This is a genomic window from Bradyrhizobium sp. NBAIM14 (genome assembly GCF_020193895.1).
Taxonomy (GTDB): domain Bacteria; phylum Pseudomonadota; class Alphaproteobacteria; order Rhizobiales; family Xanthobacteraceae; genus Bradyrhizobium; species Bradyrhizobium yuanmingense.
Genome location: NZ_JADYVQ010000030.1, coordinates 1 through 47,858, shown reverse-complemented (window position 1 = coordinate 47,858; position 47,858 = coordinate 1). Strand labels below are relative to the sequence as shown.

40 protein-coding genes and 8 pseudogenes are annotated in these 47,858 nt (G+C 61.2%); 32 read left to right on the top strand and 16 right to left on the bottom strand.

The window, feature by feature from the left end; translation table 11 throughout:
* The 7 genes and pseudogenes from I6F28_RS35180 to I6F28_RS35150 all read right to left on the bottom strand — a co-directional run.
* Nucleotides 1-169: pseudogene (locus I6F28_RS35180) on the bottom strand (IS701 family transposase); the annotation flags it as partial.
* 21 nt (nt 170-190) lie between these two features.
* Nucleotides 191-769, bottom strand: a pseudogene (locus tag I6F28_RS37955) (chorismate-binding protein).
* A complete protein-coding gene (locus I6F28_RS35170) occupies nt 706-1,356 on the bottom strand; it encodes a hypothetical protein (protein WP_346656764.1) in 651 nt (216 codons plus the stop codon). Before I6F28_RS35170 ends, I6F28_RS37955 begins: the two are co-directional and overlap by 64 nt.
* 100 nt (nt 1,357-1,456) lie before the next feature.
* Nucleotides 1,457-2,019 (bottom strand): annotated as a pseudogene (locus I6F28_RS37950) (anthranilate synthase component II).
* A 362-nt stretch (nt 2,020-2,381) separates the two neighbouring features.
* Nucleotides 2,382-2,657 carry a hypothetical protein gene (locus I6F28_RS35160; protein ID WP_225143518.1) on the bottom strand — a complete coding sequence of 92 codons (276 nt, stop codon included), beginning with the start codon at nt 2,655-2,657 and terminating at the stop codon, nt 2,382-2,384.
* Between the two features lie 141 nt (nt 2,658-2,798).
* Nucleotides 2,799-3,110 (bottom strand): protein rep, encoded by a 312-nt coding sequence (locus I6F28_RS35155; protein ID WP_225143516.1) that lies wholly within the window; start codon nt 3,108-3,110, stop codon nt 2,799-2,801.
* A 456-nt stretch (nt 3,111-3,566) separates the two neighbouring features.
* A complete protein-coding gene (locus tag I6F28_RS35150; protein WP_225143514.1) occupies nt 3,567-4,463 on the bottom strand; it encodes a LysR substrate-binding domain-containing protein in 897 nt (298 codons plus the stop codon).
* Nucleotides 4,464-4,570: 107 nt separating this feature from the next.
* Between I6F28_RS35150 and I6F28_RS35145 the strand changes: the two genes are divergently transcribed.
* From I6F28_RS35145 to I6F28_RS35125, 5 genes are all read left to right on the top strand, one after another.
* Entirely contained in the window at nt 4,571-5,320 is a 750-nt protein-coding gene (locus I6F28_RS35145; RefSeq protein ID WP_225143512.1) for an SDR family NAD(P)-dependent oxidoreductase, read from the top strand.
* Between the two features lie 24 nt (nt 5,321-5,344).
* Nucleotides 5,345-6,184: a transketolase gene (locus I6F28_RS35140; protein ID WP_225143510.1), complete on the top strand. Its 840-nt coding sequence runs from the start codon at nt 5,345-5,347 to the stop codon at nt 6,182-6,184.
* Complete coding sequence (locus I6F28_RS35135; RefSeq protein ID WP_225143508.1) at nt 6,181-7,191, top strand: transketolase family protein; 1,011 nt, start codon at nt 6,181-6,183, stop codon at nt 7,189-7,191. The genes I6F28_RS35140 and I6F28_RS35135 overlap by 4 nt, the downstream gene beginning before the upstream one ends.
* 175 nt (nt 7,192-7,366) lie before the next feature.
* Nucleotides 7,367-8,392, top strand: coding sequence for a TRAP transporter substrate-binding protein (locus I6F28_RS35130; RefSeq protein ID WP_225143506.1), 1,026 nt, complete (start codon nt 7,367-7,369; stop codon nt 8,390-8,392).
* Complete coding sequence (locus I6F28_RS35125; RefSeq protein WP_225143504.1) at nt 8,389-10,281, top strand: TRAP transporter large permease; 1,893 nt, start codon at nt 8,389-8,391, stop codon at nt 10,279-10,281. Before I6F28_RS35130 ends, I6F28_RS35125 begins: the two co-directional genes overlap by 4 nt.
* 629 nt (nt 10,282-10,910) lie before the next feature.
* On the opposite strand, the gene I6F28_RS35120 is transcribed toward I6F28_RS35125, so the two are convergent.
* From I6F28_RS35120 to I6F28_RS35105, 4 genes are all read right to left on the bottom strand, one after another.
* Nucleotides 10,911-11,201 (bottom strand): hypothetical protein, encoded by a 291-nt coding sequence (locus tag I6F28_RS35120; protein ID WP_225131104.1) that lies wholly within the window; start codon nt 11,199-11,201, stop codon nt 10,911-10,913.
* A 145-nt stretch (nt 11,202-11,346) separates the two neighbouring features.
* Nucleotides 11,347-12,204, bottom strand: coding sequence for a S1 family peptidase (locus tag I6F28_RS35115; protein ID WP_225131102.1), 858 nt, complete (start codon nt 12,202-12,204; stop codon nt 11,347-11,349).
* A 169-nt stretch (nt 12,205-12,373) separates the two neighbouring features.
* Nucleotides 12,374-13,129 carry a hypothetical protein gene (locus I6F28_RS35110; RefSeq protein ID WP_225131100.1) on the bottom strand — a complete coding sequence of 252 codons (756 nt, stop codon included), beginning with the start codon at nt 13,127-13,129 and terminating at the stop codon, nt 12,374-12,376.
* A gap of 70 nt (nt 13,130-13,199) precedes the next feature.
* Nucleotides 13,200-13,484: a hypothetical protein gene (locus I6F28_RS35105; RefSeq protein WP_225131098.1), complete on the bottom strand. Its 285-nt coding sequence runs from the start codon at nt 13,482-13,484 to the stop codon at nt 13,200-13,202.
* A 603-nt stretch (nt 13,485-14,087) separates the two neighbouring features.
* Between I6F28_RS35105 and I6F28_RS35100 the strand changes: the two genes are divergently transcribed.
* The 3 genes from I6F28_RS35100 to I6F28_RS35090 are packed head-to-tail and all read left to right on the top strand — an operon-like array spanning nt 14,088 to nt 17,451.
* A complete protein-coding gene (locus I6F28_RS35100; RefSeq protein WP_306469184.1) occupies nt 14,088-15,359 on the top strand; it encodes a phospholipase D-like domain-containing protein in 1,272 nt (423 codons plus the stop codon).
* Nucleotides 15,360-15,400: 41 nt separating this feature from the next.
* Complete coding sequence (locus I6F28_RS35095; RefSeq protein ID WP_225143501.1) at nt 15,401-16,162, top strand: hypothetical protein; 762 nt, start codon at nt 15,401-15,403, stop codon at nt 16,160-16,162.
* 32 nt (nt 16,163-16,194) lie between these two features.
* Complete coding sequence (locus I6F28_RS35090) at nt 16,195-17,451, top strand: endonuclease/exonuclease/phosphatase family protein (RefSeq protein ID WP_225131093.1); 1,257 nt, start codon at nt 16,195-16,197, stop codon at nt 17,449-17,451.
* A 153-nt stretch (nt 17,452-17,604) separates the two neighbouring features.
* Here the strand turns inward: I6F28_RS35090 and I6F28_RS35085 are convergent, their stop codons facing one another.
* Nucleotides 17,605-18,927, bottom strand: a complete 1,323-nt coding sequence (locus tag I6F28_RS35085; protein ID WP_225143499.1) for a DUF3422 family protein — start codon at nt 18,925-18,927, stop codon at nt 17,605-17,607.
* A gap of 1,017 nt (nt 18,928-19,944) precedes the next feature.
* Between I6F28_RS35085 and I6F28_RS37945 the strand changes: the two genes are divergently transcribed.
* Both I6F28_RS37945 and I6F28_RS37940 read left to right on the top strand, forming a co-directional pair.
* Entirely contained in the window at nt 19,945-20,460 is a 516-nt protein-coding gene (locus I6F28_RS37945) for a transposase (RefSeq protein WP_463671690.1), read from the top strand.
* A complete protein-coding gene (locus I6F28_RS37940) occupies nt 20,394-20,855 on the top strand; it encodes a transposase (RefSeq protein WP_463671689.1) in 462 nt (153 codons plus the stop codon). Before I6F28_RS37945 ends, I6F28_RS37940 begins: the two co-directional genes overlap by 67 nt.
* 289 nt (nt 20,856-21,144) lie before the next feature.
* Here the strand turns inward: I6F28_RS37940 and I6F28_RS35075 are convergent, their stop codons facing one another.
* Nucleotides 21,145-21,600, bottom strand: a complete 456-nt coding sequence (locus I6F28_RS35075; RefSeq protein ID WP_225143497.1) for a GNAT family N-acetyltransferase — start codon at nt 21,598-21,600, stop codon at nt 21,145-21,147.
* Nucleotides 21,601-22,344: 744 nt separating this feature from the next.
* Entirely contained in the window at nt 22,345-22,488 is a 144-nt protein-coding gene (locus I6F28_RS35070) for a hypothetical protein (protein ID WP_225131078.1), read from the bottom strand.
* A gap of 1,120 nt (nt 22,489-23,608) precedes the next feature.
* Here I6F28_RS35070 and I6F28_RS35065 point away from each other — a divergent pair.
* From I6F28_RS35065 to I6F28_RS35035, 7 genes and pseudogenes are all read left to right on the top strand, one after another.
* The gene (locus I6F28_RS35065) at nt 23,609-23,728 is read left to right on the top strand and encodes a GTP cyclohydrolase I (protein ID WP_249782202.1); all 120 of its coding nucleotides are present in this window, start codon (nt 23,609-23,611) and stop codon (nt 23,726-23,728) included.
* Nucleotides 23,729-23,837: 109 nt separating this feature from the next.
* Nucleotides 23,838-24,095: pseudogene (locus tag I6F28_RS37685) on the top strand (6-pyruvoyl trahydropterin synthase family protein); the annotation flags it as partial.
* Nucleotides 24,096-24,111: 16 nt separating this feature from the next.
* Nucleotides 24,112-24,309 carry a hypothetical protein gene (locus I6F28_RS35055; protein ID WP_225131124.1) on the top strand — a complete coding sequence of 66 codons (198 nt, stop codon included), beginning with the start codon at nt 24,112-24,114 and terminating at the stop codon, nt 24,307-24,309.
* Entirely contained in the window at nt 24,251-24,667 is a 417-nt protein-coding gene (locus I6F28_RS37935; protein ID WP_368736808.1) for a radical SAM protein, read from the top strand. The genes I6F28_RS35055 and I6F28_RS37935 overlap by 59 nt, the downstream gene beginning before the upstream one ends.
* 15 nt (nt 24,668-24,682) lie before the next feature.
* Entirely contained in the window at nt 24,683-24,925 is a 243-nt protein-coding gene (locus I6F28_RS35045; protein ID WP_225131055.1) for a hypothetical protein, read from the top strand.
* A gap of 177 nt (nt 24,926-25,102) precedes the next feature.
* Nucleotides 25,103-25,406: pseudogene (locus I6F28_RS35040) on the top strand (7-cyano-7-deazaguanine synthase); the annotation flags it as partial.
* Between the two features lie 121 nt (nt 25,407-25,527).
* Nucleotides 25,528-26,040 carry a type IV secretory system conjugative DNA transfer family protein gene (locus I6F28_RS35035; protein WP_225131052.1) on the top strand — a complete coding sequence of 171 codons (513 nt, stop codon included), beginning with the start codon at nt 25,528-25,530 and terminating at the stop codon, nt 26,038-26,040.
* 2,523 nt (nt 26,041-28,563) lie between these two features.
* Here the strand turns inward: I6F28_RS35035 and I6F28_RS35030 are convergent.
* On the bottom strand, nt 28,564-33,045 hold the full coding sequence (locus I6F28_RS35030) for a Ulp1 family isopeptidase (RefSeq protein WP_225143495.1): 4,482 nt from the start codon (nt 33,043-33,045) through the stop codon (nt 28,564-28,566).
* A 235-nt stretch (nt 33,046-33,280) separates the two neighbouring features.
* Here I6F28_RS35030 and I6F28_RS35025 point away from each other — a divergent pair, with 235 nt between their 5' ends.
* The 15 genes and pseudogenes from I6F28_RS35025 (at nt 33,281) to I6F28_RS34960 (ending at nt 47,455) form a co-directional block, all read left to right on the top strand.
* Nucleotides 33,281-34,024 carry a hypothetical protein gene (locus tag I6F28_RS35025; RefSeq protein WP_225131048.1) on the top strand — a complete coding sequence of 248 codons (744 nt, stop codon included), beginning with the start codon at nt 33,281-33,283 and terminating at the stop codon, nt 34,022-34,024.
* A 154-nt stretch (nt 34,025-34,178) separates the two neighbouring features.
* On the top strand, nt 34,179-34,340 hold the full coding sequence (locus tag I6F28_RS35020) for a C48 family peptidase (protein ID WP_225131038.1): 162 nt from the start codon (nt 34,179-34,181) through the stop codon (nt 34,338-34,340).
* A 699-nt stretch (nt 34,341-35,039) separates the two neighbouring features.
* Nucleotides 35,040-35,306, top strand: a complete 267-nt coding sequence (locus I6F28_RS37390; RefSeq protein ID WP_249782201.1) for a site-specific integrase — start codon at nt 35,040-35,042, stop codon at nt 35,304-35,306.
* 119 nt (nt 35,307-35,425) lie between these two features.
* Nucleotides 35,426-35,899, top strand: a complete 474-nt coding sequence (locus tag I6F28_RS37385; RefSeq protein WP_249782200.1) for a tyrosine-type recombinase/integrase — start codon at nt 35,426-35,428, stop codon at nt 35,897-35,899.
* Entirely contained in the window at nt 35,896-36,084 is a 189-nt protein-coding gene (locus tag I6F28_RS35010; protein WP_225131036.1) for a hypothetical protein, read from the top strand. The genes I6F28_RS37385 and I6F28_RS35010 overlap by 4 nt, the downstream gene beginning before the upstream one ends.
* A 748-nt stretch (nt 36,085-36,832) precedes the next feature.
* A complete protein-coding gene (locus tag I6F28_RS35005; protein ID WP_225143493.1) occupies nt 36,833-38,035 on the top strand; it encodes a cytochrome P450 in 1,203 nt (400 codons plus the stop codon).
* Between the two features lie 95 nt (nt 38,036-38,130).
* On the top strand, nt 38,131-39,414 hold the full coding sequence (locus I6F28_RS35000) for a cytochrome P450 (protein ID WP_225131022.1): 1,284 nt from the start codon (nt 38,131-38,133) through the stop codon (nt 39,412-39,414).
* A gap of 1 nt (nt 39,415) precedes the next feature.
* A pseudogene (locus tag I6F28_RS34995) lies at nt 39,416-39,703 on the top strand (ferredoxin); the annotation flags it as partial.
* A gap of 6 nt (nt 39,704-39,709) precedes the next feature.
* Nucleotides 39,710-40,555, top strand: coding sequence for an SDR family oxidoreductase (locus tag I6F28_RS34990; protein ID WP_225131121.1), 846 nt, complete (start codon nt 39,710-39,712; stop codon nt 40,553-40,555).
* Nucleotides 40,555-41,898, top strand: coding sequence for a cytochrome P450 (locus I6F28_RS34985; RefSeq protein ID WP_225131020.1), 1,344 nt, complete (start codon nt 40,555-40,557; stop codon nt 41,896-41,898). Before I6F28_RS34990 ends, I6F28_RS34985 begins: the two co-directional genes overlap by 1 nt.
* Nucleotides 41,899-42,052: 154 nt before the next feature.
* Nucleotides 42,053-43,051, top strand: coding sequence for a polyprenyl synthetase family protein (locus I6F28_RS34980; RefSeq protein WP_225131119.1), 999 nt, complete (start codon nt 42,053-42,055; stop codon nt 43,049-43,051).
* Nucleotides 43,052-43,238: 187 nt separating this feature from the next.
* On the top strand, nt 43,239-44,786 hold the full coding sequence (locus I6F28_RS34975; protein ID WP_225131018.1) for a hypothetical protein: 1,548 nt from the start codon (nt 43,239-43,241) through the stop codon (nt 44,784-44,786).
* Nucleotides 44,783-45,670, top strand: coding sequence for a terpene synthase family protein (locus I6F28_RS34970; protein ID WP_225131016.1), 888 nt, complete (start codon nt 44,783-44,785; stop codon nt 45,668-45,670). Before I6F28_RS34975 ends, I6F28_RS34970 begins: the two co-directional genes overlap by 4 nt.
* Nucleotides 45,671-46,126: 456 nt before the next feature.
* Nucleotides 46,127-46,281 (top strand): annotated as a pseudogene (locus tag I6F28_RS34965) (4-hydroxybenzoyl-CoA thioesterase); the annotation flags it as partial.
* 826 nt (nt 46,282-47,107) lie between these two features.
* The gene (locus tag I6F28_RS34960) at nt 47,108-47,455 is read left to right on the top strand and encodes a hypothetical protein (protein WP_306469183.1); all 348 of its coding nucleotides are present in this window, start codon (nt 47,108-47,110) and stop codon (nt 47,453-47,455) included.
* Here I6F28_RS34960 and I6F28_RS34955 read toward each other — a convergent pair.
* Nucleotides 47,452-47,858, bottom strand: a pseudogene (locus tag I6F28_RS34955) (transposase); the annotation flags it as partial. The gene I6F28_RS34960 and the pseudogene I6F28_RS34955 sit on opposite strands and share 4 nt — an antisense overlap.

Sequence of the window (47,858 nt, the reverse complement as noted above, 5' to 3'; positions counted from 1 at the left end):
GAACGCTCTTGCGATCGCCCGGGCCGATCAATCCCGCAACGTACAGGGGACACATCCGCTGCCGGGTCTTATGACCCAACCGGTCCAGGAACGGCTTCAGCCAGCGTTCGAGTTCGTCTTCCCATTCCGCCATGGTCAGCCCTCCAAGAGCCGACCACCCATGAATCATTGAAAAATCGATTCGGGAATCCTAATAAAGAGCCCAAACCCAACAATCTGCCAAAGTAGTGCTAGGCGCGCCCGTCATCGACCCGCCCGGAAAGCTCGCAGTAATACAGCGGATGACATCCTCGGGTGACGGCAATTCGCCACGGATGGTGCTGACCAGTTGGTGCACGGTCTTGTAGCTTTCGATGTGCATGAGGCTTGGCACATGAACACTTCCGATGCGGCAGACGCGACCAAGATCGTTCCGCATGAGGTCCACGATCATGAGATTTTCGGCCCAGCTCTTCTCGTCCAAGCGCAATTCTTCAGCGATCCGGTCGTCTTCGTCCGGGACTTCGTGTCGAGGCGCGATGCCCTTGATAGGCTTGGTCTCGACAACGAGGTTGCGATCGATCCGCAGGAATCTTTCCGGGGAAGAGCTGGCAACGCAAATATCTCCAAGCCTGAGGAAAGCGGAGTATGGGGCCGGATTTCTCCGCCTTAGGATTCGCTACAGGTTGAGCGGGTCGATCTCTGTCTCGACGGTGATCTCGTTGGTCAGACAGATCTCGTAGGTCTCGCCAGCTCGGATCTTGGAAAGGCATTTTTCGATGTTTTGCAAGTATCGGACCCGTCCTGACGAAGCTTGAACTGAATTGGACCCCGATTTGCGTGGAGGGAGGACGGGGAGACGCCAGCAGCAGGTTCAATGCCGTGGATCTCCCGCTCGGTCTTGCTGATCCAAAGGGCAGCATCGTCGGACAATCCTGTCTCGATGTCGGGATAGAGCGCAACGATGTGGATGCGGCCATTCTCATGATCAAAGGCGAGGAATCTTGTGCAGAAGATGAAGACTGCATCCGGATATTTCGATGGTCGTGAGCTGACGCCGCAGGTGAGTGACTTCAGTTCATAGCCGAAATAGCCCACGTGGCCACCTTTGAAGGGAATGTCTTGCACATCAGCCTGATCTTTCAGCTTGTGCGCGGCACGTCTAACGGCGAGAAATTCGAAAATCGATTTGGAGATGATCATTGGTGATGCCTCGCCGTCGCGAGTGATCCCAATTTCCTGGCGAGTTGCATCGTAGCATCCCAGATAGCTGCCCGGCCCGCTAAGCCCTCCCATGAAGGACCACCGCGACACCCCGGGCACCAGCATGCTGCTGTCCAGCCAGAAAGCAGGCTGCGCACCACCAAAGAGACGCACGAAAACATCCTCAGCGCTTGCGGTGCATGAGGCCGTTGAACTTCTCGCCCTATACGTCGCCGTCTTGAAGAGAAGGTTGCTGGCGCGCGGGACGTTCATTTCAGGACCCCGCCAGTGCTCTGAGCGAGGATGGGGGCGCGGACGAGGCGCACAGATCAGAGAGGAAGTTGGCAAAAAGTTCTCGTCCGTATTGGGAGCAGATGGATTCCGGGTGAAACTGCACACCGTAGTGAGGCGCCTGCCGATGGCGTAGCCCCATAATCACGCCATCCTCACACATAGCACTACATTCAAGGCATTCCGGAAGCTCACTTGTCACTGCCAGAGAATGGTATCTGGTCACATTGAAAGAGCGCGGCAGCCCTTCGAATAGGCCCCTTCCGGAGGTTGTGATGCTGCGGATCCGGCCATGGAGCGGCTCTGGTGCGCGGGCAACGGATGCACCATGAAAATGGGCAATGCATTGATGTCCCAGCACACGCCCAAGACCGGAACGGCGCTCCCGGCCAAAACATCCATCGTTGAGCCGACATCCTTGGAATTTTGAGGACTTCCTGGGCCGGGTGAGAGAATGATCCGCTCATGAGGTATTTTGCGGATTTCGCTCCATGGCACTGTGTTATCCAAGACAATGACTTCCCTACCATTCACCTCGCCGACCATCTGGGCAATGTTGAATGTAAAGGAGTCGAAATTGTCGATCAGGATCACCGATCTCTCAAAGCCTCTCTCGTTTGCTGGCATCTCCATTTCCTGCTGCGCGCGGCTAATCCCATACAACGGAGAACTCCGCTGCGGTGAACGGCAGCGGCATGACCCAGCGTCGCGGTAGATGCGTGCTTCTCTGATCTGCTACGGCTCGAGAAGGCGCAGGGCGTTACTCTGCTGGATCCTACCTGAGCATGCTGTACTTTTGCCGCTGACACGTCAGCTCATTATGTCCATTGCGAGAGCCGACTTTGGTCGCTGCGAGAGTCTTTGTACCTGAGCTTGATCAGGCCAGCATTCGTTATCCGATTGTCCTCCTATCTCTCATCTCGATCAATCACCAGTGCTGGTAGTTGACGGGGGCGCAAAGCTACCGGGCTAAGATTCCGCCATATTGAAGAGGCTGCCATCGGCGCCCTCATCGTGAAGGCGAAGTAGATCGCATTCGGCACGAATGTCGGCGGAGAGTTCTTCTCGATCGCCAGCTGTGGCAAGCGCAGCACGTTCGGAAGCCACCGCTTGTCGGCCCGCAACCGCTCGGCGGCTTCCGCCATCGCGGGCTTCTTCAAGTAGACGAGTTGCGCGACCGACATGCCTACGCGGACGGCATCGACGATAACCGCCGTATCACCGGTCCAAGGTCGTTTGCCGCGTCGGCTGCCAGTGCGGCGCCATATCCAGCGAGACCTCCTCAAAGAGTGCCTCGGCGTGCGTACGCGTCCGGTGACTTTCAATTACCCACAAATGCTTGGCTCGACCGCGATCCGATCGAAAAAACTTGAAACGGATGAATCGCTTGTGATTCGTTGTCGGGCAGCCACCGCAAACCTTTGCCATCGTTGGGGTCGAACAGCTCGCGGGTGTGAGCACCCCACGATGGCGGGGCTTCCGCCGACCTTCGTGTAGAAGATCGCACCCGGCTTGAAGCAGTACTTGAGGGCTTCCTGCAGCGACTTGCGACCCGTGACGGTCAGCGGCGCGAAGCCGCCGCGCATCTTCTCGATCCGGACCATCGGGTCGTAGTCGGCGCGAGGCTTGCCTTCCAAGCCGCGCGCAGCTTTTCAAAAGAGAGATATTCCTTGCTGCCAGGCTCGAAGTAGCTGGGGCCGACGATAAAGATGCAGTGCAGGTGCACCATGAAAAGGCCCGTCTGTCCGTTGCCTGATTTCGAGCGCGCGCAGCCAGGCAAGTAAGGCCCGCCTTATCGCAACCGTGCGCATCAAACTGCGGTAGGCTTCGGGGATCTGGTTGACCGCGACCCAGAGGTCGTATGCCGGCACAGCCCGGGTCGTGAGGGTGCCCATCAAGGGCCGTGAGCCAGGGTTCTAGCGGATGTACCCTCGATCGCGGCGCCCTTCTCCTCGACCAGCTTGGCGGCCCGGCGGCGTTGAGCCGTCGGGCAGACGAGGTGGTTGCACTCGTTCATGGCGCGAAAGACCGCCTGTGCGGCGTCGATCTCTCCGTCCTCAAGCGCGTCGGCGATGCTCGGCCAGACTTGGATCTTAGTGCGCGGAACCTGCGGTCCCGCCACCGAGTTGCGCCACGAGCCAATCTGCAAAGGCTCGTACCGCAGATCTCTGTCGGCTGGCCCGTGGGTAGATCAGGCGATGGCCGACGTAGCGGATATCCTTGGCGCGTCCTGCCAGTGGCGCAACCAGTCGCCCGCTCGCCAGTTCGCGTTCGGCCAAAAGGGTTGATTCCATCGCTACTCCCAATCCCTCCGCGGCCGTTGCGATTGCCAGAAAGCTGCGATCAAACCTCATGCCGTGCAGGGCGGGGGCTTCCAATCCGTTGGCGGTAAACCATTGGTGCCATTGCACCTGCTTCACGTCGGAGCGGATCAGCGTCTGATCGAGGAGATCGGCCGGCTTCCTTATCGATTTTGCGAGAGCAGGGGAGCAGAGCGGGGTGACCGTTTCCTCGGGGAGAGGAACAACCTCCACGCCCTCCGCCCGCGGCGGACCGTAGACGATATCGATGTCGAAATCATCGTTGCTGAAGCGAGCGTAGTCCGTGCTCGCAGCCAGCCGCACTTCGAGCTTCGGATAGGCGGCGAGAAATTGTGCGAGGCGTGGTGCCAGCCACTGCGCAGCAAAACTAGGTGCCGAATGGACGCGCACCAATTGCGGTCCGCGCGCGGCGACTTCCTCGAGGCCACGGCGGAGCTGATCAAATGCCGCTCCCGTGTGGCGCATCAGGTTTTCGCCGGCTGGCGTGAGCCGCACTGACCGCGCGCTGCGCTCGAACAGAACGGTCCGAAGCGTGTCCTCCAGTTTGCGGATGGCATGACTGACCGCACTCGGTGTCAGGTGAAGCTCATTCGCCGCATCGCGAAAGGATCCGGTGCGGGCGGCGGCTTCAAAGGCGCGAATTGCCGATATCGGGACATTCGACAGCATCCCATAAGTGAACCAGATTCATCGATCCGTGACAACTGTGCGTTTGTCTGTTGCGCGTCCGCGGTTCATTGGTCTTGCCAAGGAAAAAACATTAGTGGGAGGAACTGATGCTGCTCAGGGGTAAGACGGCCATCATTTCGGGCGCGGCCTCGCCGCGCGGCATCGGGCTTGCCACGGCGCGCCGGTTCGCTACCGAGGGCGCTCGGGTCGCCATTCTCGACATTGACGCGAGCGCGGCGGCGGACACCGCGGCATCGCTTGGCAAGTCCCACATTGCGCTGCGATGCGACGTCGCCGACAAATCATCCTGCGAGCAGGCCGTCGCTCGCGCGATCGAATCCTTCGGAAACATCGATATCCTCATCAACAATGCGGGCATCACCCAGCCGGTCAAGTTCCTGGATATCTCGCCGGCTGATTGGGATCGCATTCAGGACGTCAATCTGAAGGGCATTCTGTTCCTCTCCCAGGCGGTGATCCCGCACATGCGCGTGCGCAAGTCCGGATCGATCGCCTGCATGTCGTCGGTTTCGGCCCAGCGTGGAGGGGGAATTTTTGGTGGCCCGCATTATTCGGCGGCCAAGGCTGGCGTGCTCGGTCTCGCCAAGGCGATGGCCCGTGAGTTCGGCGCGGACGGCATCCGCGTCAATTGCGTAACGCCCGGCCTGATCGGCACCGATATCACCGCGGGCAAGCTGACCGACGAGATGACGGCGAAGATCCTGGAAGGCATTCCGCTCAATCGTCTTGGCACGGCAGACGACGTCGCCGGCATTTACACCTTCCTGGCCTCGGATCTCTCCGCCTACGTGACTGGTGCCGTGATCGACGTCAACGGCGGCATGCTCATCCACTGAGCCAGCAAGACAAGGTCCAGATCGATGGAAACGCTCACTAATACGCCCAAGCTGGCGGACCGCGCCTACAACATTCGCCGCAATGCGCTGCGCATGGGCGAGGTCCAGGGCCAGGGCTATATCGCACAGGCGCTGGACATCTCGGACGTTCTCGCCGTGGCCTATTTCCACGCGATGCGCTACCGGCCGGAAGATCCCTCCTGGGAAGACCGCGACCGCTTCCTATTATCAAACGGGCACTACGCCATCGCGCTCTATGCGGCTTTGATCGAGGCGGGGATTGTCCCCGAGGACGAGCTCGAAACCTACGGCAGCGACGAGAGCCGCCTGCCGATGTCGGGCATGCGCTCCTACACGCCCGGAATGGAGATGTCGGGCGGCTCGCTCGGGCTTGGGCTCAGCATCGCCGTCGGCATGGGCCTCGGGCTCAAGCGCAAGAAATCCGAGGCGCGGGTGTACACGTTGTTCTCCGATGGCGAGCTCGACGAGGGGGCGGTCTGGGAAGCTATTCAGTCGGCGGGCCATTACAGGCTCGACAATCTGATCGGCATCGTCGACGTCAACAATCAGCAGGCGGACGGTCCTTCCACGCAGGTGATGGCGTTCGAGCCGCTGGTCGAGAAGCTTCAGGCTTTCGGCTGGTTCGTGCAGCGGATCGACGGCAATGATCTCGATGCCGTCGTTGCCGCGTTCGATGCCGCCAAGTCTCATCCCGCGCCCAAGCCGCGGATGATCGTCGCCGACACGCTGATGGGCAAGGGCGTTCACTTCCTGGAGCAGCGCGAGAAGAACCATTTCATCCGCGTCGAGCAGCACGAATGGCAGCTCGCCCTGGCCGCGCTGGAAGCCGGGAGGCAGGCATGAAGACCGTCAGATCAGCACCCCAGCCGGGCAAGCCGCGCCTGACGACTTCAGCCATGATCGCTTCGATCGCGGCGGAGGGGCAAAAGACGAAACCGGCGCCGTTTGGACACGCGCTCGTCGAGCTCGCGCGCAGCCGTCCCGATGTGGTCGGCATGACGGCCGATCTTGGCAAATACACGGACCTGCACATCTTCGCGAAGGAATTTCCGGACCGCTATTACCAGATGGGCATGGCCGAACAGCTTCTGTTCGGCGCCGCTTCGGGCCTCGCCGCGGAAGGCTTCATGCCGTTCGCGACCACCTATGCCGTGTTCGCCTCGCGGCGCGCCTACGATTTCATTCACCAGACGATTGCGGAGGAAGACCGCAACGTGAAGATCGTCTGTGCACTGCCCGGCCTGACATCGGGCTATGGCCCGAGCCATCAGGCCGCGGAGGACCTTGCGCTGTTTCGCGCCATGCCGAACATGACGGTCATCGATCCCTGCGATGCTCATGAAATCGAGCAACTGGTGCCCGCGATCGCGGCGCATCAGGGCCCGGTCTATATGCGCCTGCTGCGAGGCCAGGTGCCGGTCGTGCTGGACGAATACGACTACAAGTTCGAGCTCGGCAAGGCCAAGCTGATCCGTGACGGGAAGGATGTTCTAATCATCTCGTCCGGCATCATGACAATGCGTGCGCTCGAGGCGTTGCAAACTCTGAAGAACGACCGCGTCGATGCCGCGGTGCTCCACGTTCCGACCATCAAGCCACTCGACGCCGAGGCGATACTGCGTGAAGCCGGTAAGTCAGGCCGGCTGGTCGTCGTTGCCGAAAACCACACGACGATTGGCGGTCTCGGCGAGGCGATCGCCGCACTCCTGATGCGTTCAGGCGTCCATCCGCCTTTCCGCCAGATTGCATTGCCGGACGAATTCCTTGACGCCGGCGCACTTCCGACGCTGCACGACCGCTACGGCATTTCGACCGCCGAGGTCGCAAGGCAGATCAAGCAGTGGCTTTAGCGGACCGGCACTAAACGCCAGTCAGGCTCCGAGTGAAGAGTTCCACCCGCTGCAGATTGCGGCGGGCGAGCGATGGCTGTTGCCCGAATTTGGGCGGTCGAAGAGCCCGGACAGCTGGAAACCAGCGCAGGCCCATGCAGCCGGCACAACATCAATACAGGATCAGGAGGAAAACATGACTGTCTCGAAGCCCGGAAGCATCAGCCGCCGTTCGCTATTAATCGCGGCGAGCGCCGTACCTCTCTGCGGGATTCTGACCCGTCCGGCCTCTGCCGCCGAGTTCGTCTACAAGTTCGCAACCGGACAGGACCCGACCCATCCGGTGAACATCCGCGCGCAAGAGGCGATCGAGCGCATCCGAGAAGCGACGAGCGGCAGGCTCGAGATCAGGCTGTTCCGGGCCAATCAGCTCGGCTCCGACACCGAACTACTGACCCAGGTTCGCAGCGGCGGCGTCGAGTTCTTCAACCTATCGTCCTCGATCCTCGCCACTCTGTTGCCGAGCGCCGGCATTGTGAACACCGGCTTCGCATTCACCGACTACGACAGCGTGTGGAAGGCGATGGACGGCGAGCTCGGCACCTACATCCGGGCGCAGATCGCCAAGACATCGATCATGGCGGTGTCGAAGGCCTGGGATAACGGCTTCCGCCAGGTGACCTCGTCCGGCCGCGAGATCCGCACCCCGGATGATCTGAAGAATTTCCAGATCCGCGTTCCGCCCGCGCCGCTGCTCACCTCGCTCTTCAAGGCGCTCGGCGCCGGGCCCACCCCGATCAACTTCAACGAGGTCTATTCCGCGCTGCAGACCAAGGTCGTCGACGGCCAGGAGAATCCGTTGCCCATCATAGCGACCGCGCGCCTCTATGAGGTGCAGAGCACGTGCAGCCTGACGGGGCATGTCTGGGACGGCTACTGGATCCTCGGCAACAAGCGCGCCTTCGAGCGCCTGCCCAAGGACGTACAGGAGATCGTGACGCGCGAGCTCGATCGCTCCGCGGTCGATCAGCGTGCCGACATCGCAAAGCTCAGCCAGTCGCTGCGCAACGATCTCTCGGCCAAGGGTCTCAAATTCATCGACGTCGATCGCGCCGCCTTCCGCCAGGCCCTGGCGAAGACCAGCTTCTACGCGGACTGGAAAGGCAAGTTCGGCGAGGAAGCATGGTCGCAACTCGAAAAAGCCGCGGGCCAATTATCATGACCAGTGTGAGTCATACGCCCCACGTCGAGGTCGGTGCGGCGGCCAGCGCGACGCAGGCTGGCCGGCGCAGTTGGGTGCTGACAGCGAACACCGTCCTCGGTCATCTCGTCGCTGTCCCGGCAGCACTGCTCGTGCTGGCGGAGATCGCGGTGCTATCAGCGGGCATCGTGGGCCGATACGTCTTCCGCTCGCCGCTTATCTGGTCTGACGAACTCGCCAGCATTCTCTTCCTCTGGCTCGCCATGCTGGGATCCGTGATTGCGTTCCAACGCGGCGAGCACATGCGCATGACCGCCATTGTCGGTGTGCTGCGTGCGGAAGTTCGCGCATTCCTGGACACGGTCGCGGCCGCAGCATCGCTGGCCTTCCTGGTGCTGGTCGTCTGGCCGGCCTATGAGTTCGCGGCCGACGAGGCCTTCGTGACGACGCCGGCCCTCGAGATCGTCAACAGCTGGCGCGCGGCGGCGTTGCCGATCGGGATTGGATTGATGCTGGTCGCAGCGGTCCTCCGCCTCATCCGCATCGCGAGCCCGCGCAGCTTGCTGGCTTCCTTGGCGCTCGTTGCAGGCATCATTGCGACCTTCGTTCTGCTCGCTCCCGTCTTGAAGCCGCTCGGCAATCTGAATCTTCTGATCTTCTTCGTTTTCGTCGTCGGCGCAATGGTCTTCGCGGCCGTTCCGATCGCGTTCGCATTTGGCCTTGCGACGGTCGGCTATCTCGCCTTGACGACCAGCACGCCCGACGTGGTGATGATCGGGCGAATGGACGAGGGCATGAGCCACCTGATCCTGCTCGCCGTGCCGCTCTTCGTCTTTCTCGGCCTCCTGATCGAGATGACGGGCATGGCGCGCGCCATGGTCAGCTTCCTGGCGAGCCTGCTGGGCCACGTGCGGGGCGGGTTGCACTACGTGCTGGTCGGAGCGATGTATCTGGTCTCGGGCATTTCCGGCTCCAAGGCAGCGGACATGGCTGCGGTGGCTCCTGTGCTGTTTCCCGAGATGCGGCAGCGCGGGGCCAAACCGGGTGACCTCGTTGCGCTTCTGGCGGCAACCGGAGCGCAGACCGAAACGATCCCGCCCTCGCTAGTCCTGATCACAATCGGCTCGGTGACCGGCGTGTCGATCTCGGCGCTCTTCACTGGCGGGTTGCTCCCGGGCGTGGTGCTCGCGGTCATGCTCGCGGCCGTGGTCTGGTGGCGATATCGCCGCGAGGACCTGTCTCACGTCAAAAGGGCGAGGGCCCGGGAGATTGGCCGCGCCTTCGTCATCGCGATACCGGCCATCGCGCTGCCTTTCGTGATCCGGACCGCGGTCGTCGAAGGCGTCGCGACTGCAACGGAGGTCTCGACCATCGGCATTCTTTATTCGGCCTGCGCGGGTCTCTTCGTCTATCGCCAGTTCGACTGGCGTCGCATCTATCCGATGCTGGTCGAGACAGCCTCGCTGTCAGGCGCGATTCTGCTCATCATCGGCGCGGCGACAGGCATGGCCTGGGCACTGACCCAATCGGGATTTTCTGCCTCTCTGGCCAAATTCATGACCAGCCTTCCCGGCGGGGTCCCCGTCTTCCTGGCCGTGACGATCGTGACTTTCGTGATCCTCGGCAGCGTGCTGGAGGGAATCCCGGCTATCGTCCTGTTCGGCCCGCTGCTGTTCCCGATCGCGCGGCAGGTCGGGGTGCACGACGTCCACTACGCGATGGTGGTCGTTCTCGCCATGGGCATCGGCCTGTTCGCGCCGCCGTTCGGCGTCGGTTACTATGCCGCCTGCGCCATCAGCCGCATCAACCCGGACGAGGGCATGAAGCCGATCGTGGGCTACATGATCGCGCTGCTGATCGGCACCCTGATCGTCGCAGCCGTGCCCTGGTTGTCGATCGGCTTCCTTTGACGAGCTCGGCAGGAGCCTCGCGGAAACCCGTGCCTCCTGCTCGGGCGAATTTCGGCAGGTAAAGGGGCAGGCCGTCGCAAGGCATATCGATCTGCTCGACCTGGCCCTTGCCAACCTCCGTCACCCGGAGCTTCTTGCCTCCGAGCGTGAAGGCACAGTTCGTCGGCTGAGGCCCAGTTTGCAATTGTTGCCGAATCTGCTGAAGTGAGACTTGTTGATCTTCGAGGACCGAAATGGTTGACGTGACCTGGCGCGCGCGATTTCGTTTGAAACCAGCGCCACCTTCGGGCAGCGTCAAGAGGTCATATTTCGCGACGACCGCCGGCTTCTTCGTGAAGATGATGCTCAAGGTCTCGTCGAGCTGATAATACCCTCCCAGTGTGAGAAAATCGGTGCCTGGCGGGAATGTGTAGGTGTAGCTCGCGGTCCCATTGAATTTCACGGCGACCTGAGCCGTGAATTTGGGGTTGTCGATGGCCGAGCCTGCGAGAGCCGTGGCCTGCACGGAACGATAGAGCCAATCCTTGATCGCCAGATTCTTTGTGAGCGAATGGTACGAAATCGTTTCGCACTCGCAGGGCAGGGCACTATCGAGGATAGGTTTTTCAGAGTCGAAATTGATCGACGCTTCAGGTATGGCTGCCCCTCATATCAAGGGTGACGCCGTTACCACCGCCGATGACCCAGTTCGAGAAGGGTGTCGTCGCCGTAGCGGGCACCTTCCGCGTCAAGCCGACACCAGGAACGATATCCGCTTCTGATTTTGGATTGAGTGTGACCGCGATCTTCCAGTTTCGTGCATTGAACAGTTCATGCGGCACCTCGCGGTCAAGCGTGCCGAGCGCATCCTGGAGCTCGCAGGCCGAATGGAGCATGATCTCCCCCATCGGCAGAGCCCAGTCCGGAGCAATGTCGGGCACGATGACGCATCCGCCGAGCCCGCCTGCCAGCACAAGCGCTAATCGCCGCGATCCTGTCACGTTCGTCCCCCTGCCTCGTTCGTTCCCCGCTGCATGCGAAATCGCTTCCCCTCGCGATCCTGCCTTATGCAGCTACCCGCTCGCACTATTGCAGGCCATCCCCCGCAATGCGCTCCTGCCGCAAAGTCACGTAACCGGCCCACCATCCGCGCCAGCGATCGACAGCGGGCCCACTTTCCAACCGATACGCAAAGACCGCCGAACCGCCACCGCTATCGATACTGCAGGTGATATCGTGTGCATTATTTTCGCTCTCTGCCTTCGGCACACAGGCTACAACCTTGTAGCCGGGCTCTGCAGCAAATCGGGATTGGTAGTTGCGGGAATGCGATGCCAGGGCGACGGGGTGATCGTCCTTGGTCTCTGAAACCGTGTAGCTTCTCTCAAGCTTGGCGGGGCCCAGGGGCGCTTTCGACGCCGTCCCGTCGACCGCAATGGTGGTGTTCGCGTCGACCACGAGATCGTCCTGAGCCACGCGCCAACACCGCTTGTCCTCGGCAATGTCATACAAAGGACTTGCGATTAGCTCCGACGCGGGGATGAAGTAATTCACACCGTTTACTTTGCGTGTCTCGCCGCCGAAGGTCCACTGGACAATGCCGCCTGCCGCGATACCCAACAGAAAGCCGTGATCTTCGAAAACCGGGCCCCCGCTGTTGCCCGGGTTCATCACAGTGTCCGTCTGCCACCGCAGTTCCTTGGGTGGGGAGCCGTGATTGCTGATCAGACCGCCCGACAAGCTCAGGTCCTGATTGAGCGGAAAGCCCAGTACGAGCACCGAAGTGCCCATCGGAGCCTGGGACGGTTTTAAGACAATGGGGATAGGGCAGCGCTTCCCGCCCGCGTCGGAAACGGGTGTGCTCAGCTGGAGCAGCGCTAGATCACGATCCGGATGGTGAAGAGAGGAGTGGGCGGACAAGTGCCTCGCGCCGTCTGGGCTCATGTCGAACCGCGCGACACTTTTGCTCTCGCTGCGGTCAGTCCAGGGGGCTGGCGATTGCCAAGGAAAAGCATCCGATCGTAACCAGCTACTGACATCGAACCAACCCTTGGGACAACCCCACGAGCCAGACGTCTCTCATACGGGGGCTGACCTCCAGTATGTCGCTCTGCTACCGCCGATTCATCCGCAGGGTGCCGATCTTGAGAGGCTCCGCCGCAAGTGCGAAGGTGAGATTTTGCTGGGACTTTTTCTCGTGGCCGCGAAGCGCTTTCATGATGGATGGGTGATCCGTCGTGAAGAGAAGCTTCTCATCGAGGCACGCCTCAACTTCCTTCTTAGGCCGCTTGTCGGATACGAGGCCGAGCATCAGGATTGGGCGGATCGTCGGCTTAACATTAATGCCGGGCGAGGTAGCTCGCGCGTCACCCATGACGGGATCCGTTTCCCAATACTTATCGGGATCGAAGAAAATCATGGGGGTCACTTCGTCGAGGGTCTTCGCGTAGTAGTTCCGCTCCACGTCCTGGTAGACCTCCCGCATGGTTCCGCCGCCGCCTCGCCCATAGACGATGCCGGCACGCGAATTGTTGACGAGGGCCTCTTCCCTTAGGCTGTTCTGAAAATACTTTGCATAGTGTGTTGCGAAGGGCATAGTCGGCTCGGCACCGTAGAGCCAGGTCGGGATAGCGAGGCTGACGGGGAGAATTTCGGGCGCCTTGGCTCGCGCCTCGAGCGCTACTTTCAGCCATCTGCGTGCGTCGTCAATGGCGCCGAGCTTTTCGTCCTTGATGGTCCAGGTGTCAGTAAAAAGGTCATCCAGAATGGGCGCCTTCGGTACAGCGCTTAAAAGGCCGATCGCTTCGTCGAGCGGACCTACGCTCTCGAACGATGAAAAAGCCACGCCCAGATGAGCGGCCTCCATCACCCCCGGCCCTCCGCCCGTGACCAAGAGAAAGTGCGCGCGGGCAAGTTCGCGCGCCAAATAAGCAATGGCTTTATAGGCCGCATGGTCTCGCGGAAAGACTGTGACCTCCCATCACGCCGACCAGCGGCCGTTGAACCGTTTTCAGAAAGATGCGTAGGGCATCGGCGATGGCTGCGTCGTGCGCGGCTTGCGCGGCGCGGACGGCGAGTGACGTTGGCACCGGCCCGCCGTCGGTTGCGAACTCACGGTAGATCGCAAAGTCCCGGGAGAGCGTGAAGCCCATGGGGTCCCATGGGTTGAAGCCTCCGAGCAACTCCTGAGCGGTGTACAGTTGGCTAGGCACAATGACGCCCATCGCAAAGCCTCCGGCGAAAATGACAAAAGTAATTCAGCGTGAGACGTTTCGACGGGCGTTATACACCCGCCGCACGTATTGCGCGAGCGTCGTATTCGTGCATGATGCGCCTCGAAGCGGGGGAGCGATCATGGTCGCGGCGGTGACAGTCAAAGCCTATGCTAGCCCGAGCTGCGTGCTCTTGACGTTCGATTGGAAAGACGGCGCCGAACACGAAGATTTCCTTGGGTTCGCCATCCAGCGCAATCCGGGTTATGGGCGCGACAGAAAGCCGCAATTCTTATTCAACAAGCTCGACTTTGTGCCCCTCGCGGAGGACGCCCGCCCAAAGGGAAGCGATAAGGCGCCGATCCAAAAGTTCAACTGGTGGGACGGCGGGATCAACCTAGACGATCAAGGCCAGACGTTCGAGTATACAGTTATTCCTGTGCTTGGCACCAGCCCAGGCGATCTGCAGCTCCAGGACGCGGCGGCCGGAAAAAGAACCGTGACGGTGCCAAGGCCCCTCGAAGGACAGATCGCCACCTACTTCAATCGCGCCGTCGTCAGCGCGCAGAGCTTTGCCAAGCAAAAGGACAAGCCGCTTGAGAAGCGGATGGATGGCTGGCCAACGGCCTGCAAAACGCCATTCCTCAAATCCTCAGCGAGAGCGACGCATTTGAATGCGCCATCTATCATCTGTCGGACGACCGGTGGATCATCCCGGCTTTCGAGGCCTTCAAAGGGCGCGGCTCGATCATCTATTTCGAGAAAGCTGACGACACCAAGTCCCGCGCCGCCGCGCATCGGATCGCGGAGGCACGACCCAACATCTCGATCCATAAGCGGGATGCCATATCCAAGCTAATGCACGATAAGTTCATCATCTTCTACCGGAAAAAGCATGAGCAGGCCGTCTTGATGGGCTCGACCAACTTTACGCCTGAAGCCCAAACGATCCAGGCCAACCTCCTTCATATCATCCATTCCCGCGAACTTGCCGCGCTTTACGCCGAGCGCGCGAACGTGCTGGCCAAAAATCTCGGCAAGAAAGATATGGACCCGCCGGACTGGAACGACGTCACGGACGTCGACGGCACCGAAATGCGCGTCTTCTTTTTGCCCGAGCCCGGCGAAAGCCGAAAGTTTCTCGACACGGTGACCGAGGCGGTCAAGAACGCGAAGTCCTCCGTGCTGTTCTGCATGTACACGGCCTCCGACAAGGATCTCATGGAGGCAATCTTTGCCAAGGGAGACTCGTCGAAGCACTTGATCTACGGGCTTCTCAACAGCATCGATGATCCCGACAAGCCGACCAAAAAGGGCGAGAAGCGCAAGCTTCCGGAGATCGCCGCGACCATTTTCCATCGCTCGCAGAATAACCCGGACACACTTCCCTACGCCGCTTTTAGCGCCAATGCGCCACGCGGCTTCCTGCCCGAGCTCAAGACCATCGATACCTCACCGTTTGATGCCTCCGCCGCAAAAGGCAAAGCAAAACCGGCAAAGAAAGCCACAAAGAAGAAATCGAGTGGCCCGCCGCCTATCCACGTGCATCACAAATTCATCGTGATCGATGGGGATACGGAGACGCCCACCATTTACACGGGCTCGCCGAACTTCAGCAAGGCATCGGAAAACTCAAACGACGAGAATGTCCTTGAGATCAAGGGCAACACGCATCTGGCCCAAGCCTATGTTGCCGAGTTGATGCGCCTCTACAATCACTACCGTGCCCGCGCGATCTGGAACAAGACCCACGAAAAGACAGGCACGAAACCGAAGCCGGGCTCGGAGGCCGATCCTCTTGTCCTCAAGCAAACGCGGGATGAGTGGGTGAAAGACGCCTATAAGAAAGGCACAAAGGCCGCTCTCGCCAGGGAGCGCGGCTTATAGGGGCGCTCTGATGTTTTCGTTTCTCAGACGTTGCTTGAATTTTGTTTTTTGTACTCGAACAAACCATTTCCGATCGAACCTATTCAATTGCAATCATGGCCCAGACCCCACGATCCTCAGCCCTTCTCCGTCTTTCCAAACGCTATACCATCATCGCTGTCGCGGCCTGGACCATCGCCGGCGCTGTGATCGCCGGGGTCTGGAAGGTCTACGAGTTTCAGACCGAGCAGGCCCGGCTCCTTAGTGAATCGCTTGCGAAGCAGGCCGAAGTCATTGCCGAGCGCGACGAGGCACGCAGCCAGGCCGCGCTGACCCGAAGGATCGAGGCGCAGAAGCCCTTCTTGCAGAAGAAGCTCGATCTCTTCTTCGAGACCATTCAGCAGGCTCAGCGCCTGACAGAGTGGGAGCTCGACCCTAAAGATGAAACCTGGAAGCAGGCGACCAAGCGCTTTTGGGAATTGCGTTGGGGCGAATTGGAGATGGTAGGCGATGCCGGCGTCCGGAACGCCGCGCGGCTTGTCGGCCAGCAGATCACAGAGACGGAGGAATTTCCAAGCCGCGACAGGCACGATCTCCGTTGGGCGGTTGAGTGCTTGGCGGACGAGCTTCGCTTTGCCATCGAGCACGCGTGGGGAATCGATCGAAATGCCACGCGCGAGAGCGTGCTGCGCGGGGAGGGAGCCACCGGTAAGCTTCCCAATGGCTGTGTCGCTGGCAACCGCGATCCCATCCGCCCGGCCGGCATGCAACCCCTCAAGGCAAAGGGAAACCTTCACCAAGTACGGTCGCCCCAAACTGAATAGGGCCGGTCTGTTGCAAACGTCTGGAGCACTACATGATTCTTCGCCGATCTGTCCTGTTCGCCCTCGTCTTGTTGCTCGGCACAGCGCCGACGGCCCACGCGCGTGACATCCGAATTGCGACATGGAATCTGGGCTGGCATCTCAGCCAGGTCGAGGCGAAGGAGTGGATTCGTGATTGCGGTCAACCTTTCGCCCTCAATCCAGCGAGTGGATTGTTTGAACCCTCGACGGCAGGGGCCACCAAGCCGGGCTGGGAGCTCAAATGGGGACGAAACGCAAAGATCAAATGGGACATCGCGGCAAAGCCGCCATGCGACGTTTACCAGGCCAATTTCAAGATCGTGCCGGTGACCGAAGCCGCCTACCAAAAGCGCTCGCAGCAACTCCAGGATTTCATCCGAACGAACCTCGATCCTGACATCATCACTTTTCAGGAGGTTAGCGGCGCCACCGCCGTTCGCGAGGTTCTGCCCAACAACGGTGCTGATTACGAGATTTGTTCGTTCGACACGTTCAAGGTCCAGCGGCTCGCGATTGCTTGGAAAAAGAACCTCGGGACGGGCTCCGATTGTGGGGTCGTTGCGCCCCTATCACTCCCGGATCTAGCCGCCGTAGATCAGGTGCGCCCGGGCTTATCACTGACGCTGCAGATCGACGGCAAGCCGTTGCGTGTTATGACCGTGCATCTCAAATCCTCCTGCGTCAGCCCGCTCGAAGACCGCGGCAAGCTTGACGGCGGGGGCGATGCGTGTGCCATTCTGCAGAAACAGGTGCGCCCGTTGGAGGATTGGCTGGAAGCGAGCTCTGCCAGCATGCCGGTCGTTCTGATGGGAGACTTCAACCGCAATCTGTCGCACGAGAAAAATTCGATCGGAAAATCAGATATTCGCTCGGACGGAAGCGATCCCGCTTCCTCCCTTCCGAGTGGCGTCCTCGTTCGCAGCCTCTATGGCGAGGTCAATGATGGGGCCCCCACTTCCAGCGCCCTTTCCCATCTGGAGCCGGAATGCCCGGTCAACCCTGTCGCCAAGCAACTCTGCGAACGCTCGAAGCGTGAGCTCTTCGATCAAGAGGCCGTCAAGCCGCTGACAAAGGCCGATAGCCTTGGCTGCCGCAATCCCCTGGGCCTTGATCAGATGCTCGTGAGCGCGAGCCTTTCGATTCCAGATCCTGCCATCAAGGTTGCGATCGGGCGCTTCGGCGGGACGCGCCCGGCAGGCCAAGGCCATCCGGATCCTTTGCTGGCCATTTCAGATCATTGTCCCTCCAAAGCGACGCTTCGTTTCTAGTGCAAGGGCGACTGAGCCGATCCAAAAATGCCTCGCCCGGTTAGTCCGGGCGGGGCATTACCTTGCGCAGGAGCCGGCCGCGATCTTGCGGCAGCGTCGCACCACGATCATGCGAGCTTCGCAGGATGGACGCACTGATTCTGTTAGGGAGCGTCAGTCGCAAGCAACCGAGGGCGCGTTGTCGTGCTTGAGGTGTCGCTTTCGGACATTGTAACTCACCAGCCAGATCACGCCGACTGCGATCGGCACGAAGGCTGCGGTCAGGAACGAGGGCTCTACTCGCAGTCCGACGTCATGCGCGCCCTTGGCAAGATAGCTAAACAAGCTGACCACATAATATCCTATCGCTCCGACCGACAATCCTTCCGTGCACTGCAGCCGAAGTTGCTGTCTGGCGCGCTCGTTGATAGCCTGCAACAGGTCACGATGTTGTCGTTCGATTTCGACGTCGACACGGGTTCGCAACAGATCGGCGGCACGCGCGAGCTTGACCGACAGAGCCGCCTGACGATCCTCTACGGTCGCGCAGGTTCGCATTGCGGGCGCCATGCGGCGCGCCAGAAACGACGACCAGGTTGGATAACCCGAGACATCGTTGCCTTCAATGATGGACAGTCGCGATTGGACCAGCTCGTTGTAGGCTCTGCTGGCGCCGAAGCGAAACAGGCTGCCGGTCGCGCCTTTTTCGAAGCAGGCGGCCAGCGCCGTCAACTCGGCAAGCAGATGGTTGTTGAACTGCAGCCCCTCACCGATTTGCATTTTTTCGAGCGCCTCAACAAGACGGCGGTCGATGCGATCAACGGAAGGTGCAAGCTCAAGGGCGGCCGACAGGCCAAGCAGCGCCAGTGGACGGTAGGTCTCGATCTCCAGGAGCCGTTGCACCAGCGCTCCGAGATCCTGCGACGTCAATCCGAGGTCGCAGACGAGGATTTTCGTAAAGCCTTTTTCGTCTACGCGGAAGTCTGAGGCGGCAACGCCTGCGCCGTTCTTTGTGGCAACCATGGCCAGGCTGTTTTTGTCAAAAACCTGTTCGGCGCGCCTGGTCGGCGAGGCATCCTGCTCCACTTCTAGCCTGATCGCGACCAGCAACTGTCCGGTCTGACGCAACGCGCGGATCAGCGATCGGACGGTACCATCAACTTTGTCAAATCGGTCTGCGGCGGAAACATTTGTGTTACTCCAGATCCAGGTAAATGTTGTGAATTCCGAATGCTGCTCCCAACGTAGCGTAGCGGTCCCGATGACAATCTGATGAAGTTTCGCCGATTGCTCAGGTGGCGGAAGATTGCGCTCGAGGCAAAAATCGATAAAGCGGCAGCGATCGCTTGTGGCCGCCTCACCCTGCGCAAGAAAAGCCAAGTGGATCACGCTGAATGGCGAAACAAGGCGCGTGAAAGGGCGTGCGTGCACTTCGCCGAGCACGGCGTCGCGTTGCGGATGTGGCGTGAAGGTTCGCAGATCCAATTCATCGACCATGTATTGACATCTCTCTTCAGGGTGAGCAAGCAACTGTCAGCCGCGCGAGGCCGTGGCAAGCAGGAGCGTCTTCCGTTCCCCCGGCGGGGTGCAGACAGGCAACCTCCGGTGCGGCAACCACACTGTCCATTGACAGATCGAGGCCCAAACACGACTCCCATCTTGCTGCCGCCGCCCTGACGCGGAGAGGCGGTGCAGGATTTGGGCCAGCACTGCAGAAGGGGCACGCTTGTGTCCTTTGGCGCAATGTGGCTTTCGAAGACAGTTGGAGGCGGGTTTCAGACATGAAGCGCGCGCTTGTATTCTGACAGGATGCGTACGTGGCGCAGGCCACAGGAAATTGCCTGCTTCGCACGGTGATCGCTCGCCAGGCGGCTGAGACGCCATGCTGTGGACGGATTTGTCCATGCAGAGACCGGCGACTGACCGCGCCCGGACCAGCCGGGCAAGGCTTGGCCGATGGGCTGATAACGTCACGTCGCGTGAGGATGACGTGATCACGCAGCCGGAGCGCACGCTGTCATAGTCTTTTGAGGTGACATTCAGGGCAGTGCAAGCGCCGCGGCTCGACCGCAGTGAGACAGATACGTGGCGAATGTCGTGAGCGATCGACCGAATAGCGGCGGATCACAAGTACGGCCGACTCGACTTGGCGGGCGTATTGCTCAAGTGCGCTCGCGGAGGTTTTGATCCGTCTGTCGCCACGCGGCCGAGAGCCAATCTCGGTCAAACTCGCTCGCCGGTCTTTGCAGGACGCGAGGATCGCCACGTTCTCGTTGATGTCAGCTCTGTTTCGGATCGAGCGCACGAAGCGGCCTCTTCGATGGGTGGATCTGGCCGAAGGCCGGCTAAGCAGCCTCGATCGCCTATGGCGCAACAGCGGCGTCACAACGCTCATCCCCTGCCGGCTGCGCCGTCATTCCTCGCCAAACAAGAAAGTTCCTCCTCTGCTGTCGAGCCCCTGCGGGGTGCGCCGTCGATCACCTCCGGCCTGTCGATCACCATCGAGGCCGCAAGGTGCGGGCTCGGAAAACAGAGATCAAGGAGAACTACCATGGCGACCATCGGCACCTTCAAGACGACCGGCAACAACGAGTCCGGGCGCTCTATCTGCCAAAGGAATGGACGGACGACCCCGCTCGCCTGAAAGCCGCGCATGTCCCGAGCGATGGGCTTTGCTACGAAGCCCAAGATCGCGCGTCGAATGGTCGCTCCGCGATCGCCGCAAAGGTGCCGTTCTCGTTCGTAACGGCGGACAGCGTGTATGGCACAGGTGAGATCGAAACCCTGCTGCGCAAGGCGGGAAAAGGCTATGTTCTGGGCGTTGCTTCCAATCACGTGTTCCGTTCATGGGGCAAGCAGCAGCCGGTCGCCGGCACCGCCTCCGCGATCGCGCAGAGCCTTCCCAAGAAGTGGCCTGGCACCGCTCCGCCTCCGGCGAAGGGACCAAAGGTCCGCGCTGGCACTTGGCCGATCTCGACGCTGGTGAATACAACGACGACCTTGCCGGAGAATGGACGGGGGGTCTTCTGATCCGTCGCAACGTTACTGACGCCAGCTTGGCCTTCTCCACATGGTGCCCCAAGGGCAGGTCCATGCAGAAGCTGGCGTCGGTGGAAGGCCATCGCTGGGCTATAGAGGACAGCTTCGAAACCGCCAAGAACGAGCTCGGCCTTGACCACAACGAAAGCCGCTCCTGGCATGGCTGGCATCGCCATGTCTCACTCGTCATGCTGGCCTTCGCCATGATGGCCGTCATCCGTCATCGAGCCAACACTGGACCATCGCTCAAAAAATGCGACCGCGGCCTCGACCGAAGCATCGCTCTTGATCCGCTTGTCGATCCGGGAAATCCGCCCCATCGCCATGAAGCTTCCCCAGCGACTCATCTCGCACGCCTACGTCCTCGCATGGTCGTCCTGGCGTAGGGCTCATCAGGCCAACGCGCGCAAAGCCCATCTCAGGCAAAAATTGCAACTGTAATGCTAGTTAGGGCACCCGACGGAACACAGCAAGACCGAGTCGTCGTTCTCAGGGGGCAAATACAGCAGTGCCATTAGCCCACTACAAAAATAAAAAACATAAGTCCAGAACGCACAGACAATTACGCGTTCCGGTCAATCAACCGGCCCTAACGAAGAACATTGGGTTCCAAGCTAGATTGATCCGCTCAGCTTCTTGGTCATCCAGGGACGACTCTAAGTTGACCCCACCGGCTCATATCATGCGGCAAAGCCGGGGGCCGACTTCCTCGAAGCCGTTGCGCAGATAGAAGTCGAGGGTGCGCTTCCATTTCGGCTGCCACGGTGCTCCGACCTCCAGCCGCTTCCATCCTCGCGCGCGTCCTTCGGACAGAGCGACCGCGATCAGATGAGGCGCAATGCCCTGCGATCTCATGTCGGGGCGAACATAGAGCTCCGAGATTTCTCCGAACTTGCCGCCCGCGTAGATCGCAGTGCATTCGTTTAGAACCATGACGCCAACCGGCTCGTTGTCTCCGCAAGCGATCACCGCGACGACGCTGACATCCGCAAGAACTGCCGCCGCGCTTTGCGTGACGATTTCGATCCCCGGGGCCATCCGGCGCAAGAGCTCGACTTGGAGAGCATAAACGAAGCCGGCGACGGTTCCGGCATCTGTGACTTCAGCGCGGCGTGTGGATATGACCGGCATCTTTCTTTCTGCTCCGCATCGGAATTGAATCACTCTGCGCCACGAGCGTCAGCGTGACATTTGTGATCCGCTAGACAGACAAGGCTAGCTGAGATTCCCGAACACCTCGAACCAGAGCCGATTGGAGCACTTTCCAATCAGCTGATCTCTGCTGTGGGTCTTGGTTGTATGAAAACGCCTGATGACCCGCGATTTCGGCTGTCAATCAGCGTCCACAACTGAATTTCGATCCAACCGATGGCTTTCACGTCGCAGGGTTTCATCACGAAGCTAAAGCGCGCCTCTCCAAGATAGGATCATGATCATCGCGAACTTCATTGTCGAAACGGTCCTTCAAGCGGCTGCTGACCTTGTGCCGACAATCCAATGAGACGATCACGCATTCCAGGTCAAAAGGCCGATGGATGTCGTCACCTAGAAGGAAACCGTTCAGAGGTGTATGCACCCCACCGCATTTTGACCCTCGGGAACCGAGCTCAATCGCTATGTGACGGCAGTCTATGGATATTGGCCATCTCCTTCCTCGATGCTGAATCCTTTACCAGTCACGATGTTTGGAGACCAGCTCTCTGGAATGGTAGCCATGGATCCCTCCCGCCAGAAGGATCGCTGGGTTAGGATTCGACAGCCAATGACAGGATCCTCTCGGTCGTCGAGAGCGATCGGGTCGAGACGATAACTCCACTCCTTAGCTCCGCGGCAAAGTCGATTTGCACCGGAACCGCCTCGCTTGGTGCGCTCTTGCTACAAAACAAGGCCCGCGCGCAGGTTCGCAGCACGCGTCGGGGAGTTGCCGTCAGGCCAGTACGCCGCGCCGATCAAGAGTTGCTCGATCGTGTTGAGATTTTCGACGATGAACTCGGCTTGCCGGTCGGGCCGCCTTGACACCGACATCCTCGGCGGGATGTACCGCGTCCACAAAGAAGCGGTCAGGCCACGAGCTGCTGGAGTGTTGCAATCTCTTCCTGTCGCTCGCGGAAGGAGGGCTCGCGGACCAGGTCCAGGCGCTGCTAGTCGGTACATCTTCTTCGGCTGCGGAGCCTCGCCATTGCCCGTTCGTATCTAGCTTCACTGGTGCCCGAACCCGGGAGACCACGTCGCTTGGCTTGGTCAGGCGATGAGCGCGTTGCTTGCCGCGGCTTCATGCTGCCATGAGTTTCGCGAGCCGCGTCAACGCTTCGCGCTCTTGGTGGCGATTCACGTGCGCAATTTGACCTGGTCAAATGTCCAAGCCTTGAATAGCTTTGCCGGGCCAGGAATTTCGCCCCGAGCTGCCGCTGCCTGTATAGCTCTCTTGTTCTCGCCTGTTATTTGGGCGACATCTTCGACCTTGACGCGTTCGGATGTCCCGTTCATCGGTTCTTCGCGCCAATCACGGGGCCGATTAACTGTCTGATGACTTCGGGGCGGGTAAGATTTGGTTGCTTTTGCTGGCGCTTCAATCGTGTCCGCTTGTCGGTGTGTATGTCTGAATCCCGACACGAAGTCGCAAATGATCGGCCGTCGCGGCACGATGCATTGATTTTCTCTTCCTCAAGCAAGTCTCGCACAGATACTTTTGCGGCATGCTGATTGCAGGGAGACGATAAAGGACCGTTTCGGCAATAGTGGTCTCTCGGTCAACGACGCAGGAGAGATGAAAGTTCTCGATCGTATGCAAATTGATACTAAAAACTGCCCCGGGTAAGGCACCTCCCCAATTGAAGCGCTTTGTTCAGCGCGTGTCGGCCGCAGATCATGTCGTTCACGCAAACTAGCGAAGCTGCACAGGAGTTCTGATGAGCTCTACGCAAGCAATTCGTGAACGCCTGCGCGACGCCGGCGCGTCGTTTGCGGCAAACGACAATATCGCAGAATATCTGCTGCCTGGTGACATTGATGTGATCCAAGCCGAGGTCGAGCAGCACGTGCACGCTGTGCTTGAGGCCATGGTTATCGACACCAGCCGCGACCACAACACCAAAGCGACCGCGAAGCGCGCAAATTTGTGCGCCTTGCCAACTGGATCATGTCGCGCCCGCACATCCAGGAGGAGGCCGCTGTTATGCTGGCGGACGAACTGGAACGCCGTATCCTGCCGAAGGGATTGGCCGTCATCGTTAGGGCGCAGCACCAATGCATGATCTAGCGTGGTGTTCGCTAGACTGACACCATCATGATAACCAGCATCATGCGCGTGCTTTCCGCGACGACAAAATATCGCGCAGCGAATTTATGGCACTGATCAAGGATCAACCGTGACCTACCTATCGACGAAGACATACGGTCATGAAACCGGACTATCCGCTACATTTCGCCAGTGGCGCGCGCTGTCACACTGTCGTCTGCTGCACGGTTACTCGTTGTCATTTCGCTTCGAGTTCGAGGCCGACACCCTAGACGACAAGAATTGGGTCGTTGATTTTGGCGGCCTCAAAGAGCTGAAAGCGATCCTCGAACACACATTTGACCATAAGACCGTCGTAGCTGCGGACAATCCGGAGCTTGAATGGTTCCAGGAAGCGGCGCGGCGTGGCGGATATCGTTGTGCTACCTGCTGTCGGCTGCGAAAAGTTTGCCGAGCACGTCTACGGCATCGCGAGCAAGTGGCTGCTGACAGAGCGACTTGCTCCGCGTTGCCGGCTTGCATCTGTCGAAGTCAAAGAGCACGGTGCGAACAGCGCGATCTATCGGGGAACGAGCCGTGCTGCCGGTCAACGAGATCTTTGAAAGTATCCAGAGCGAAGCCTGCAAGAGCGGCACGCCGTCAGTGTTCCTGCGGCTACAGGCCTGCCCAGTTGGTTGCCTCTGGTGCGACAGCAAGCGCAGATGGAAGGCAGATCCAGCATGTCAAGTGCCGATAGCCGAGATCACGGGATCGAGGACGCCACCCGGGGCTAGGATGTCGCCGGAGGAAATATTGCTCGCCGTGCAGGGGTTTAGGGCTCGGCATGTCGTGATCACGGGTGGCGAGCCCGCAGCGTACGACTTTCAGCCATTGACGACGCTACTTATCAAGTCTGGCTTCTCGGTGCAGGTGAAGACATCGGGACCCATGCCATTCAGGTGCACCCCTGCACGTGGGTGACCATCAGCCCGAAAGTTGGCACGCCCCGTTGTTTTGGATGAACCGCTGCGGCGTGGCAACGAGATCAAACATTGCGTGGGCAAGCCTGCCGATATCGAGAAGCTCCTGGCCCTCAACATCCCTCGTGAGTTCATGCCGATAATATGGCTGCAGCCCTTGAGCCAAAGCCGCAAGGCGACGAAGCTTTGCATTCAGGAGGCGACTGCGTGCGACTGGCGTGTCAGCATTCAGACGCACAAGTTGCTCGGCGTGGGGTAAGCAACCCTGCGCGTCAAAGCGTTCTGCGGCTTCACCTTAGAGACGATCATGAATTGCGTCCTCTAAGTCTGAACTCAATGAAGGGAAAGCGGCATTCATCGCAGGCTTCTTTGCCGTTGTTCGCCATTGCCAAGCGGGCCTGATTTCAACTCTTCACATTCTAAGCGAATCCTCTCAATGACCGATTTCACATCCGAAGCCGCGCTGGTTCTATTTTCTGAGCGGTCAGGATTCCGCCACCTGCCTCGCTTGGGCGCTGTCGCGCTTTGCCCGGGTTGAGACCGTCGGCTTTGCCTATGGACAACGCCATGCGATCGAGCTGGCCTGCTGCGATCAGTTGCTGAACGGACTGAAGAAGCTGCGCGTAGACTGGGCGAGCAAGCTCGGCGACAACCATACGCTTGAGATCCCCACACTGGCTGCGATATCAAAGACTGCACTGACCGGCGAGGTCGCGATCGAGATAGGCGCGGACGGGATGGCCGCGGCGCGACAGTTGAAGAATGAGACTGTCCGCAATTTCTGCCTGAACGAATTTGAGCGCTTTTCGTTCGGCTACCGAGCCGACGGCACTGCGCCGATCCAAAACAAGGTAGGCGCCGGTGTTTAATCGCCTCCTGGCCGCTCCCGCGCACGATCTCCACGTCAGGCAGATCATGGATGAGGGCAGGGTGTTGCTCGTAAACCTGTCAAAGGGGCGGATCGGCGAGGACAGCTCGTCCCTTCTTGGCGGCTTGCTTGTGACGACGCTCGGACTTGCCGCTTTCAGTCGGGCTGAATTGCCGGCGCGTGAGCGACCAGACTTCTACGTCTACATTGATGAGTTTCAAAACTTCACCACTCTCGGGATGGCAAATATGTTCTCGGGGTTGCGCAAATATCGCGTCGGCTGCACTGTCGCACATCACTATCGTCATCGGTTAGAACCGGATGTGCGCGATGCGGTGCTCGGAAATGCCGGATCGATTATCTCCTTCAGAGTTGGTGCTGAAGATGCGCAACACCTTGCTCGCGAGTTTCTGGGAACGTTCGAGGAAGCCGATCTCCTGCAACTGCCGAACTATAGGATTTTATCTGAAGCTCATGATCGACGGGACGCCGTCGCGGCCATCTAGTGCCGGTACGCTTGAGCCCGGCGTCCTAGATTAAGACACCGCCGTTGATTAGTAAGTCTCGGCGCGTCGAGCTTCTTGCAAACCCGGCGCGGGGGGATAGCGCCCCAGGATCATCGTCTCCGGCTCATTCCGCGCTGGCACTGACCCGCTCCCCCAAGCGGAACCTCTCCTACTTTCAGCTATCGCTTCGGTGGCGACGCCGCTAATATTTCAATTTTCGGCACCTTCGGGACAAGGCTCTTTGCAAAATCGCGCGAGAGATCTCCCCATATTCCTTTTGCAGGCGGCAGACAGGATACTATCGAGCAGGGCGCAGCCGGTTTTCAGCCTTTCCTGTTCTGCCGCTGGTTCGACAGCCTGAGCGAAAACAACAGGAGCCATTCCGCGCCGATGTGCACTGCAGCAACGGTAGCCATGCGTCGAGTAGAGGCATCTCACGTTTCGGATCTCGACAAGCTATCAATGAACGTTCCAGGGGCGACATCAAGGTGATCTGGATCATGGATTTTGAGAGCGGTCTGGCCGGGGGTTGGCAACGATCTCTTTAAGATGAGCTGTCCCCAATCTCCTGAGAAAGCGAGTTGTCTTTAGGGCTGCGGCCCGCTTTATCGACGCACAGCAAGCGTTGCTTTTTGTTCTTTACTGTCGCGCAGTCCGTTATTGGCATACTGGCCCGCCGTACATCGGCTGCCAATGCGGGCGAACACGAAAAAAAAGATGATTGCGGAGCTACAAAGGTACGAGAACCATCTCTGCTTTTGAATTGACTGCCGACGATTCATCCGGACTCATCTTTCCGCAAAGAGAAGGCATGAAGGCTGCTCGCAACTCGGCAACTGCCCTCCGTGGGCGGTTCGCCCGGAGGCAGCGGCGCCGCGCAGCCTACGCGTTGCAGGCTTTCATCGTGCATCGATTAGGTTAGCTATAAGACTTATGCGCTTGCAGACCAATTCACTCAAACTTGTAGGACACCTCTAAGAAGGTACCCCATCGCTCCATGCTGTACTTTGCGAGTGCAGGGATCTGGATGAACGTGCCTCGGTCGCTGCAGCCGCTGCAGTTGAATGTGACATCGCTGTCATTCTTGGTCCACATTGCCCAGTACCGAGTGCCGACGCCGATACTGAAATTTCTGCCGAGGAGGTACGACAGCGTTCCTTCGATCTGTACGCCCCCCACCTTGCCTGCACTGATCGTAGAAAGTTGTTTCAGGACGGAGGAGATGGTTATCACGACCGGTGAAGTCGGTCCATGGCAGGTAAGCAACATCTGCGCTCACGGCGCTCAAACAGCATAGTCTCGGCGTTAAGCCCGACGCGCAGCGCATCCCAATTGGCACCTTGAGTACCGATGATTTGCTGGGCCGGAACCGCGCATGCCCCGTATGGCGAGGCTGTCTGCACGCATGCGATCGAATCCGACTTTTGGCCGAAGTAAGTGCCACTGATAAATGCGCCCAGCTTGTAGGTGCTACCGCACATAAAGTCGTAACCGACATCGGCGGTGTAGTACGTGAACCTTCCGTTGGCCTGATCTCACAGAGTGTTGCATAGGCCGTACTGCCGATGCTCGAATCCTCGTTCATTCTTCCCTTGTTGAAGCGTCCGAGCCAACGTTGCCCTTCAGGAATATCCCCCAGGACTATCAAGCCGTGCGAACAGCTCGCCGGAAATGCCGTCCAAGCCATGATAGGTGAGCGTGGAATTGGGGATGCCGCTATCTCCGGATATCGGCGGCTGATTCGTGTAGTCCCACTGGAATGTGCCTCTGCTGAGCCAGACCCGCGAGCCCCTTCGAACGACCAGTCGCCCGTATCGAAAACAGGCTTTATTGTTTTGGCGGCCGCTCGTCCCGGATAGACCGATGCGTCGAACCATTCCGCCCCGCTCGCGTCGCCGCCGAAATGGTGATTCAATCTGATCTTTCCGATGTGACAGTTGCTGGACAAGCTGGTTGTCCTGGCGGCAATGTCGGCGGGGCGGGGAACTGCACCGTCGGCGGGGTCGCCAGACGCGTCCCCATCGAAGCCCATGTAGTCGTACTCGAATTTGACACACCAAGCAGGTGTAAGCGCTTGCTCAAAGCGACTCCGACGACGGTCCAGCCGAAGCGACTATAATCGAACTGCGTTGTATGCTGCAGGAAGCCGCAAAGCGCCCCTCGAATTCGTTGTTATGTTGCCTCGGTTATGTTGCCAGGCTGCCCGCCCTGATGTAGCCCAGCGTTTGGCCTGTTAGGCCGAAGCGGCGTAACCCACTCGAGCAGTCCCTGTGACAAAGGCGTTTGGACCTGCCTCGCAAGTGGCGATAACAACAGCGCCCGAGAAGGCAAGACAGCTGTTGGTGCCATCGGAGACAGCATGGCTCGCATCGACTTCGGTGCCGGAAATCCACCTATCCGTTTGCCAGTTGTAGCCGGGAGCGGATCGGCATCCAGTATTGGCGCAGCGCCTCGACGGTCGCTGGAATGTCGAGGTGGGCATTGCGGAGAAAGTCCTCGGTCTCGCGGCCGCTTCGCGCTCCCTTAGCCTAAGCCGGGATGAGCTCGAAGCCGGTCCTGGAGGGACCGCCGATTGGCGACGAGGTTGTCAAGGTGCAGCAACTCGTGCCCTGGCCGCTCTCCTTGGGCCAATCGTCGAACCAGCGCCCGCGTGCCGTCCACCACGAAGACGCCGCAATCATAGCTGTTCCGCTGCTGGGCCATGCTAGGTGACTCCAGGCGGGCGCGCAGCCGTCGTGCGAGCTGCGCTGCCGGCTCGTGGTTGTGTCCCCGGACAGAGTCGTAGTGATAGGCAATCGGCTCTCCTCGCGTGCGGCGATCAAGGAGCAGCAGCGACCAATGCGTGCCGAGGCGATTAGGATCCATTGCATCGTTCACCGGCAGGAATAGGAAGTCGGCGGTATCATTACCATTCGGATCGTAGACGATGCGCCGGAATGCACGGAGCATGTCGGGCTCGGCGCCGAAGCGCAATTGATAGTGGGCTATCAGGGGATCCACGAACTGCGCCAGGGCGGCGAATTCCGGACGGTCCCGCTGCAACTCCTGCGCCAGGAGCTCGTAATCCCTGTGGATGTGCTCGTCGCCCAGCCATTCCTTGGCGCCGAGCGCTAGTCCGCTGCGGCCGTGGGATGAGGCTGTCGGATCCAAAGCCCCGATCTGAGCATCGGCGGATGTGCGCGGGACAGGCGCATAACTAGCATCATCACGCGGCTCCTGCGGCGTCGGCGCATTCAGATCAATCAATGGCTCACGACCCCCGTAGGTGTCTGAGCGAGCCCTGGCAAGATGCGCGGGCGCAACATGAGCATCGTCGCGCAACTCGGATGGCGTCCGTGCATTCAGATCAACAAAAGGCTCTCGGCCGCTGTAGGTGTCTGAACGAGCTCGGGCAGGATGCACTGGCGCAAAATCAGCATCGTCGCGCAATTCGGACGGCGTCAGCGCATTGAGATCAACAAATGGCTCAAGGCCAGCGTAGGCGCCTGAGCGAGCCCTGGTCGGATCGGCTGGCGCAAAGTGAGCATCGTCGCGCAATTCGGACGGCGTCCGCGCATTCAGATCAACAAAAGACTCTAGGCCGCTGTAGGTGTCTGAATGAGCCTGGGCAGGATGCACTGGCGCAAAGTCAGCATCGTCGCGCAATTCGGACGGCGTCGGCGCATTCAGATCAACAAGAGACTCTAGGCCGCCGTAGGTGTCCGAGCGAAGCCTGGTAGGATGCGCCGGCGCAAAGTGAGCATCATTGCGCAACTCGGACGGCGTCGGCGCAATCAGACCATAAGATGGCTCAAGCCTGCCCTTAGCATGTGACGCGGGCCAGGATGGTGATGCTCGTTCTTGCACCTGTTCACCCAACCAAACCCAAGCTCCGGCGCTCGGGCTGGCCGGCGTTGAGGGAAGATCCTGCGCCGAGCCCGAGTGCCAATCGCCCTGCGCGGCCGGCGAGTTCGGCTGCTCAGGGCCTGGCAGCCCCAGTTCTCGGTTCGGCTCAATGAGTTTCAAGTAGCTGCGAAGATGCGACAAATCGGGACCGTGTACTCTGCCTCCAGTCCGTTGGAATGCTACCACGTCATTGTCGAGGGATACCTGCTCCCTGCTCGAGCCGTTTAGCCGCCCGATGATGCTCCCTTTGCGCTTCTCTCTAAGCCACGCACTAAGCGCACGAAGACGCCTCGCCCGCTGTTGCGCAGACTGCCTCAGCTTCGCAGTCGGAGTTTTAAGATCTTTCAGAGCTTGGTTCAGCGCGCCCTCGATGAGGGGCGCATCTTCTGGATGAGGAACTAGGCGACGGGGGGCACCGAGGACGCGGGGTTCAGGTGCTTCCACTTCTTCACCCCCACGCAGCAGCCGCCGGAGATGATTCAGAGCCGATCTAATGCGGTTGTTGGGGTCACCGCCCGAGCTCCTGTACTTCGCAATCTCCGCGTCCAGCGATGAACCGTCGCGCAGCCGAGAAGCTACCGGGCCCCTATGACTCGCGTTGACCCAGCGAATAAATGCCCCAAGCCCGTAAACACCGTTGTTGATGGCCCCTTTGGTGAGCTTGCGCAGCTCCGCGTCTCCACGAAACTTCGCCAAGAGCTCCGCGTCTTCGACCGGAAGCTGCTCGCCGATCGGTTCGTCCGGCGACGGCATCGGGGCTTGCATCTGCGATGGTGACGCCACCACTTGATGGGATAGGGTCTGCATCAGCTGCTGCTCAACAGCGACGACCTGCGGAGGCGGCGAGGAGCTGCGTCCGTCCATCGTCTCTAAAAGCAGATCCTGCTGGTTCGCAGGCAGAGTCTCCGGCCAGCTGCCAGCTCCGTTCGACCCGCTGTGCTGCGCAGTCGTCCGCCTCGTCTCGGCGCGAACCGCGTCTTCGAGATCAGGAAGCGGGCGAATATGACGCCGTAGTTCGATCGCTCTAGCACCCGCCGGCGACCTCAGGAGATGAGCCAGTGCGGCCCCGGCTTTTCTGCGGCCATGGGGGTCCTCCTCCTTATACTGGCTGACATCTTCATCCAGCGAGTCGTGGCCAAGTCGAGCAGCAATGCCGGGCTTATGCTTTTCACGGAGGTAATCACTCAAATCGATAAGAAGAGTTGCATAGGTCCTGGCGGTGTTGGCGGTGCTTGGGGCTGCTTCTTCCTTGTACCTTTTGATGAGATCCGCATCCTGGGGATAGGGATTCCGCTCAACCCGGCTTGCAAACGGCGTGATGCCGCCCGGCGATTGGGAGGCTCTAAGAAGATCCAGTGGGATAGCGATGGCCTGCTTCTCCTTCTCGGCGAACTCCTGGGCATCCTTGTCCAGCGACTTGTCGTAAAGCCGGGAAGCAATGCCCGGCTTGTCGTTCTTTACGAGCCAATGCCCCAAGCTGAGAAGACCACGTAGATTGCGACCGACCGTGCTCTCGGAGGCCCCAGCCTTGATGAGTGCCGGCCTGAGCCCCTCAATAAGAGACGCATCTTCGCAATAAACAGGATCCAGGCTGCTACCTGCGAAAACAAAATTTGCATGGCCGGGCGGTAGCGCCGAGGCATTCAGCATCGTTCTACCGCCTTGACCGTGCGGAGGCGGCGTAGATGGGTGGCCGCTCGCCCGCATGATGGGAATCTGCTCGCCTGGCACGAGAATGTTGCTGTAACGTTCATCCGTCAGCTCGTCGTCCTGGTGGCGCCGGTTCACGGGATTAGGGGACTCTGTAGGATCCAATGCTAGGCCATGCCGCGGTGGCTGAAGACACGACGATGCACCGGCTTCGTCGACCGTCCCCAAGAATAAATCTTGATCATCCCCCTCAGCGAGTGCCGCTGGCCAACTGAAGGCGGGCTGCGACCCGCCCTGCTTAGCCGCGGCCTCAATGCCCCCGGCCCGGCCAGTGATTGACGCGACTCCGCCCGGCGACTGAGAGGCGCGGAGACGATCTAGTGCGGTAAGAACGAGGTGCCTGCGATTTTTATCGAAGATCGCAGCGTCGTTGCTCAGCGATTCGTCGTTAAGCCGAGCAGCCACTCCCGGCTTTTTTTTTGCGAAGAGCCACCGGCTAAATCTGCGAAGAGGACCAACATAATTCGTCTTAGCGGTGATCTCCTCGTACCCAGCCTCAACGAGTGCTTCTTGAAGTCCGGAAATCAAGCGTGCGTCTTCGGGATGAAAAGGGGGACCGTTGAGTTTTCTCGCTCCGTTACGGAGATGATCAAGTGCCGCGCCGATACTTTTGCTACCCCCGGCGTCCTTGTAGCGCTTGATCTCTTCATTCAGCGGTTCGTCGTCGTTCCATGTCTCGTCCTGAAACCGAGCAGCAATGCCACGCTTGTTGTTTGCACGAAGGTAGTGGCTGAAATCCGTGAGAATAGATGCATAGGTTTTGGCGGTACTTGAAGTTCGGGCCGCCACTGCTTGCTTTTTGTATTCCTTGATGAGAGTCCCGTCCTTGGGATAAGGAGTCAGGTCAGGGCGGCCTGCGATCGGTACGGCTCCTCCCGTCAATTGAGAGGTCCGCAGATGAGCTAGTGCCCAAGGGACGTTCGCCGTCCCACCTTTTATTATGAACTCCTCGACATCCTTGTCCATCGTCTCGTCATGAAGCCGATCAGCAATGGCCGGCTTGTCGTTTGCAAAGAGCCAACGGCTCAAGCTGAGCAGATAACCGACGTAGCTCGTGGCGGTGCTCTCAACGGCTCCACCCAAGAGGAGCGCCTGCTTAAGGCCGGAAATAAGGGGCGCATCCTTAGCATAAAGCGGATCCTTGCTGCGACCTACCAAGACCCAATTTGATTGAGCGGTCTGCAGCGCTGAGGCGCCCAGCACCGCCTCATCCTCTCCGGCATGCGCCTCAGATCGCGATGCATCCGCTTGATGGGCGCGGACCTGCATGAGCACGGGAGCAGACGGCACAGCGATCTCGCCCAGCTGCTGCTCAAAGGCGGCCGCATCTGTGGACGGAGCCGATGAGCTCTCTTGCGGGCCCGCGGTGCCCGATTGTTGACGCACCCAGTTGGTGGATTCGAACTTCATTCGTTCTCAGTTTCGGAATAATAGGCCAATTTGAAGCCTGAGGTCGCTTGTGATTTGCCACGGAACCGACTCGGCAGCATCGAACCCAGCAGAAAACTATCGTGAACGCCCCAGAACGCCGCGTCCAAGCACTCCGACCGCGCGCTCCAGTATTCTTGCAGCGATCGCCAGCTATGATCGCCTCTGGAGACTCTATGAGCGATAGCTGTCGAGAACCTGACGCGGAGCCGCCGACTTGTTGCAGCGGACACCCAGGCTGCCCCCTTGGCCGGAAATCAATAAAGACCTGTTCACCGGAGAATCAGACGCGCCAGCTCGGTCGTCAGAGATCTACCGCGGTCTCGACTCTTTCATTGATCTGCCGGCCACACCGCACCAGATGCGTGACGATGCTCACTCAGTGCCGGTGCTCAGCCCGGCCGGTAGTGCCGCGTTCTTCGTCGGGCCATCAGGCGTGCTTCAGGAGCTTGAGGATATCGGATATCTCGTTCCCGAGGATTGGCAGCATGGCTCCCAGCCGGTGGCGGATGTCCAGATCCGTATCCTGAATAACCACGGGTTGCTGCCGACCCAGTTCAGCGGCCCAAGGCAGGTTTTGATCAACGGTGAGACCTACTCGATCGCATTAGGGCCGCGAGGACGCGGTGCACAATTCATCCATCATCCTCGCCCGTCCCCGGTCCCGCCTGCTCAGATCGGCCCTTTGACCGGAGTCTCTGTTGACCGCAGCGGACGCGTCCTGGGCCCCACGCAGTGGCTGGGTGACGAGCATATTGAGCGGGACTATGGGGTCCTGAGGCGGGAGTTGCAGGAGAGCAATCCCGATCTCGCCGCCCGGATGCGGTTCGTGGATCCTTTGATAGCCCAAATGTTGCGGTCAGGCTCCAACGAGGACGCGGAACGCGCATTCGGGTGGAGTCGCGGTGATAGAGCCGACTTCCTGTTCCTGCCGGTTAAGCGATGCCAGCGCTGCGGATAGAGGGTGGCGCGGCAGTCACTGGTCGCTGCTGCTGGTTGATCGCCGCGATCGGGCAAGACCGGCTGCCTATCACTAGGACTCTGCGCCAGGACCCAATAACCTGCCCGCAGAGCAGCTCGCAGAACGGCTGCAGGCCAACCTGCAACAGGGCTCCATGCGCGAGCAGAGCAACACCTATGATTGCGGCGTCTTTGTCGTGGACGGCACCCGGGAGCTGGCGGAAGGACGGCATCCAGACCCGCTGAACCTCAGCAACCTCCGCATCAATCGGCGGGCACTGCAGGACCGGCTAAGGGCTGGGGTCAGCTTCAACTGAATAGAGCGCGCGCAGCTGGTTGAAATGCAACTTCTCGCCGATTGAAGGTCCACAATCGCGCGTTCGCAGAGCATCATGGTGTCTCACAAGTCAGGAGCGGAGACTGGAGGTAAGGCTATTTTCGCAGACGGCGAAGGAGCCCGACGGCGATTGCGCGGCCAGCTTCCGACGGCCGCACAGCCATCATCAACCTCTCCGGTATCATCTTTCCCAAACAGCCGCAGCTGGGACTAAAGGCCCAGCTGCGAGCTAAACACGTGGAGACGTCGCGCCAACATTGCTCCACGAATTGACCCGGCGGCTTGGCTCTCGGCATTTTGGATCCATATTTCGATTGAATCGCCTGTCCAATCATGCTGCGTCTATGCAGCGATGCTCCCGCGCCTGGGGTGATCGGCGCCCAAGTTCTGCAAAACCTGCAGCCAGGCGCCTCCTTTCCGAAGCTTGAATGGTTGACAGACTTATACCAGCCTCCGCGGGCCATGCTGTGCGTGCCGCGAGCACATACAAACCACCACGAGAATCCGCCGGTCGGCCTTCGCGCGACGGCGTGAGTTGTTCGGCTGCTGATTCCGCTCGATGTCGCCCACCATTGAACGAACCCGCTCCGCGGGAGGCCGTGGCGAGACCATTTATCTAAGAGGCATCTGTTTGAAGGATGGGACCGCAAGTCCGTTCCTCTCAATACAGGAGTGCCTCATGGCCACGATGAGTTCGAGCCCGCTGCGCCGCCGCATGATCGACGATATGACGCTGCGCAACTTGTCACCGTCGACGCAGCAATCCTATGTCTACGCGGTTGCAAACTTTAGCCGACATTTCGGCCGATCGCCCGACAAGCTCAGCCTTGAGCAGGTGCGCGCGTACCAACTGCACCTGATCGGGTTGAAGCGGTCGTGGACCCACATCAACCAAGTGACGTGCGCGTTACGCTTTTTCTATGCGCGGGCGCACGGAGGCGATTGAGAACATTATTTCGGCCTGTGAGCCGGTCAAGCAACCGCTGGTGCTGAGTGCGGAGGAAGTCGCCCGTTTCCTGGAGGTTGTACCGGCCCTGCGCGACCGCGTTGCGCTGGTGACGGCCTATGCTGCCGGGCTACGAGCCGGCAAGGTCAGCCGCCTTGAGGCCCAGCGCGATCGACAGCAAGCGCATGCTGATCCTGATCACCGCCGGCAAAGGCGGCAAGGACCGTTACGTGATGCTGTCGCCGCGGCTGCTCAGCATCCTGCGATCCTACTGGTGTCTGGCCAAACCGCGCCATTGGCTGTTTCCAGGGCGCAATCCGGACGATCCGGTGAGTGTCGGCACGTTGCAAGAGGCCTGCCGCAAAGCTCGGCAACATGCCGGTCTCGATAAGCAGGTGACGACACATGTTCTGCGCCATAGCTTCGCTACTCACCTTTACGAGCGCGGTACTGATACCCGGCTCATCCAAGTCCTTCTTGGGCATGCGCGACTGTTATCGACGGAGCGCTACACGCACGTCGCAACCAATCCGCAGCCCGTGGTGCAGACCTGCATCGTGCACCTAATCCGAGCGTTTCGGCAGTTCTGTTGATTGGTATCGGCGGGTTCGGCAAATGCCGCATTCTCAAACAGGCGGTCGAGGCGTTCGAGATAGCCAATAAGAGTATCGTCGTCCGCCACTTGTCGCGTAACGCTGAGGTAACCAAGAAGAGCCTTGAGGATATCGGCGACAACGCAGGAAGCCGCTCACCCGCTGCAGTCAATTCGGATGCTTGAAATATCCCGTAAAGGCTGCGCCGCACATGCGGCGCGAGAGCGGGCCTTTTGTCGGGCACTTGCTGCGCCGGTTGTCGGCATTGAGACAATGCAAGAAGCCTGACACTAGGAAGTGCCTGCTGAGCCTCCGATTCACTCCGGCACGCGATTTGCTCGTTCACGGCATCATCACTATCGCAACGCGATTGGTCTTCGAGACGGAAACGGCGCCTTCGCTGTTCGCGTCTGGTCCGTTCCGACGGTTTGCGTGGCAATGACTTGTCGCTCGCTTGTGACCAAGAAAATGCAGGAAGTGTTGGATGCGATCTAGAGTTCTCCTTTTGGGAGCCACAACAGTTGCGCTCGTCGCGGTGCAACCAAAGCGGCAGACCTTGAGCCAGGAGCGAACTGCGCATGGCGCTGTGGGCGTGGTCCGGAGGCTATAGTGGCGGACAGGTCGGTGGCGGGTGGGTCGAGCCTCCTTCACCAATCCCTGCGGTCAGTCGATCTATGACAGCCGACGGGTTCGAGCCGCACGGCGGCATAACGCGCACCTGTCGATTGGCCAAGGGCCGCATTTCTGCTTGGGCGCTGGGCTGGCGCGCCTACAGCGATGCGCCTTCCCCGCGCTGTTCGTGCGACTAGAGGATGTCGCGCTGATCATCGCCGCGGAGGACCGTCGTCTACATGCCGTCTTACGTCATTCGCTGCCCGCAGCGCTCGCCGGTCACCTTCCGCCCTTCCATCGCTTAGAGAGTGAAGTGCCACCATGTCCGAACAACCCTTGCCGAGGCTGCCGATGTGGCGCGTCGATCACATCGAGCCCTCGCCCGAGATGTTGATGCTACGCCCCAACGGTCCGATCCACCGCGTGCGCTTCCCGTCCGGGCACGAAGGCTGGTGGGTGACAGGCTACGACGAGGCCAAGGCGGTGCTGTCTGACGCGGCGTTCCGGCCCGCGGGAATGCCGCCGGCGGCATTCACTCCGGATTCGGTGATTCTCGGTTCGCGGGGCTGGCTGGTCTCGCACGAGGGAGCCGAACATGCCCGGTTACGCAAGATCGTGGCGCCGGCCTTCTGCAACCACAGGGTGAAGCTGCTCGCCCAGCAGGTCGAGGCGATCGCCGCGCAGTTGTTCGAGACGTTGGGGGCCCAGCCCCAGCCCGCCGACCTGCGGCGCCACCTCTCGTTTCCCCTTCCGGCCATGGTCATCAGCGCGCTGATGGGCGTGCTCTACGAGGATCACGCCTTTTTCGCCGGGCTGTCCGACGAGGTGATGACGCACCAGCATGAAAGCGGCCCGCGCAGCGCGTCGCGCCTGGCTTGGGAAGAACTGCGCGCCTACATTCGCGGCAAGATGCGGGACAAGCGCCAGGATCCGGGCGACAACCTGCTAACGGATCTGCTCGCGGCGGTTGACCAGGGCAAGGCGACGGAGGAAGAGGCGATCGGCTTGGCGGCGGGTATGCTGGTGGCGGGCCACGAGAGCACCGTCGCGCAGATCGAATTCGGCCTGCTGGCCATGTTCCGCCATCCGCAACAGCGCGAACGCCTGGTCGGCGATCCATCCCTGGTGGACAAGGCGGTGGAGGAAATCCTGCGTATGTACCCGCCGGGCGCGGGCTGGGACGGCATCATGCGCTATCCGAGGACCGACGTGACCATCGCGGGCGTTCATATTCCCCCGGAAAGCAAGGTGCTGGTCGGCCTGCCGGCGACGTCGTTCGATACGCGCCATTTCGTCGACCCGGAAATCTTCGACATCGGGCGCGACGGAGAGCCGCACCTGGCGTTCTCTTCCGGGCCGCACTCCTGCATCGGCGGCGCGCTGGCCAGGCTAGAACTCAAGGCGGTGTTCGGTTCGATCTTCCAGCGCTTTCCCGAGCTGCGCTTGGCCTTAGCCCCCGAAGAACTGAAGTTGCGCAAGGAGATCATCACCGGCGGGTTCGAGGAGTTCCCGGTGCTCTGGTGATGTGCGGACGCCGCTGGGGGATCGCGATCGTCTCCGCGATTTGCCGGCGTGCCTGCCACGTACCGGTCAGATCAGCCAGCCAATAGGTAACCAGGATGGACGTGCAAGAAACAACATGCCGGGACGCCTTCGCCGAACTGGCGTCGCCGGCGTGGATTCACGACCCGTATCCATTCATGCGGTGGTTGCGCGAGCACGATCCGGTGCATCGCGCGGCGTCGGGCCTCTTTCTGTTGAGCCGCCACGCCGACATCTGCTGGGCTCTCAAGGCCACGGGCGATGCTTTTCGAGGACCGGCGCCCGGCGAACTGGCGCGCTATTTCCCGCGTGCGGCGAGAAGCCTGTCGCTCAATCTGCTGGCGTCCACGCTTGCGATGAAGGACCCACCGACGCATACGCGTCTGCGCCGGCTGATCTCGCGCGATTTCACCATGCGCCAGATCGACAACCTGCGGCCGAGCATCGCGCGCATCGTCGCAGCGCGGCTGGACGGCATGGCGCCCGCGCTGGAGCGCGGGGAGGCGGTGGACCTTCATCGGGAATTCGCGCTGACCTTGCCCATGCTGGTCTTCGCCGAACTGTTTGGCATGCCCCAGGACGACATTTTCGGGCTCGCCGCCGGCATCGGCGGCATCCTGGAAGGCCTGAGCCCGCACGCCAGCGATCCCCAGCTCGCCGCGGCGGACGCGGCCAGCGCCAGAGTGCAGGCCTACTTCGGCGACCTCATACAGTCCAAGCGCACCAATCCCCGCCACGACATCGTGTCGATGCTGGTCGGCGCACATGACCACGATGCCGACACGCTGTCGGATGCGGAGTTGATCAGCATGCTGTGGGGCATGCTGCTGGGCGGCTTCACCACCACTGCTGCGAGCATCGACCATGCCGTCCTGGCGATGCTGGCGTATCCCGAACAGCGGCACTGGCTGCAGAAGGACGCCGCGGGGGTGAGGGCATTCGTCGAAGAAGTCCTGCGCTGCGACGCGCCCGCGATGTTCAGCTCCATTCCGCGTATCGCCCAGCGCGACATCGAACTGGACGACGTGGTGATCCCGAAGAACGCGGACGTGCGCGTGCTGATCGCGTCCGGCAATCGCGACCCGGACGCCTTCGCCGATCCCGATCGCTTCGATCCCGCGCGGTTCTACGGCACCAGTCCAGGCATGTCGACCGACGGGAAGATCATGCTGAGCTTCGGCCACGGCATTCACTTCTGCCTCGGTGCGCAACTGACCCGGGTGCAGTTGGCCGAGAGCCTGCCCCGGATCCAGGCCCGCTTCCCCACGCTGGCATTGGCCGAGCAGCCGACCCGGGAGCCCTCGGCGTTCCTTCGGACGTTCCGCGCACTGCCGGTGCGGCTGCATGCGCAGGGGAGCTGAGATGCGCGTCATGGTCGACCAGGATCTGTGCGGAACCAGCGGGCAGTGCGTGCTGACGCTGCCGGGCACCTTTCGCCAGCGCGAACCGGACGGCGTGGCCGAAGTGTGCGTGGCGAAGGTCCCGCAGGCGCTGCACGCCGCCGTGAGGCTCGCGGCGAGCCAGTGCCCGGTCGCCGCCATTCGGGTCATCGAAAGCGACGCTGGCGATGGCGAGCGCGCCAGCGCGCACCCTGCGCCTTCTCCAGCGGAGGCCGAGCGGCATGCCGCGAAAGACCAACACAATCTAGGGCGATACATGGGACGGTTTGAAAGCAAAGTGGCCGTGGTGACCGGCGCCGGAGCCGGCATCGGCAAGGCATGCGCCCTCGCCATCGCGCGCGAGGGCGGCAGAGTGGTGGTGGCCGACATTGATGGATCGGCGGCTATCGCCTGCACCGCGCAGATCGCGGCCGAAGCGGGCCACGCGCTCGCCCTGGCGATCGACATCGCCGATGCGCAGGCGGTGGCAGCGCTGTTCGAGACGGCGGAGCGGCACTTCGGTGGGGTCGACCTGCTGGTGAACAACGCGAGCGCGATGCATCTGACCCCGCGCGACCGCGCGATCCTTGAGCTGGACCTAGCGGTCTGGGATCAGACCATGGCGACCAATCTGCGTGGCACGCTGCTCTGCTGCCGGCAGGCCATCCCACGGATGATCGCCCGCGGAGGTGGCGCGATCGTCAACATGTCGTCGTGCCAGGGGCTCAGCGGTGACACCGCGCTGACATCCTACGCCGCGTCGAAGGCGGCGATGAACATGCTGTCGGCCTCGCTCGCCACCCAGTACGGTCATGCGCAGATCCGCTGCAATGCGGTTGCACCCGGTCTCATCATGACCGAGCGTCTCCTCGCCAAGCTGGACGCGTACATGCAAACCGATCTGCGCCGGCACCAGCTCCTGCCGCGCGTGGGCCGCCCCGAGGACGTGGCCGCGCTGGTGGCGTTCCTGCTCTCCGACGATGCTGCGTTCATCACCGGCCAGGTCGTGTGCATCGACGGCGGCATGCTGGCGCATGTGCCGACATACGCCGACGGTGGCAACAGCCGCGCCGCGCGGCCTGCCGGCGAGACCGCCGAAGCGGACGCGGCGCCGCGCTGCTGATGGACATGCTGCTCAACCCGCTGAACCGTCGGCATCGGCTGCGGCACGACATCCCGGTCGTGCCCGGCGCTTTTCCCTTGGTCGGGCATCTTCCCGCCGTCGTCTGCGACCTGCCGCGCCTGCTGCGGCGCGCGGAACGGACGCTGGGCAGCCACTTCTGGCTAGATTTCGGCCCTGCCGGACACCTGATGACCAGTCTGGATCCGGATGCTCTCGCAGTGCTCCGGCACAAGGACGTGTCCTCGGCGCTCATCGAAGACATCGCGCCCGAATTGTTTGGCGGAACGTTGGTCGCCCAGGATGGCATCGCGCACCGGCAGGCGCGCGATGCGATCCAGGCGGCGCTTCTGCCCAAGGGGCTGACCCAGGCCGGCATCGGCGAGCTGTTCGCGCCCGTCATCCGGGCGCGCGTGCAGAGATGGCGCGACCGGGGCGACGTCACCATCCTGCGCGAAACCGGCGATCTGATGCTCAAGCTCATCTTCAGTCTCATGGGAATCCCCGCGCAGGACCTGCCGGGATGGCATCGCAAGTACCGGCAACTGCTGCAGTTGGTCGTCGCGCCCCCGGTCGACCTGCCCGGACTGCCCTTGCGGCGCGGCCGCGCCGCCCGCGACTGGATCGATGCGCGGTTGCGCGAGTTCGTCCGCGCCGCGCGCGAACATGCCGCGCGCACCGGGTTGATCAACGACATGGTGAGCGCCTTCGATCGCAGCGACGATGCGCTTTCCGATGACGTCCTGATCGCCAATATCCGCTTGCTGCTGCTTGGTGGTCACGACACCACCGCCTCGACGATGGCCTGGATGGTGATCGAGCTGGCGCGGCAGCCTGGGCTGTGGGACGCGCTGGTCGAGGAGGCGCAACGCGTAGGCGCGGTGCCGACCCGGCACGCGGACCTGGCGCAGTGTCCGGTCGCCGAGGCGCTGTTCCGCGAGACGCTGCGCGTGCATCCGGCGACGCCGCTCCTGGTGCGTCGCGCATTGCGTGAATTGCGACTCGGCCAACGGCGCATTCCCGCGGGCACCGATCTGTGCATCCCGCTGCTGCATTTCTCGACCTCGGCGCTGCTGCACGAGGCGCCTGATCAGTTTCGGCTGGCGCGGTGGCTGCAACGCACCGAGCCGATCCGGCCGGTGGACATGCTGCAGTTCGGTACCGGCCCACACGTCTGCATGGGCTACCACCTGGCATGGCTGGAACTGGTGCAGTTCTGTATCGCCTTGGCGCTGACCATGCACGAGGCCGGGGTGCGGCCGCGGTTGCTGAGCGGCGTCGAAAAAGGCCGGCGCTATTACCCGACCGCGCATCCGTCCATGACTATCCGCATCGGATTCTCATGAGCTGGCATCGCATGCCCCGTGTGGTGAGGCAGCGGCGCCGGCGACACGCGGCATTGCTCCACTCGGCGCGCGCGCTCGGTGCGAGGCCGGCAACACCGCGGCGGCTCGCGGCTCGCCGTGGCCGTCTCCTGGCAGGTACAAGGACATGAACAACATGCAGACCGGTTCCACGCCACACGACGACCGAGCTGGCGTTTCCGCGAACGGCGGATCGGGCGCGCAGGCGCGCGGCGCATCCGGCAGGCTGCTGCCCGAGATTTGGATGCAGGACGGCGCAAAGCGGGTCGAACAGGCGCTGGCGCGTCTTCTCTGCGCCGAAGACGACGGTGAGACCGAGCTGATGGCGGCGATGCGCTACGCCACCTTGCATGGCGGCAAGCGCACCCGCGCCTTGCTCTGTTTGGCTGCCGGCGCACTGGCCGACACGCCGGCGCACATGCTCGACGAAGTCGGCGCCGCCATCGAGATGATGCACGCCTGTACGTTGGTCCACGACGATCTGCCTGCGATGGACGACGACGTGCTTCGCCGCGGCCTTCCGACCGTGCACGTCAAGTTCGGCGAAGCCACCGCGATCTTGGTGGGCGATGCGCTGCAGGCGCACGCCTTCCTGACCCTGGCGAGCCTGGATGCGCCGGGCGACAACCGTATTGCGCTCGTGCGCGAACTGGCGCAGGCGGTGTCCGCCGAGGGGGCCGCGGGCGGGCAGGCCATGGATCTGTCGCTGGTTGGAAAGCACGTCGAGCTGGACAGGATCCTGGTGATGCACCGGATGAAGTGCGGAGCGCTAGTGCGCGCATCCGTTCGCATGGGCGCGCTATGCGCCATTGCGGAGGATGCCGCGCACGCTGCGATGTACTGTGCGCTCGATCGCTACAGCGCCCATTTCGGCCTGGCGTTGCAGGTGATCGACGACATTCTCGACGCGACAGTAGATACCGCGACGCTGGGCAAGACCCCCGGCAAGGACGCGGCGGCGCGGAAGCCGACCTGCGCGTCGATCATGGGGCTGCAGGCAGCGCGGCAGTTCGTGATGGATCTGTTGCGCGACGCCGGGGAGGCCGTCGCCCCGTTGGGGCCGCGTGCGGAACGGTTGGCGCAGATCCTGCAGCGGGCCGACGCCTATCTGTTCAAGCACGCGCCATGCGCATGAGCGCGCCGGTCCACATGGAGTCGCCCCTGGGCCGCTGCGATCGGCCTGCGGCAGCGGTGCATGTTGTCCGAATCCGTGGCGCTGAGCGCAGCGGTTGCCCAGCATGGCCGCGACGGGCCTGCGGCGACGTGCGCGGCGTCTGCCCGATCCTGGTTCCCGTCAACCGTCTGCAGAAGGAACATCCCGCGTGAACGCGCTGGCTGAACAGATCCTTTCCGAATTGCGCCACCTGCTGAGCGAGATGCGCGATGGCGGCAGCGTCGGTCCATCCGTCTACGACACGGCGCGAACTCTGCAGTTCCATGGCAACGTCATCGGTCGGCAGGACGCATACGCGTGGCTCATCGCACAGCAACAGGCCGATGGCGGATGGGGAAGCGCAGACTTCCCGCTGTTCCGTCATGCGCCGACATGGGCGGCGTTGCTGGCATTGCAGCGTGTCGATTCTCTTCCCGGCGCTGCCGACGCTGTCCAGGCTGCAACGCGGTTCCTCCAGCGCCAGCCCGATCCCTATGCGCGTGCGGTGCCGGACGACGCGCCGATCGGCGCGGAGCTGATCCTACCGCGGTTTTGCGACGAGGCCGCATCCTTGCCGGGCGGCGTGGCGTTTCCGCGCCACCCGGCGCTGTTGCCGTTGCGGCAAGCGCGGGTCAAGCGGGGGGCCGTGGCGACGTTGCCGAGCGGCCATCCGTTGCTGCACTCCTGGGAAGCCTGGGGGACGTCGCCGACCACCGCATGGCCGGATGATGACGGCAGCATCGGCATCAGTCCCGCGGCCACTGCCGCGTGGCGTGCGCACGCCGTGACACAGGGGAGCACGCCGCAGGTCGGGCGCGCCGACGCGTATCTGCAGGCGGCATCGCGAGCAACGCGCAGCGGCATCGAAGGTGTCGTTCCCAACGTCTGGCCGATCAATGTGTTCGAGCCATGCTGGTCGCTATACACCTTGCATCTGGCCGGTCTGTTCGCGCATCCCGCGCTCGCCGGGGCGGTGCGCGTGATCATCGCGCAGCTCGACGCCCGCCTGGGCGTGCGCGGTCTGGGCCCGGCCGTGCACTTCGCGGCAGATGCGGACGACACCGCCGTTGCGTTGTGCGTCCTGCGCCTTGCAGGCCGCGACCGGGCGGCCGATGCGTTGCGCCATTTCGAAATCGGCGAGCTGTTCGTCACCTTCCCCGGCGAGCGCAATGCCTCGGTGTCGACCAACATCCATGCCCTGCATGCGTTGCGACTGTTGGGAAAGCCCGCCGCCGGCACCAGCGCCTACGTCGAGGCCAATCGCAACCCGCACGGTCTCTGGGACAACGAAAAATGGCACGTTTCGTGGCTGTATCCCACCGCGCATGCGGTCGCAGCGCTGGCGCAAGGCAAGCCCCAGTGGCGCGACGAGCGCGCGCTGGCGGCGCTGCTGCAGGCGCAGCGCGACGACGGCGGCTGGGGCGCCGGTCGCGCGTCCACATTCGAGGAAACTGCCTATGCGCTGTTCGCGTTGCACGTGATGGACGGGAGCGAAGAGCCGACAGGGCGGCGGCGCATTGCGCAGGCGGTGGCGCGTGCGCTGGAGTGGATGCTCGCCCGCCATGCGGCGCATGCATTGCCGCAGACTCCGCTGTGGATCGGCAAGGAACTGTATTGCCCCACCCGGGTCGTGCGCGTGGCCGAACTCGCCGGGTTGTGGCTGGCACTTGGTTGGGAGCGGCGCGTCCTGGCCGAGGGAACAGGAGCGGCGCCATGATTCAGACCGAACGCGCGCTGCAGGAGGTGCTGGAGTGGGGGCGTTCCCTGACCGGGTTCGCCGACGAGCACGGCGTGGAAGCGGTCAGGGGCGGCCAGTACATCCTGCAGCGCATCCTTCCGAGCCTGCACGATATCAGCGCCCGCACCGGCCGCGATCCGCAGGATGAAACGCTGACCGTGGCGTTCTATCGCGAACTGGCGATGCTGTTCTGGCTCGACGATTGCAACGACCTTGGCCTGATCGCGCCGGAGCAGCTCGCCGCGGTGGAGCAGGCACTGGGGCAGGGCGTGCCGTGCGCGCTCCCCGGATTCGAGGGCTGCGCTGTGCTGCGCGCTTCGCTGGCCGCGCTCGCCTACGATCGTCGCGACTATGCTCAGCTTCTCGACGATACCCGGTGCTACTGCGCGGCGCTGCGCGCCGGACACGCGCAGGCGGTGGGGGCGGAACGCTGGTCCTACGCCGAGTACCTGCACAACGGCATCGATTCGATCGCCTACGCGAACGTGTTCTGTTGCCTGTCGTTGCTGTGGGGACTGGACATGGCGACCTTGCGCGCGCGTCCGGCGTTTCGCCAGGTCCTGCGGCTCATCTCCGCGATAGGGCGCCTGCAGAACGATCTGCATGGACGCGACATGGACAGGTCGGCCGACGAGGCCGACAACGCGGCGATCCTGCTGCTGCAGCGCTATCCGGCTATGCCTGTGGTGGAGTTCCTCAACGACGAGCTGGCCGGCCATACGCGCATGCTGGATCGGGTGATAGCGAAAGAACGCTTTCCCGCGCCCTGGGGACCGTTGATCGAGGCCATGGCCGCCATCCGCGCTCAGTACTACCGGACCTCGACCAGCCGCTACGGCAGCGACGCTGCGGGAGGAGGCTAACGTGCGCCGGCCTGAACGCGCGAAGGCGGCGGCGTGCGCGCGCTGCCTTCGGCCGAATCCGACGCAACAACGTCGCCCGATGCGACGGATGCCCTCGTTGTCCACCGTGCAATACGCAGTGGTAGAGAGTCCTTCCGAAGCGGATAGTTGGTCTATGGATTGCCGATCAAAGGGGATGCCATCGCTCATCGCGAAATCCCAGAGATGCAGCTTCGGCAGCAGCAGAACTCCGTTTACGTTCTTGTGCGCGCTGTGGTTGGATGCCCGCAATACGCGTTGACGATAGATCTTCGATATATTCGCCCGAAGTCGATGTCGGCAGCGCAACGCCTGCCGCATTCAGGCCGGTGAATCAGCTTCCGGCAGCTGGAGCCAAGCTCAAGCTTTTGGCGCTTGCTCAGAAAACTGCCTCTGTGTGAGACAAGGGTCCCTGTACGCGCAATAAGAGGAACCGCGCTGACAGTCTCTCTTGACGGCGAAGTTCGAGACGGACGGCACTACATGCAGGTCCGTGTCTACTTTGAAGATACCGACGCCGGCCAGATTGTTTATCATGCGAATTTTTTGCCTTTCATGGAACGTGGCAGACGAACTACTTGCGCCTGCTCGGCAATCCGTTAACGGGGGAGGCGATGCAATTTGCAGGAGAGCCCGCAAGCAAGTCGGTCACGGCGCCACCATTGAAGGTCGGCAAGGATGCTGTTTGTGGCTTCAAGGAAGGGGCGCGCTGATCTCGCTGTCAGATACCAAAATTGAGCGAACCCACTAAAGCTCCTGGGCCGCCGCGACGAATTATTGATTGCGGATTGCTTTAATGGAAGGCTGTACGGTCAAGCGATAAAGCACGAGGTGGGCCGCTCCGAGCTCCTCGATCAGTGTGCCGCAAGCAGGGCAGTGGTAGTTTCCTTGGATGCCACGTTCAGACGTAAGCTCAAGACGGCGAAAACCAGCACCGCATTCCGAGAGTCAAATCACTCTTTTTCATGCGTGGCCTCCTCGCGCCGGCAGTCGTCACATTTCTTTAACATGCGCTTAGTTATCACGCATCTCTCTGGGACGGTCCTTCAAGCACAATTAACATTGAGGATTTGCTGGCGCCTGCGCCGTCGGCAAATGGTAGTCGTACAAATCGGACATCCGACAAAAAATTTCGCGCGCAACTGACGAGCGCTACTTCGTAGAATACGTGAGGCTCAAATCATTCGTTCGAAGATTCTCGTCGTTCCAGTGGCGCTGGCAAACGCTTTTCGTTGAATTATGCACTACCGCCGCGGATTTTCTGCGTTATGAGTCTTGAAGACGGTCGCGCCAGATGTTTCAGGCAACGGCATCGATCAGCAGGGGCCGAACGCGACCGTCTCGTCTTTTTAAGAGCGAATTAAGCCAAGCTGGATTTGATGCCGCCCGGGCAGGAAGCTTAGGTGAGTGGGGCGTGTGATGCGTGCTGCCAACGAGCAATCCGCGGAATCAAATACGAGGCTGATCAATGACATGCCGGTCCTGCGGCGCAAGTGGCAGGTTGCGCTCAAGCCCGGCGAAACGCTTCCCCGCTACGAAAATGTGCTACTGGGGAGCCTCGGGCGGCTTGCCGATCATCTTGTGCTGCTCAGGTGTAACAATGGCGCGTTTGCCGTTTCGCGCACCGGTCGCTATGCTCAGAACTGGCTGGGCGAGGCCCGTTGGGACATTCCGCTGGATGCGTTGCGTCCAGATTGCGCGACAGCCCTCACCGGGGCGGCTTCGAATGCGATTGCAAACAACCATCCCTATCTGGTCGTCCGTTAAGAAGGCGAATTGAGCGCGGCGGGACGGCCGAACGTGCGCCATAGCTGGAGCGGATGAGGCACAAGAGTTCTCTGAGCCAGGCGAGGATGCGGCGGAAGTTGTGGCCCACGGCTGAGAGGATGACGTTAGCCGCATTGCCGGCGCGGCCTTTGAGGTAGCAGCGGCCGAGGTGACCATCGGCCTTCAGGTGTCCGGTGATGGGTTCGATGGCGGAGCGGCGGCGCAGCTCGCGCTTGATGACACCGAAGACGCCGCGCTTCTGGCCGGAGATGAAGGTCCGTCGGGGATTTTGTGCGTCGTGGCCGCGGTATCCCTTGTCGACATAGGCCCGCTCGATCGCGCAGCCGGTGAGTGTCTCGGTGCGGTCGATGACGTCCCGCAAGGTGTGACCGTCGTACGGGTT

Bases quoted from the DNA above. Each gene is read 5' to 3' on its own strand.
- I6F28_RS35160 (WP_225143518.1), bottom strand. From the start codon at position 2,657: ATGTCGGTCGCGCAACTCGTCTACTTGAAGAAGCCCGCGATGGCGGAA.
- I6F28_RS35150 (WP_225143514.1), bottom strand. From the start codon at position 4,463: ATGCTGTCGAATGTCCCGATATCGGCAATTCGCGCCTTTGAAGCCGCC.
- I6F28_RS35145 (WP_225143512.1), top strand. From the start codon at position 4,571: ATGCTGCTCAGGGGTAAGACGGCCATCATTTCGGGCGCGGCCTCGCCG.
- I6F28_RS35140 (WP_225143510.1), top strand. From the start codon at position 5,345: ATGGAAACGCTCACTAATACGCCCAAGCTGGCGGACCGCGCCTACAAC.
- I6F28_RS35135 (WP_225143508.1), top strand. From the start codon at position 6,181: ATGAAGACCGTCAGATCAGCACCCCAGCCGGGCAAGCCGCGCCTGACG.
- I6F28_RS35130 (WP_225143506.1), top strand. From the start codon at position 7,367: ATGACTGTCTCGAAGCCCGGAAGCATCAGCCGCCGTTCGCTATTAATC.
- I6F28_RS35125 (WP_225143504.1), top strand. From the start codon at position 8,389: ATGACCAGTGTGAGTCATACGCCCCACGTCGAGGTCGGTGCGGCGGCC.
- I6F28_RS35115 (WP_225131102.1), bottom strand. From the start codon at position 12,204: ATGAGCCCAGACGGCGCGAGGCACTTGTCCGCCCACTCCTCTCTTCAC.
- I6F28_RS35105 (WP_225131098.1), bottom strand. From the start codon at position 13,484: ATGGGCGTCATTGTGCCTAGCCAACTGTACACCGCTCAGGAGTTGCTC.
- I6F28_RS35090 (WP_225131093.1), top strand. From the start codon at position 16,195: ATGATTCTTCGCCGATCTGTCCTGTTCGCCCTCGTCTTGTTGCTCGGC.
- I6F28_RS35085 (WP_225143499.1), bottom strand. From the start codon at position 18,927: ATGGTCGATGAATTGGATCTGCGAACCTTCACGCCACATCCGCAACGC.
- I6F28_RS35075 (WP_225143497.1), bottom strand. From the start codon at position 21,600: ATGCCGGTCATATCCACACGCCGCGCTGAAGTCACAGATGCCGGAACC.
- I6F28_RS35065 (WP_249782202.1), top strand. From the start codon at position 23,609: ATGTCGCGCCCGCACATCCAGGAGGAGGCCGCTGTTATGCTGGCGGAC.
- I6F28_RS35030 (WP_225143495.1), bottom strand. From the start codon at position 33,045: ATGAAGTTCGAATCCACCAACTGGGTGCGTCAACAATCGGGCACCGCG.
- I6F28_RS35020 (WP_225131038.1), top strand. From the start codon at position 34,179: ATGCGCGAGCAGAGCAACACCTATGATTGCGGCGTCTTTGTCGTGGAC.
- I6F28_RS37390 (WP_249782201.1), top strand. From the start codon at position 35,040: ATGGCCACGATGAGTTCGAGCCCGCTGCGCCGCCGCATGATCGACGAT.
- I6F28_RS37385 (WP_249782200.1), top strand. From the start codon at position 35,426: ATGCTGCCGGGCTACGAGCCGGCAAGGTCAGCCGCCTTGAGGCCCAGC.
- I6F28_RS35005 (WP_225143493.1), top strand. From the start codon at position 36,833: ATGTCCGAACAACCCTTGCCGAGGCTGCCGATGTGGCGCGTCGATCAC.
- I6F28_RS35000 (WP_225131022.1), top strand. From the start codon at position 38,131: ATGGACGTGCAAGAAACAACATGCCGGGACGCCTTCGCCGAACTGGCG.
- I6F28_RS34990 (WP_225131121.1), top strand. From the start codon at position 39,710: ATGGGACGGTTTGAAAGCAAAGTGGCCGTGGTGACCGGCGCCGGAGCC.
- I6F28_RS34985 (WP_225131020.1), top strand. From the start codon at position 40,555: ATGGACATGCTGCTCAACCCGCTGAACCGTCGGCATCGGCTGCGGCAC.
- I6F28_RS34980 (WP_225131119.1), top strand. From the start codon at position 42,053: ATGCAGACCGGTTCCACGCCACACGACGACCGAGCTGGCGTTTCCGCG.
- I6F28_RS34970 (WP_225131016.1), top strand. From the start codon at position 44,783: ATGATTCAGACCGAACGCGCGCTGCAGGAGGTGCTGGAGTGGGGGCGT.
- I6F28_RS34960 (WP_306469183.1), top strand. From the start codon at position 47,108: ATGCGTGCTGCCAACGAGCAATCCGCGGAATCAAATACGAGGCTGATC.